49 protein-coding genes and 1 tRNA gene (2 of these 50 running past the window's edge) are annotated in these 57671 nt (G+C 62.3%); 25 read left to right on the plus strand and 25 right to left on the minus strand.

Annotated elements, in window-relative coordinates; all coding sequences use genetic code 11:
• The 3 genes in view from TM1040_RS17775 to TM1040_RS17785 are tightly spaced (each overlapping or abutting the next) and all read left to right on the plus strand, a layout consistent with a single transcriptional unit that may run on beyond the window.
• A protein-coding gene (locus tag TM1040_RS17775) for an HAD family hydrolase (RefSeq protein ID WP_011539983.1) crosses the window boundary here: on the plus strand, positions 1-502 show its 3' portion. It extends 119 nt beyond the left edge of the window; the window shows 502 of its 621 coding nt (coding positions 120-621); its start codon lies beyond the left edge, outside the window; its stop codon occupies positions 500-502.
• Entirely contained in the window at positions 499-1416 is a 918-nt protein-coding gene (locus TM1040_RS17780; RefSeq protein WP_011539984.1) for an ornithine cyclodeaminase family protein, read from the plus strand. The genes TM1040_RS17775 and TM1040_RS17780 overlap by 4 nt, the downstream gene beginning before the upstream one ends.
• Positions 1413-2345, plus strand: a complete 933-nt coding sequence (locus TM1040_RS17785; RefSeq protein ID WP_011539985.1) for an alpha/beta fold hydrolase — start codon at positions 1413-1415, stop codon at positions 2343-2345. Before TM1040_RS17780 ends, TM1040_RS17785 begins: the two co-directional genes overlap by 4 nt.
• A 2-nt stretch (positions 2346-2347) precedes the next feature.
• Here the strand turns inward: TM1040_RS17785 and TM1040_RS17790 are convergent, their stop codons facing one another.
• Positions 2348-3586: an MFS transporter gene (locus TM1040_RS17790; RefSeq protein ID WP_011539986.1), complete on the minus strand. Its 1239-nt coding sequence runs from the start codon at positions 3584-3586 to the stop codon at positions 2348-2350.
• A 159-nt stretch (positions 3587-3745) separates the two neighbouring features.
• Here TM1040_RS17790 and zapE point away from each other — a divergent pair, with 159 nt between their 5' ends.
• Positions 3746-4819: a cell division protein ZapE gene (zapE, locus tag TM1040_RS17795; protein WP_044027285.1), complete on the plus strand. Its 1074-nt coding sequence runs from the start codon at positions 3746-3748 to the stop codon at positions 4817-4819.
• 127 nt (positions 4820-4946) lie between these two features.
• Positions 4947-5708 (plus strand): DeoR/GlpR family DNA-binding transcription regulator, encoded by a 762-nt coding sequence (locus tag TM1040_RS17800; RefSeq protein WP_011539988.1) that lies wholly within the window; start codon positions 4947-4949, stop codon positions 5706-5708.
• Here TM1040_RS17800 and TM1040_RS17805 read toward each other — a convergent pair.
• The 4 genes from TM1040_RS17805 to TM1040_RS17820 all read right to left on the minus strand — a co-directional run bounded on the left by TM1040_RS17805 (position 5705) and on the right by TM1040_RS17820 (position 12219).
• Positions 5705-6976 (minus strand): bifunctional folylpolyglutamate synthase/dihydrofolate synthase, encoded by a 1272-nt coding sequence (locus tag TM1040_RS17805; RefSeq protein ID WP_011539989.1) that lies wholly within the window; start codon positions 6974-6976, stop codon positions 5705-5707. The two genes, TM1040_RS17800 and TM1040_RS17805, sit on opposite strands and share 4 nt — an antisense overlap.
• Positions 6977-7130: 154 nt before the next feature.
• Complete coding sequence (accD, locus tag TM1040_RS17810) at positions 7131-8093, minus strand: acetyl-CoA carboxylase, carboxyltransferase subunit beta (RefSeq protein WP_011539990.1); 963 nt, start codon at positions 8091-8093, stop codon at positions 7131-7133.
• 62 nt (positions 8094-8155) lie between these two features.
• Complete coding sequence (locus TM1040_RS17815) at positions 8156-9040, minus strand: CPBP family intramembrane glutamic endopeptidase (protein WP_011539991.1); 885 nt, start codon at positions 9038-9040, stop codon at positions 8156-8158.
• A gap of 125 nt (positions 9041-9165) precedes the next feature.
• Positions 9166-12219 carry an ABC transporter transmembrane domain-containing protein gene (locus tag TM1040_RS17820; RefSeq protein ID WP_011539992.1) on the minus strand — a complete coding sequence of 1018 codons (3054 nt, stop codon included), beginning with the start codon at positions 12217-12219 and terminating at the stop codon, positions 9166-9168.
• Between the two features lie 356 nt (positions 12220-12575).
• Between TM1040_RS17820 and TM1040_RS17825 the strand changes: the two genes are divergently transcribed.
• The 3 genes from TM1040_RS17825 (at position 12576) to TM1040_RS17835 (ending at position 14745) form a co-directional block, all read left to right on the plus strand.
• A complete protein-coding gene (locus TM1040_RS17825; protein WP_011539993.1) occupies positions 12576-13355 on the plus strand; it encodes a hypothetical protein in 780 nt (259 codons plus the stop codon).
• A gap of 215 nt (positions 13356-13570) precedes the next feature.
• On the plus strand, positions 13571-14332 hold the full coding sequence (locus tag TM1040_RS17830) for a DUF6478 family protein (RefSeq protein WP_011539994.1): 762 nt from the start codon (positions 13571-13573) through the stop codon (positions 14330-14332).
• 35 nt (positions 14333-14367) lie between these two features.
• Positions 14368-14745 carry a hypothetical protein gene (locus TM1040_RS17835; protein WP_011539995.1) on the plus strand — a complete coding sequence of 126 codons (378 nt, stop codon included), beginning with the start codon at positions 14368-14370 and terminating at the stop codon, positions 14743-14745.
• Positions 14746-14940: 195 nt separating this feature from the next.
• On the opposite strand, the gene TM1040_RS17840 is transcribed toward TM1040_RS17835, so the two are convergent.
• From TM1040_RS17840 to TM1040_RS17865, 6 genes are all read right to left on the minus strand, one after another.
• Positions 14941-16002, minus strand: coding sequence for a bifunctional transcriptional activator/DNA repair enzyme AdaA (locus TM1040_RS17840; RefSeq protein ID WP_044027286.1), 1062 nt, complete (start codon positions 16000-16002; stop codon positions 14941-14943).
• A gap of 172 nt (positions 16003-16174) precedes the next feature.
• Positions 16175-16252 (minus strand) — tRNA-Arg (locus TM1040_RS17845).
• 67 nt (positions 16253-16319) lie between these two features.
• Positions 16320-17276, minus strand: a complete 957-nt coding sequence (locus TM1040_RS17850; protein WP_011539997.1) for an ABC transporter ATP-binding protein — start codon at positions 17274-17276, stop codon at positions 16320-16322.
• Complete coding sequence (locus TM1040_RS17855; protein ID WP_011539998.1) at positions 17273-19156, minus strand: dipeptide/oligopeptide/nickel ABC transporter permease/ATP-binding protein; 1884 nt, start codon at positions 19154-19156, stop codon at positions 17273-17275. Before TM1040_RS17855 ends, TM1040_RS17850 begins: the two co-directional genes overlap by 4 nt.
• Positions 19153-20100, minus strand: coding sequence for an ABC transporter permease (locus tag TM1040_RS17860; protein ID WP_011539999.1), 948 nt, complete (start codon positions 20098-20100; stop codon positions 19153-19155). The genes TM1040_RS17855 and TM1040_RS17860 overlap by 4 nt, the downstream gene beginning before the upstream one ends.
• A gap of 117 nt (positions 20101-20217) precedes the next feature.
• On the minus strand, positions 20218-21804 hold the full coding sequence (locus TM1040_RS17865) for an ABC transporter substrate-binding protein (RefSeq protein WP_011540000.1): 1587 nt from the start codon (positions 21802-21804) through the stop codon (positions 20218-20220).
• 107 nt (positions 21805-21911) lie between these two features.
• Here TM1040_RS17865 and TM1040_RS17870 point away from each other — a divergent pair, with 107 nt between their 5' ends.
• A complete protein-coding gene (locus TM1040_RS17870) occupies positions 21912-22586 on the plus strand; it encodes a DUF1028 domain-containing protein (RefSeq protein WP_011540001.1) in 675 nt (224 codons plus the stop codon).
• A gap of 6 nt (positions 22587-22592) precedes the next feature.
• Here TM1040_RS17870 and TM1040_RS17875 read toward each other — a convergent pair whose 3' ends face one another.
• Entirely contained in the window at positions 22593-23360 is a 768-nt protein-coding gene (locus TM1040_RS17875; protein ID WP_254658842.1) for a FadR/GntR family transcriptional regulator, read from the minus strand.
• Between the two features lie 93 nt (positions 23361-23453).
• On the opposite strand from TM1040_RS17875, the gene TM1040_RS17880 reads away from it, so the two are divergent.
• A complete protein-coding gene (locus TM1040_RS17880; RefSeq protein ID WP_011540003.1) occupies positions 23454-24674 on the plus strand; it encodes a Zn-dependent hydrolase in 1221 nt (406 codons plus the stop codon).
• Between the two features lie 16 nt (positions 24675-24690).
• Here TM1040_RS17880 and TM1040_RS17885 read toward each other — a convergent pair whose 3' ends face one another.
• The 6 genes from TM1040_RS17885 to TM1040_RS17910 all read right to left on the minus strand — a co-directional run bounded on the left by TM1040_RS17885 (position 24691) and on the right by TM1040_RS17910 (position 32777).
• Positions 24691-26889 (minus strand): Hint domain-containing protein, encoded by a 2199-nt coding sequence (locus TM1040_RS17885; RefSeq protein ID WP_044026914.1) that lies wholly within the window; start codon positions 26887-26889, stop codon positions 24691-24693.
• 272 nt (positions 26890-27161) lie between these two features.
• Positions 27162-28535, minus strand: coding sequence for an aspartate aminotransferase family protein (locus TM1040_RS17890; protein ID WP_011540005.1), 1374 nt, complete (start codon positions 28533-28535; stop codon positions 27162-27164).
• 63 nt (positions 28536-28598) lie between these two features.
• Entirely contained in the window at positions 28599-30074 is a 1476-nt protein-coding gene (locus TM1040_RS17895) for an NAD-dependent succinate-semialdehyde dehydrogenase (protein ID WP_011540006.1), read from the minus strand.
• A gap of 83 nt (positions 30075-30157) precedes the next feature.
• Positions 30158-30637, minus strand: coding sequence for an Lrp/AsnC family transcriptional regulator (locus TM1040_RS17900; RefSeq protein WP_011540007.1), 480 nt, complete (start codon positions 30635-30637; stop codon positions 30158-30160).
• 1 nt (position 30638) lies between these two features.
• Positions 30639-31631, minus strand: a complete 993-nt coding sequence (gene doeB / locus TM1040_RS17905; RefSeq protein WP_011540008.1) for a N(2)-acetyl-L-2,4-diaminobutanoate deacetylase DoeB — start codon at positions 31629-31631, stop codon at positions 30639-30641.
• A gap of 135 nt (positions 31632-31766) precedes the next feature.
• On the minus strand, positions 31767-32777 hold the full coding sequence (locus tag TM1040_RS17910) for a GlxA family transcriptional regulator (protein WP_011540009.1): 1011 nt from the start codon (positions 32775-32777) through the stop codon (positions 31767-31769).
• A 338-nt stretch (positions 32778-33115) separates the two neighbouring features.
• On the opposite strand from TM1040_RS17910, the gene TM1040_RS17915 reads away from it, so the two are divergent.
• Positions 33116-33658 (plus strand): CHAP domain-containing protein, encoded by a 543-nt coding sequence (locus tag TM1040_RS17915; RefSeq protein ID WP_044027289.1) that lies wholly within the window; start codon positions 33116-33118, stop codon positions 33656-33658.
• A 115-nt stretch (positions 33659-33773) separates the two neighbouring features.
• Here the strand turns inward: TM1040_RS17915 and TM1040_RS17920 are convergent, their stop codons facing one another.
• Together TM1040_RS17920 and bhcR are read right to left on the minus strand one after the other, a co-directional pair.
• Positions 33774-34676, minus strand: a complete 903-nt coding sequence (locus TM1040_RS17920) for a PRC-barrel domain-containing protein (protein WP_011540011.1) — start codon at positions 34674-34676, stop codon at positions 33774-33776.
• Between the two features lie 122 nt (positions 34677-34798).
• Positions 34799-35641: an HTH-type transcriptional regulator BhcR gene (gene bhcR, locus TM1040_RS17925; RefSeq protein WP_011540012.1), complete on the minus strand. Its 843-nt coding sequence runs from the start codon at positions 35639-35641 to the stop codon at positions 34799-34801.
• A 167-nt stretch (positions 35642-35808) separates the two neighbouring features.
• Here bhcR and bhcA point away from each other — a divergent pair, with 167 nt between their 5' ends.
• The 4 genes from bhcA to bhcD all read left to right on the plus strand — a co-directional run bounded on the left by bhcA (position 35809) and on the right by bhcD (position 40254).
• Positions 35809-36999, plus strand: a complete 1191-nt coding sequence (gene bhcA, locus TM1040_RS17930; protein WP_011540013.1) for an L-aspartate--glyoxylate aminotransferase BhcA — start codon at positions 35809-35811, stop codon at positions 36997-36999.
• Positions 36999-37964 carry a beta-hydroxyaspartate dehydratase BhcB gene (bhcB, locus tag TM1040_RS17935; protein ID WP_011540014.1) on the plus strand — a complete coding sequence of 322 codons (966 nt, stop codon included), beginning with the start codon at positions 36999-37001 and terminating at the stop codon, positions 37962-37964. The genes bhcA and bhcB overlap by 1 nt, the downstream gene beginning before the upstream one ends.
• Before the next feature lie 65 nt (positions 37965-38029).
• Positions 38030-39193: a 3-hydroxy-D-aspartate aldolase BhcC gene (gene bhcC / locus TM1040_RS17940; RefSeq protein WP_011540015.1), complete on the plus strand. Its 1164-nt coding sequence runs from the start codon at positions 38030-38032 to the stop codon at positions 39191-39193.
• Between the two features lie 95 nt (positions 39194-39288).
• Positions 39289-40254 carry an iminosuccinate reductase BhcD gene (bhcD, locus tag TM1040_RS17945; RefSeq protein WP_011540016.1) on the plus strand — a complete coding sequence of 322 codons (966 nt, stop codon included), beginning with the start codon at positions 39289-39291 and terminating at the stop codon, positions 40252-40254.
• A gap of 52 nt (positions 40255-40306) precedes the next feature.
• Here bhcD and TM1040_RS17950 read toward each other — a convergent pair whose 3' ends face one another.
• The gene (locus TM1040_RS17950; RefSeq protein WP_011540017.1) at positions 40307-41218 is read right to left on the minus strand and encodes a LysR family transcriptional regulator; all 912 of its coding nucleotides are present in this window, start codon (positions 41216-41218) and stop codon (positions 40307-40309) included.
• 179 nt (positions 41219-41397) lie between these two features.
• Here TM1040_RS17950 and xdhA point away from each other — a divergent pair, with 179 nt between their 5' ends.
• The 4 genes from xdhA to TM1040_RS17970 all read left to right on the plus strand — a co-directional run bounded on the left by xdhA (position 41398) and on the right by TM1040_RS17970 (position 47717).
• Entirely contained in the window at positions 41398-42861 is a 1464-nt protein-coding gene (xdhA, locus tag TM1040_RS17955) for a xanthine dehydrogenase small subunit (RefSeq protein ID WP_011540018.1), read from the plus strand.
• A 14-nt stretch (positions 42862-42875) separates the two neighbouring features.
• On the plus strand, positions 42876-45209 hold the full coding sequence (xdhB, locus tag TM1040_RS17960; RefSeq protein WP_011540019.1) for a xanthine dehydrogenase molybdopterin binding subunit: 2334 nt from the start codon (positions 42876-42878) through the stop codon (positions 45207-45209).
• A gap of 4 nt (positions 45210-45213) precedes the next feature.
• Complete coding sequence (xdhC, locus tag TM1040_RS17965) at positions 45214-46065, plus strand: xanthine dehydrogenase accessory protein XdhC (RefSeq protein WP_011540020.1); 852 nt, start codon at positions 45214-45216, stop codon at positions 46063-46065.
• A 68-nt stretch (positions 46066-46133) separates the two neighbouring features.
• On the plus strand, positions 46134-47717 hold the full coding sequence (locus TM1040_RS17970) for a xanthine/uracil/vitamin C permease (protein WP_011540021.1): 1584 nt from the start codon (positions 46134-46136) through the stop codon (positions 47715-47717).
• Positions 47718-47804: 87 nt separating this feature from the next.
• On the opposite strand, the gene TM1040_RS17975 is transcribed toward TM1040_RS17970, so the two are convergent.
• On the minus strand, positions 47805-48272 hold the full coding sequence (locus TM1040_RS17975; RefSeq protein WP_011540022.1) for an Lrp/AsnC family transcriptional regulator: 468 nt from the start codon (positions 48270-48272) through the stop codon (positions 47805-47807).
• Between the two features lie 175 nt (positions 48273-48447).
• Between TM1040_RS17975 and TM1040_RS17980 the strand changes: the two genes are divergently transcribed.
• Genes TM1040_RS17980 through TM1040_RS17990 form a run of 3 tightly spaced genes read left to right on the plus strand, consistent with a single transcriptional unit; the run spans position 48448 to position 51417 of the window.
• Positions 48448-49506, plus strand: a complete 1059-nt coding sequence (locus TM1040_RS17980) for a pyridoxal-phosphate dependent enzyme (RefSeq protein ID WP_011540023.1) — start codon at positions 48448-48450, stop codon at positions 49504-49506.
• Positions 49499-50662 (plus strand): M24 family metallopeptidase, encoded by a 1164-nt coding sequence (locus tag TM1040_RS17985; protein WP_011540024.1) that lies wholly within the window; start codon positions 49499-49501, stop codon positions 50660-50662. Before TM1040_RS17980 ends, TM1040_RS17985 begins: the two co-directional genes overlap by 8 nt.
• The gene (locus TM1040_RS17990) at positions 50662-51417 is read left to right on the plus strand and encodes a maleate cis-trans isomerase family protein (protein ID WP_044026915.1); all 756 of its coding nucleotides are present in this window, start codon (positions 50662-50664) and stop codon (positions 51415-51417) included. Before TM1040_RS17985 ends, TM1040_RS17990 begins: the two co-directional genes overlap by 1 nt.
• Positions 51418-51467: 50 nt before the next feature.
• Here the strand turns inward: TM1040_RS17990 and TM1040_RS17995 are convergent, their stop codons facing one another.
• The 3 genes from TM1040_RS17995 to TM1040_RS18005 form a co-directional block, all read right to left on the minus strand.
• Positions 51468-52571: a M24 family metallopeptidase gene (locus tag TM1040_RS17995; RefSeq protein WP_011540026.1), complete on the minus strand. Its 1104-nt coding sequence runs from the start codon at positions 52569-52571 to the stop codon at positions 51468-51470.
• Positions 52572-52651: 80 nt separating this feature from the next.
• Entirely contained in the window at positions 52652-54241 is a 1590-nt protein-coding gene (locus tag TM1040_RS18000) for an ABC transporter substrate-binding protein (RefSeq protein ID WP_011540027.1), read from the minus strand.
• A gap of 45 nt (positions 54242-54286) precedes the next feature.
• A complete protein-coding gene (locus TM1040_RS18005) occupies positions 54287-54901 on the minus strand; it encodes a helix-turn-helix domain-containing protein (RefSeq protein WP_011540028.1) in 615 nt (204 codons plus the stop codon).
• 246 nt (positions 54902-55147) lie between these two features.
• On the opposite strand from TM1040_RS18005, the gene TM1040_RS18010 reads away from it, so the two are divergent.
• The 3 genes in view from TM1040_RS18010 to TM1040_RS18020 are tightly spaced (at most 9 nt apart) and all read left to right on the plus strand, a layout consistent with a single transcriptional unit that may run on beyond the window.
• Complete coding sequence (locus TM1040_RS18010) at positions 55148-56191, plus strand: ABC transporter permease (RefSeq protein ID WP_044026916.1); 1044 nt, start codon at positions 55148-55150, stop codon at positions 56189-56191.
• A gap of 9 nt (positions 56192-56200) precedes the next feature.
• Complete coding sequence (gene nikC / locus TM1040_RS18015; protein ID WP_011540030.1) at positions 56201-57106, plus strand: nickel transporter permease; 906 nt, start codon at positions 56201-56203, stop codon at positions 57104-57106.
• Positions 57103-57671 carry the 5' portion of an ABC transporter ATP-binding protein gene (locus tag TM1040_RS18020; protein ID WP_011540031.1) on the plus strand. The gene runs 271 nt beyond the window's last position, so only the first 569 of its 840 coding nucleotides appear in the window; the start codon lies at positions 57103-57105; its stop codon lies beyond the right edge, outside the window. The genes nikC and TM1040_RS18020 overlap by 4 nt, the downstream gene beginning before the upstream one ends.

Raw genomic sequence — 57671 nt, forward strand, 5'->3', positions numbered from 1 at the left:
TCTGCATGGGGCGAACCTCGATGTGGACCGCGGCTATCCCTTTCGCGAAACGATTTATGGGCTGGCGGACAAACACCCCGACTGGGCCGCGGAGATCCGCCATTGGCACGACAGTTGGATCGAGATGGCCAGCCCCGAGATCCCGCATTCCGTGCGCCTGTTGCGCGCGCTCAAGGCCAAGGGCGTGCCGGTCTATGCGCTGACGAATTTTGGCGCGGAGACCTTTGTGATCGCACAGACCCATTATCCGTTCCTGCGCGAGTTCGATCAGGCGTTTGTGTCGGCGCATCTGCGGTGCATCAAACCGGATGCGGAGATCTATGCGCATCTGGAAGCGGGCACCGGGCGACGCCCCGACGAGCTGCTGTTCACCGATGACCGCCCTGAAAACGTCACCGCTGCTGCCGTGCGCGGCTGGCACACCCATCTGTTCGATCGCCCCGAGACCTGGGCGGCGCGGTTGGTCGATGAGGGGCTGCTAACTCAAGAGGAGGCACAATGAGCCTGACGCAAATCGGCTTTGACGAGGGAGAGGCGCTGCTGGAATGGGTGGCGCTGACGGATGCGCTGGCTGAGGGGCACAGGCGCCCAAAGGCCGAGGTGGGCGATACGTTTCTCTATCGGGGCAAGGATACGCTGTTGTCGCGCTCGGCCTGGATCGACGGGCTTGGGATCGCGGTCAAGACGGCGATGATCTTTCCCGACAACCCGACCCGCGAAGTGCCGATGATCAACGGCGCGGTGAGCCTCTTTGATGATGCCACCGGCCAGCCCGAGGCGCTGGTGGATTTTCACCTCGTCACAAAATGGAAAACCGCCGGAGACAGTCTCTTGGGCGCGCGCAGGCTGGCCCATCCCAATGCCAAGGAAATCCTGATCGTAGGGGCGGGCACTGTCGCGGCGAGCCTGATCGAAGCCTTTTCAGCCGTCTGGGGCGACGCGCAGATCCGCGTCTGGAACCGCACCATTGCAAAGGCCGAGATGCTGGCAACAGCCTATCCCGGCGTCGCGGTGGCACCGGATCTGGAACAGGCGGTGACGGCTGCGGATATTATCCTCACCTCGACCATGTCGACCGACCCGGTGATCCAAGGCGCCTGGCTGCGGCCGGGGCAGCATCTCAACATGATTGGTGCCTATCGGCCCGACATGCGCGAGGCGGACGATCTGGCCCTGAGCCGCGCCCGGATCTATTGCGACAGCTTTGACACCACGCTCGACCACATCGGCGAGTTCAAGATCCCGCTTGCGTCGGGGGCAATGCAGCGGGCGGATGTGCTGGCGGATTTCTACGCGCTGGATCGGTTTGGGCGGTTTGACCCCGAGGCCATCACGCTCTTCAAGAACGGCGGCGGGGCGCATCTGGACCTGATGACCAGTCGTCACGTTCTGGATCTGTGGACGCAGCAGACATGATTTGGTTCCTCAGCGCAGTGCTCTGTCTGGGGGCGCTGCTGTTTTTGCCCGCCCTTCAGGAGACCCTGCGTCGGCCGCTTACCGAGTCGATGCGCCGCAACGCACCGGGTAAGTTTGCGGAGCTATCCCAGGGGCAGACGCATTATCGCTGGATCGGTCCCTTGCGCGGGCCGGTGGTGGTTTGCGTGCATGGCATCACCACCCCTTCCGAGAGCTTTTTGCCGCTGGCGCAGGAACTGGCCGAGATGGGCTATCGGGTGCTTCTGTATGATCTCTATGGGCGGGGCTATTCCGACTATGTGCCGGGGCTACAGGATCGGGCGTTTCTGCTGCAACAGCTTGATGACCTGCTGGCCTATGAGGGGATTGTCGAGGACTTCGTCCTGGTGGGCCATTCTGCGGGCGGGGCCATTGCCACCGCCTTTGCGGCGGCAAATATCTGGCGTGTGCGCAGTCTGATCCTTGTCACCACCGTCGGGCTGCACAAGCCGCGCACCCCCATGGCAGAGTTTCGAAAGCACGCCCATGGCATTCAGGACCTGATCCTGCGCTGGAGCTATCCGATCGTTGCCAGACGCTATGTCAAAGGCGTCTTTTCCGACCCGCGCACCCCCGACGCCGTGCGACAGGCGCAGCAGGCACAACTGAGCCGGCGCGGCTATATGCCGTCAAACCTCGCCGCGATCCGCGGTATTCTGCGCGATGATTTTGCCGAGGAACAAAAGCTCTTTAACCGACAGGGTCTGCCGGTTCTGGCGATCTGGGCGCGCGATGACGTGATTATCCCACCGCAGACCAGCGGCCGTCTGGCAGAACTGAACCGATCTGCCAAACAGGAGGTGGTCGAGGATGCAGGCCACGAGGTGGTCTACACCCATGCCGGGGACGTGGCTCGCCTGATCGCGGAGAACCAGCGCCGCGGGCTCTGAGATCAGGCCGCAGCCGCCTGCAACGGACGCTCGCGCACCGGCAGATGCACAATCGCGCTGAAGGCTCCGACGCCCACACCGATCCACCAGACCATCGTGTAGTCGCCATAGATGTCATACATCCGCCCACCGAGCCACACGCCGAGGAACCCGCCGATCTGGTGGCTCAGGAACACGATCCCATAGAGCGTCCCCATGTAGCGCAGCCCGTAGATATGCGCGACCAGCCCGGAAGTAAGCGGCACGGTCGCGAGCCAGAGCGAGCCCATCGCCACCGAAAAGAGGATCACCGACAAAGGCGTGATCGGCAGCAGGATAAAGGCCCCGGCCACGATGGTCCGCGCGGTGTAGATCCCCGCCAGCAGATATTTCTTGGAGTAATGCTTGCCCGCCCAGCCCGCGAGCAGCGTGCCTGCCACATTCGCCAGACCGATGAGCGAAATCGACACCGCACCCAGCGCCGAGGTGGTGGTGATCCCCATCCCATGCAGCACACCGCCGGGCATGATCGGCCCGCACATCTCGGTCACAAAGGCCGGAAAATGCGCCGTCACAAAGGCCAGCTGATAGCCACAGCTGAAAAACCCGAGGAATATCAGCGTATAGGACGGGTCGCGGAAGGCTTTTTTGAGGATCGCGCCCATGCTTTCCTCAAGCTCCGCCTTGCCCGCAGAGACCGGCGCGCGCATCAGGGGCAGCGACAGGATCAGCGCCAGCACCACGCCGGCAAAGACCAGGAACACCGACTGCCAGGACATCAGGCCAAGCATATATTCCGCCGTCGGCGCGCCGAAGATCTGCCCCGCAGAGCCTGCCGCGGTGACAATCGCCAGTGACATGGACCGGTTCTCGTCCGAGCTCGCCCGGCCGACCACCGCAAGCACAACGCCAAAGCCCGTGCCCGCAACGCCAAAGCCCACCAGCCACTCATAGGCCTGCATCTCGAAGGGGGTGGTGGCTCCGGCACTCAGCACAAGCCCCGCCGCATAGACCACGGCCCCGATGATGATCGCCTTGCGGTCTCCGATCTTCTCGGCAATGGCGCCAAAGATCGGCTGCCCGATCCCCCAGGCGAGGTTCTGGATCGCGATGGCGAGGGAGAACTCGCTCCGGAGCCAGCCAAAATCATCGGCGATCGGGATCTGGAACACCCCAAAGGAGGCGCGCACGGCAAAGCTCACCATGATGATCAGGCAGCCCACCAGCAGGACGGGGGTAAACAGAGGGGTGGATCGGTCCATGGCGCTTCTCCGCAAGAGTTGCCTGTCAGTGTCACCAACCTGCCCCATGCGTCAATTCAGGAGTTTTGAGGCGATGCATTAGGAAAATTGAACAATCGGGTTCAGCCAAGGGTCATGCCGCGCTTTCCTTTGCAAAATCATCCGGCTATGGCTGGGGGCATGACACATATGACCGACCTCTATCAGGCCCGCGTCGACGCCGGGCAGATCCAGCCGGATCCCGCGCAGCAAGCGGTGTTGCCGGAGTTTGACAGGATTGCCGATGGCCTGCGCGCAGAGCCTGTAAAACGGGGCCTGTTTCGCAAGGCCGTGCGCCCGGAGGTCAAGGGGCTCTATCTCTGGGGCGGTGTCGGGCGCGGCAAGTCGATGCTGATGGATCTCTTTGTCGAGAGCCTTGATGACATCCCGAGCCGGAGGGTGCATTTTCACGCCTTCATGCAGGAGATCCACGCAAAGATGCATCTCGCGCGTGAAGCGGGCACCGAGGACGCTTTGGCACCGGTGGTGGCGGATGTGGTGGCCTCGGTGCGGCTGTTGGCCTTTGACGAGATGCAAATCACCGATATCACCGATGCGATGATCGTCGGCCGCCTGTTTGAGGCGCTCTTTGAGGCGGGTGTGGTGGTGGTGACCACATCGAACCGGGTGCCGGACGATCTTTATAAAAACGGGCTAAATCGGCAGCTGTTCTTACCCTTTATCGACCTCATCAAAGACAAGATGCAGGTGCATGAGATGGTCAGCCCCAAAGACTACCGACAGGACCGTCTGACCGGGTCGCGGGTCTATTTCACCCCCCTCAACGCCGAGGTGCGCGCCGAGATGGACGCGATCTGGCGCGATCTTACCGGCGGTGCGGCAGAGCCTCTGGTGCTGATGGTGAAGGGACGCGAAGTCACCCTGCCTGCCTATCGCAACGGGGTAGGACGGGCGACCTTTTATGATCTCTGCGGCACCATGCTGGGGCCGGGCGATTATCTGGCGGTGGCCGATGCGGTCAAGGTGCTGGTGCTCGAGAACATCCCCGCGCTGGGGCGCAACAACTTCAACGAGGCCAAGCGCTTTGTGACATTGATCGACGCCCTCTATGAGGCACGCGTGCGATTGATCTGTTCGGCCGCGGCAGAGCCGGAGTTCCTCTATATGGAGGGCGACGGGGCCTTTGAATTCGAGCGCACCGCCTCGCGCCTGCGGGAGATGCAGGACAAGGACTGGGGTCAGCCCAAGGCCTGAGCCATGCTCATCTGAGAGGTATTGTAACCTCAAATGAGCACAAACAGAGCCTAATCAAAGAGTTTTCTTGCATCATGCGCGGCGCCCCCTACAAAGGTAATGTTCGTATGAACAGGGGAGCGTGCGGATGAATGCCACCGACCTGAGCGAGAGACAGCGCGATATTCTGCGGCTGCTGGAGCAAAGCGGCTTTGCCACCATCGAGGATCTGGCGGGGCGTTTTGGCGTCACCACACAGACCATCCGCCGCGATGTCAACGACCTGCGCGACCGGGCACTGCTGATGCGGGTGCATCGGGGCGTCAGGCCGCATGAGGGCGCGCGGCCTTATGCCTCGCGCGCTGTGGAGCAACAGCGTGAGAAGGCCGCATTGGCGCGCGAGGTGCTGCGGCTCATTCCGGCGGGGGCGTCGGTGTCGATCGGTCTTGGCAGCACCCCGGCAGAGGTGGCGCGGCTTTTGGCCCATGCGGGCGGGCGTGACGTCATCACCAACAATCTGGTGGCGGCAAGCCATCTGTGGGACGCCGAGGACATCACCCTATCGATCTGCGGCGGCGCCGTGCGCGATCGCAGTGTCTCGGGCAGTGCGGCGGCAGAGTTCTTTGCCGCCTACCGCGTGGATTTTGCGATCTTTGGCGTGGCGGGTGTGGATGACGACGGCGCGCTTTTGGATTTTCGCACCGAAGAGGCACGCGCGCGGGCCGCGATGCAAACCCACGCACGGCAGTCGGTTCTGGTGCTCGATCAGGTCAAGTTCCAGCGCCGCGCGCCGGCGCGGGGCGGTTGGCTCCACGATCCCGATTATGTCGTCACAAATGCGCCGCCCCCAAAAGCCCTCGCTGCTGGGCTCTGCGCGGGGGCCTTGGTGCTGATATCGGAAGCGCCCTAGCCGTTCTCGCGCAGGATATTGCCCGCCAGATAGAGCGAGCCGCAGATCAGCACGCGGCTGTCTGGGTCGCGCGCCAGAATGGCGGTGAGCGCCTCGGCAACAGACTCCGCAGTGGTTGCTGGAAGGTCCACGGAACTGGCCGCCGCTTTGGTTTCCTCGGCCGAGAGGGTTGCCGCCTCGCCCGGGATCGACACCGCCGTGAGGCTCTGGGCCTCGGCGGCGAGCGGGCGCAGGTAGCCTGTGACATCCTTGGTATTGAGCATACCGCAAATCAGATGCGTCGGGCGTTTGGGCAGCTTGGCCAGCACATCGGCGAGAGCAATCCCGGCAGCGGCGTTGTGGCCGCCATCGAGCCACAGCTCGGCCGCGCCTGCGATTTCCACCAGCGGGCCGGTTTTGAGGCGCTGCATACGGGCGGGCCACTGTGCCCCCACAACAGCCGCCTCGCAGGCGGCCTCATCCGCGCCAAGGTGGCGCAGCACCGCAAGGGCGGCGCCGGCGTTCTGGATCTGATGCGCGCCCATCAGGTTGGGCAGCGGCAGGTCCAGCAGGCCGCGCTCGTCCTGATAGACGAGACGGCCGCGTTCCTCGTGGACGTGCCAGTGCTGGCCATAGGCGATCAGGGGGGCGCCCAGGCGCATCGCGGTGTCCTCGATGACCTCCATCGCCTCTTCGGCCTGGGGGCCGACCACCACGGGCACGCCGCGTTTGATGATCCCGGCCTTCTCGCCTGCGATCTTGGCCAGCGTATTGCCGAGGAATTGCTCGTGATCGATCGAGACCGGCGTGATTACAGAGACCTCGGGCGTGATGACATTGGTGGCATCCAGACGCCCGCCAAGGCCAACCTCGAGGAGGGTGTAGTCGGCGGGTGTGCGTGAAAACGCCAGAAGCCCCGCGACGGTGGTGATCTCGAAATAGGTGATGCTTGCGTCGCCATTGGCGCTGTAGCACTCGTCCAGCACCTCCGTGAGATGCGCCTCTGAGATCAGATCGCCCGCCAGACGGATGCGTTCATGAAAGCGCGCCAGATGCGGTGAGGTATAGGCGTGCACCGATTTGCCCCAGCCCTCAAGCCCGGCGCGGATCATCGCCTGCGTCGAGCCTTTGCCGTTGGTGCCCGCGATATGGATCACCGGGGGCAGCTTGTCCTGCGGGTTCTCAAGCGCCGCCAGAAGACGCCAGACCCGATCCAGCGTCAGGTCGATGATCTTGGGGTGCAGCGCCATCATGCGGGCGAGAATGGCATCGGAGGTCTGTTCGGTCATGGCGGCCTGAACCTGTCTGATCACGGAGCGACACGGGGCCACATGCGATAGGGCCGCGCCCGTCCCGTCGGGGTGAAAGCGAAGCGCCCGCCCCGTTTGGGGCGGGACGGGCGCTGCCCGACCTTGGGTCAGGCAAGAATGTTTATGCGAGGCCTCAGGCGCTCTTGTCTGCGCCCGATGCGTCCTCCGCAGGCGCTTTTTCGTCTTTTTGCGGGGCTTCGAGCTGTGCCTCGGGCGCCGGGGCCGGCAGATCGCCATGCACCTGCGGGGGCAGCTTCATCATCATACGGATGATGGTGATGAGCTCCTCGCGCAGCTTGGTGCGCGGTGTCACCCGATCAAGCATGCCGTGATCCAGGAGATATTCGGCACGCTGAAAGCCCTCGGGCAGCTTTTCGCGGATGGTCTGCTCGATCACGCGGGGACCGGCAAAACAAATGAGCGCGTTGGGTTCGGAAATATGCACATCGCCCAGCATCGCATAGGACGCGGTCACACCGCCGGTGGTGGGGTGGGTCAGCACGACGATATAGGGCAGGCCCGCTTCCTTGAGCATCTCGACCGCGACGGTGGTGCGCGGCATCTGCATCAGCGACAGGATGCCTTCTTGCATGCGTGCGCCGCCTGCAGCGGAAAAGAGCACAAGCGGACGGCCGAGTTTCACGGCCTCTTCGGCGGCGGCAATGATGGCGTTGCCGACATACATGCCCATGGAGCCCGCCATGAAGGAGAAGTCCTGCGCGGCGGCCACGATGGGCGTGCGGCCGATTTCGCCGGTGGCGACCAGCATCGCCTCTTTTTCGCCGGTGGTTTTCTGCGCCGCCTTCAGGCGATCGGGATAGCGTTTCTGGTCGCGGAACTTCAGCGGATCGACAACCGGTTCCGGCACCTTCACCTCGGCAAAGACACCGCCATCAAACAACGCCTTGAAACGGTCGCGCGGCGTGATGTGCATGTGGTGGCCGCAGTTGGTGCAGACGTTCTGATTGTCGCTCAACTCGCGGTGAAACAGCATGGTGCCGCATTCGTCACATTTCTTCCACAGGTTCTCGGGCACCTCGCGGCGCGAGAAGATCGAGTTGATCGTGGGGCGGACGTAGTTGGTGATCCAGTTCATCAAATGGCCTCTGCCTGATTGGCGTTGCGTCCCCAGATAAGGTGACTTTCAGTCAATTGCAATCAGGCCCTGATCGCAAGCCGTGCCGCAAGCCATGTGACCAGCATCACCATGAGATCCACCCAGAGCCACGGACGCAGCGCCAAGGGGTCATCCATCGCATAGGGATGCAGGTAGAGCGCAAGCCCACTGAGATTCGAGGGCGAAGCCACAAACAGAAGCGCCCAGACGTTGTTGACGAAATGCACAGCAATCGCGGGGCCCAGGCTGCCTGCACGGGCGGTGAGATCGGCCATCAGCATTCCATAGAGCGTGGCCCCCGCCACGATGAGCCAGGCGTTCTCGCCCGCGGCTTCCGGCATGTAGTGGCCCATGCCAAACAGGAGCGACGGCAGCACAAGCCAGACCAGCGGGCTGCTGAAGCGCGCGGCGAGACCCTGCTGGAGGTAGCCGCGAAACAGGATTTCCTCGGCGCTGACCTGAATGAGCACCAAGACAAGCGACACAGGCAGAAGCGCCAGCCAGGGTCCAAACGCCAGATTCGGCTCGAGCGGCGCGCCCATGTCATAGGGCGGCAGCAGCATCAGCACGACCAGGAGGATCACGAGCATGCGCAGAACCCGGGCCCCCTGCGGGATCACAAGGGCCCGCGGCCCCAGAAGCCCGCCCAGACTGCGGCCATGGAGCATCTGCAGCACCAGCCCCACGGCGATGATCATAAAGATGAAATGCCCCAGCAGGATCGCCATGCCGGCGGGGTCGCTGCCGCCCGCTAGATCGGCCTCGCCGGTGAGGGCCAGCACGCCGGGCAGCAGGACCAGATCAGAGATCAGCCCAAGCCCGAACCACGTCAGCACCACCAGAACCATGCCCAGCGCCAGCCGCCAGACCTCGGCTGTGGGGCGGGCCTGATGCAGCAGGATCTCGTGAGGGCGATAGCAGCGCATGGGCGGTCCTTCTTTGCTCAGAGGTCTACGCGCCTTTGGCCGTCGAGGCCAGTGGGCAGAACATCTGCGGTCGATCGGCGGTCACCCGGCACCCAGCGGGCGATCATTAGGCGGTCATGGGGCCGTCAGGGCTCGGCGCTGCCCTGAGCTGAGCGGGCGTCCTGCAGCGCGACCGCCGCGCTCGAGAGATGGCCAGAGACGGTCTGCAACAGGTGCAGCGCCACGGTGATGTCGCTCTCGATTACGGTGCGGAACTCCTCGGCCCCGATACGCAGAAAGACGCAATCCTCCACCGCAAACAGATCGAGCTGGCGCGGCGCGGCGGTAATCACAGCCAGATCCCCGATCAGCCGTCCGGGCGCGATCATATCGAGCGCGCTGCCATCCTCGGGGAATTGCAGCTCCGCCTGCCCCGAAAGACACAGATAGACCGCATCCCCCGCTTCGCCCGCGCGAAACACCGCCGCGCCGGTCGGCACGCGCACCCAAGAGGCCGAAAACGCCAGAAGACGGCGATGGCGGGCATCCAGACGGGCAAAGAGATCCGCCGACCCGATCTCGGACAGCTTGCGGTCAAAATCATCCTCTGCCTCTTCGGGCGCGTCCAGAAGCACGGTCGCCACGCCGCTTTGCCCGTCGATCCGCCCGTCCCGGAGCGTGAGGTGAAGATCATAGCGCGAGGGATGTTCAAAATGATCCTCGAGGTGGATCATGGTGGTCTTGGGCAAGAGAGCCTGCAGCCGGTTGCGGGTTTTCAGCCGGTTGTCCGAGTCGTGGCTCGCCAGCACATGATCGAGGATCAAGATATCCGGCCGCTTGATCGCCGCGCGGGTGAAGGCGGCGCGTTCGCGGAACACCGGCTCCAGCAGCGCACCGCCAAGCCCGGTGGGCAGATCGTAGATCATCAGCGCCAACCGTGCTTTCAGGTCGTTATCGGCCATCACATCGGCCACAACGTCCTCGACCGCTTGAGCCTTGCCGCCCGCATGGATCGAGATCCGGCCAAAGAGCGCGTTCTCCAGCACCGTGAGCTTGCGGGCATATTCCCCGGCCCGCAGACGCCGGTAGACACCGCCGCAATCGGCGAGCAACAGATCGCCGCGACGGTTGCGGATTCCAAGGATGCGCAGCTTGTAATCGCGCGGCAGGCCCGCCCCGAGCTGCTCTTCGGTGAGCAGGAACGGCAGGGTACACAACAGCGCCCGGTCGGTGCCGTCCAGCACCCGGCCCTCGCGATAGCGGTCGGCTGCTTTGACGATCCGCGCATAGAGCTCTTCGTCGAGGTTCAGGCGGCGAAACAACGGGTGCGAGGTCTGGCCGCGCCCAAAGGTGCGTTGCAACGTGTCGATCAGCGCGAGGCTGATGTCGCGGGTCTGGGACTCCAGCCCTTCGGCGCGCAAGACCCGCTGGAAGGGGCCATCAGGATCGGTAAAGAGCGTTGGGGGCACTGGCTCCACCGGGAAGGCGAACATCATGTTTTCTGCCAGGGGCAGGGCTGGATTATAGAGATCGGGCAGAAAACGATAGACCACGTCGCGCAGGCCCTGCGCCTCCAGTCGTTCGGCAATGCGTGGGCGCAGCGCGGTGATCTGCGCCTCAAGCGCGCGGTGGCGATCCTGCAGACGCGCATGCAGCGTGCGGTGAAAGAGCTGGCCGTCGATGCCCATCGCCTCGACGAGTTGGAACCACCAGTCCCGCAGATCATGTTCCGAACGCAGCCCGGCAAGATCGGGGTTGACCCAATCCGCATTCACCGGATCGCCACTATTGCCCGCCTTGAGCGCCTCGGCCCGTTGCAAGAGCTGCCGTTCTGCCGCGGTGGCGCGAGGCTGGTTGCGCAGCGGCATCAAGACATTATCGCCAAGCGTGCCGTCAAAGAGATAGGGCGCGTTGAACGCATAGCCGATGCGGCTCGCAATGACGCCCTGATGCAGTTCCGCAAGCGGATGGCCCGCCACGATCACCTCGCCGCGCGTGGGCAGCACCTCGCGGGTCAAAAGTTGCGCCAGGGCCTGACGTTCGGCGGCAGAACTGCTTTGGATCGCGACCTGGGCCCCTGCGGGAATGGTGAGCGTCAGCCCATCGAGCACCGGCTTGCCCTCTGCATCGCGCACGGTCACGTCGCGCAGCTCGATGTCACCGCGCAGATGTGGCACCTTTTGCGGTACCCCCTCAAAAAGCGCCGGGTCGATCATGCCGGGAGGCGAGAATTTCTCGGTCATGATCTGCCAGCGCAGGGACATATCCTGCACCTGGTTGTAATAGGTCAGCAGTTCTTTCCACGGCGCCGAGAGGTCCTTGTAGGCCGCAAGCGCGGCCACCAAGGCCCCCACGGTGATCTCACCGCGCAGCGCCAGCACGCCCCCCACCGAATAAAAGAAAAACGGGGTCAGATGGCCGATCAGGTTGTTGAGGAACTTCATGAAGAACTTTTTCATGTAGATCCGGCGGCGGATTTCAAAGAGCCGCCCGAGGCGATCGGAGACCTGCGCCAGCCGGTAGCGCCAGCCACCATTGCTGCGCAAATCCTGCAGCCCGGCGGCCGTTTCGCCGATCTCGGCAGACAGCGCGCGCACCTCGGCGATGCGGTCCTTGTTCAACAGGTTGATCTGGCGCTGCAGCATCGGAATAAGCCAGGCCTGCAGCGGAATGAGCGCCACCGACGCGAGCCCGAACCAGACGCTCTGGATGAACAGGAACGAGACGATCGTGAGCATCTGCCCCGCCTGAAACACCGGCTGCGCCACGGCATCGCCCATCAGGCCGCCCATCGGTTCTGATTCGGAGGTGATGAGCGAGACCATCTCACCCTGGCTGGTGGTGCGGAAATGGTTGGTCGGGAAGCGCATCATCCGCGCGATCATCTGATAGCGCAGGCGGCGCAGGAGACGCTCGGAAAGGATGCCCTTGAGCGTGTTGAGCCGCATCTTCATCATTCCCGACGCCAGCACAGCACCCAGAAACGCAAAGCAGAGCACCAGGAGATACTGCTGCGCGCTCAGCCGCCAGCCCCAGAGGTCGATCCAGGCGCTCGGCGCGCCGATGGCATCGTTGATGATCCGCTTGGGCAGTTCCAAGGTCGCGTAAAGAAAGGGAAACGTCATCAGGGTCAGCAGCAGGAGGCCAAACTGCTGCCGTTTCGAATAGCGCCAGATAAAGGAAAATAGGCTCGGCTCCACCGCCCTTGTCCTCAGTCGGAGTGCGGAGGTTGCACGGGGGCGAACAAACCACACAGGTTACAATCATAGGCGCTGGCCGCCCTGCAAGTGGCCCGCGACCGGCCGGGTCGATCACATTCCCCCGCGCCCAGGCACCACAGCCTGCGAAGCGCTGGGACGTAAGCGTGAACCTGCCACAGTTCAAGGCGCGCGCGTTCATTCTTTGTTAGGCCTTGTTCCAACAGATGGCTGCGTCTACACATTTTGAGGTCGGAAATTTGGGGCCTACTGAGGTGCCAAGAACACAGGCGACACAAGCACGGGCGACACAAGTACAGTCAACACAGGCACAAGCAACCGGTGGATGAGAGCAGAGAGTGAACCAGACGCTAATCAACATATTGGGCGCAAGCCGCGCCCTGCTCCTGAAAGCGTTGCGCCTGCCACGGCTCGGCCTGCTTCTGTTGGTGCCGCTGGCGCTGGCAGGCTGCATGGAGGGCAACCGTCTTGCCTTTGCCCCGCCGGGTGAGTCCGTATCGCGCCCCGTGGACAGTCGCGGGCGATCCCTCACGGCGGTGTTTGGCGACGGGCAGTTGATCTTGGCTGCGCCGAGCGGGTTCTGCTTTGATGCCGAAATGGAACAACACACTGGCAGCGGCGGCTTTGCGCTTCTGGCGCGCTGCGAAAAGATGGGCACCTTTGGCCGATTGCGTGGCAAGGACGGCGCCATGCTCACCGCAACCGTAGGGGCCGTCAGCGCTGATACGCCCGCGCCCTCCACAGAGGCGCTGCGCTCGGCCTTCACCGAAGCACGCAGCGCCGCCCGCGTGCTGGAGACCCGCGGCGACGGGGATATCCCGCTCATCAAGCTCCATATGGCAAGCCACTCGGCCAAGGGGGCAAGCGGCACCCATTGGCGCGGCGCCTTCCTTGTGCATGGGCATCTGGTCTCAGTGGCGCTCTATGCACCTGAGGGCAGCGGGTATCTCGGCGAGCGCGGCGCGCGGCTGATCCGCGAATTTGTGCAGGCAACTCGCAACGCCACATTGCTTGCTGAAACCGCCGCCCCAACCGAGACAGCGCCCCAGCGCACGCTCCGACCGCAAGACCGCTCTGGTGCGGTTCTGGCGCAAGCCGCCGCTGCGCCGCAGGAGTGATCCATCGGGAAGCTTTGCCAAAGTATCCAGCCGCGCGACGTGCCGCGGCGACCTGATGGCCGTGCCCACAGAACACAGGCCTGGGCGTGCATGGATTTCACCGTGCGAGACGCTCAGAAACACCTTTGTCCCCGCTCGCTAATTCGTTAATATGAGAGGCAAATCCCGGCAGAACAGGCCGGGACACGCGCGCGAATGCGCTACCTGAGGGCAGGATGGGAAAACTACTGGAACGAGTGCTGAACACGGGCGCCTTGCGGCGCTGGCGCAGAGCTGCACGGGCGGCCCCCTCGACGCCACTGGCACGCTTGCGCCAACAGCGCAATGATGCTCGCAAGCTGCGGATGCATCTCGATCAGCTGATCCATACCGCCGACAACCGTCTGGCGCTGCCAAAGATCGACTCGTCATATTTCCCGCGCCCGCATGGTACCGACTGGTCCTGGCGGCCCGAGCTCTGGCGCGGCCCATTGCCGGTGGCCGGTGTGTCCTCGGTGCCGAGCAAGACCCGGCTTGGCCATGAGATCCAGATGTTTCACGACTGCGCCATCTCCGAGCTGACCCTGCGCCAACTGCGCAACACGCGCGAGGAGGATCTGGCGCCCTACGGGTTGCGGATGGATGTGTTCAAGTTCGACGGCTCGTTCCTGTCGCTGGTGATCGACCTGCCTGCCGAAGCCACGCAGGGGCTCACCCGGCAGCATCTGGTGCGGCTGGACTGCATTGCCGAGAGCGAAAAGCCGATCGAAATCTTCGCCCGTCTCAATATCAAACACGGCCCCAACACCGAGCAGTTGGTGCGGGAGCTGCCGCCGGGCGAGAAAACCTTCTCGGTGGAATATGACCTGGCCTATTCGCGGCTCAACGAAAAGCGCATCGAGAAGGCCTGGATCGATCTGATCTTTGAAGCGCCAGACATGAACCAGGTGGTGCTGCGGGATCTGACCTTTGCGCGTTTTCTGCGCGCCAACCTCTGACCGCGCGCTGCGCAATCGCCAATGGGAGAGCCCAGATGAGTGCCATGACGCTCCAGAAGATCCGTTTTCGCTCCGGCCTCTGGGAAGGTCGGATTGAGACTGCGCCGCGTGCCGATGCGCGCCCACAGATTGTCGTGCGCTACCTCGATCGCGAAGTGGGAGGGGTCACCCTGGAGGCGGCCGAGGCGCCGGGAAGCTGGGCGCTGACGATCCCGGTGCCCAGCGAGGCCATCGGCGACGGGGTGCAGAGCTTTGTGATCATCGACGCCGAGACGGACACGAAGATCGGCGATTTCACCCTGATTGCGGGTGAGCCACTGGCGGATGATCTGCGCGCAGAGGTGGAACTGCTGCGTGCAGAGCTCGACATGCTGAAGCGCGCCTTTCGCCGCCACTGCCTCGAAACCACCTGAGAGCCCAGGCGCCACAGGCGTCCTCTCGTCCGGTTCTGCCGGGTACGTCCGCAGGTATGCCCTGTCGGCAGGCCCGCCAGCCGGTGCTGCCGCTGATCCCTTTCGCCTTTTTTGTGAGGGTTTGCGGGCCCGGACGGGCCCGCCGAGGGGCGCGCGCCGGTCGGATCCCCTTGTGCTACTTCAATGGCAGAAAGCTCATCCAGTGGCCGCGCTGAGGTCGCGTTCGATTTCAATAAGCCTCTGTTTGCGCCAGAGCCCACCGCCATATCCTGTCAATGCCCCATCCGCGCCGAGAACCCTGTGGCAGGGGATCATCACCGCGATCTGGTTGGCCCCGTTGGCCCGCGCCACCGCACGGCTTGATCCCGGTCGCCCAAGGCTCTGCGCCAAGGCGCCGTAGCTGCGGGTCTGCCCCACCGGGATCTCCCTGAGCGCACGCCAGACGTCTGCCTCAAAGGCCGTGCCGTGATAGGCCAGCGGCGTGTCGAACCGCGCTGCCCGCCCCGTAAAATAGGCACCCAACTCCTCTGCCGCCTGATCCACCACCTCGGGCCGGCCAAAGCCGATGCCGCCGGGCTGGCGTTTTTGCAGCTTTGCCACTTCGCGCGGCAAAGCCTTGCGGTCTGCAAACTCCAACAGATGCAGCTTGTGCTGGCAGGCCACCGCCACCATCGCGCCCAGCGGGGTCTCGATCCAATCCGCCAAAAGCTGCGCATCCTTGCGAAACTGCCCTGGCGCAATCCCGACCAATCGGGCAAAGGCCGCGCGAAAAGCGCTGGGGCTTTCAAAACCGGCCTCAAGCTGCGCCGAGATCACGGGCTGCCCGGCACTGAGCGTGGTGAACCCCTCGCGCAAGCGGCGTTGCCGCGCCATTTCCAGAAAGGTCATGCCAAACTGACGCTTGAACGCCCGGCGGATGGTAGAAGGGTCTGCGCCCATGGCCACCAGATCCTCCTCGCGCCAGCGATAGAAGGGCCGTGCCTCCAGCGCCTCCAGCAGGCGGCGCACCAGCGGATCATTCCCCGCCGCCGCATTCAGGGGGTGACAACGCTTGCAGGCGCGAAACCCAGCCTCGATGCAGGCACCGGGAGTGGCAAAAAACTGGCAATTCTCATACTTCGGCTTGCGCGCGGGGCAGGTCAGGCGACAAAAGATCCCGGTCGAGGACACGCCCACATAGGCGCGCCCGTCATAGCTTGCATCCCGCGCCACCAGCGCGTCGTAAAGGGTTTTTGAATCGGGCAGGTCAAACATCATCATGGCGCAACTCTAACACCCGCCTCTGGTTGCTGCCGCCTGAATTCGGGCGTCTATTCAATTTCAAAGCAGGGACAAGGGTTTCGATACATCCCAAAGGGAGAGCGCAGGAGTGTTCACAGCGCGACGCACCCGCGTAAACGCCTGACAAAACATCATAAAGTGGAGAACATGGCGAGCCGTGGAGGACTCGAACCCCCGACCTGAGAATTAGAAGTTCCCTGCTCTAATCCAGCTGAGCTAACGGCCCGTCATAGGGAGCGTGTATCAGACAAATCTTTTGCTATGTCAACGCAGAGGCCGGACGGATCTTGGGCTCAGTCAATGGGGTGATGACAGGCGACCGCGACGCGATCGGACTGGGGCTCGAGCGTCGGGGCGGTGCTTTGGCAAAGGTCGCTCGCAAGGGCACAGCGCGCCGCAAAAGCGCAGCCTTTGGGCGGGTTCAGAGGATCCGGCAATTCGGTCTCTTTGGCCTCGGGCGCGGCCAGAGCGCGGCCTACCACCGGGGCGCTTTGAGCCAGAAGCCGCGTGTAGGGGTGTCGGGGCGCGGCAAACACCTCATTGGCGGGACCAACCTCCACCACGGAGCCAAAATAGAGCACCGCGACACGGTCGCTCACCGCCTCCACCACCGCGAGATCGTGGCTGATGAAAATATAGGTCAGGCCGAAGGTCCGCTTCAGATCCGCCAAGAGGTTCAGCACCTGCGCCTGTACCGAGACATCCAGCGCCGAGACAGGTTCATCAAGGATCAGGATCCGCGCATCCGCCGCAAGGGCACGGGCAATGCCAATCCGCTGGGCCTGACCACCGGAGAATTCATGCGGGTAGCGGTCGAGAAACTCTTCGCGCAGGTTTACGGCGGCAAAGATCTCGGCGATGCGCGCCGCGCGCGCCTTGGCATCCATACCGTGCAGATGCCGCAGGGGCGCGTCCATCACCTGGCGAATGGTTTTGCGCGGGTTGAGGCTGCTGATCGGGTCCTGAAACACATATTGGATCTTCTGCCCAAAGGTGGCCGGGTCCGCATTATCAAGCGGTGCGCCTTCGAGCTCGATCTGGCCGGTTGTCGGCGGCAGCAAGCCCACCAGCATCCGCGCCAATGTGGATTTGCCACACCCCGACTCCCCCACGATGCCGAGGGTTTCGCCCTGTTCCACCGTCAGCGAGAGCGGCTGCACCGCCTTGACGCCCGCCTTGGCTCCGCCGAACAGGCGTTTGCCCACCGGGAAGGTCTTGCTGAGGTTGGTGAGTTTCAGTGCCGCGCTCATGCCGTGGCCTCCTGCACTGGAATTTCAGGGTCTATACAGCGGATCTTGCGCCCCGCACCAAACCCATCGAGCGCAATGTCCCCGCTGCGGCAGGCTTTGGCGGCCTTGGGGCAGCGATCCGCAAAGGCGCACCCCGCGGGCAGTTTGTCCACCACAGGCGGTAGACCGGGAATGGCCGCAAGCTCGCGCCTGCCCTGGCCCAGTTCCGGCACGCAGGCCATCAGCCGCGCGGTATAGGGGTGAGCAGGCGCATTGAGAATGGCATCGGTGGGGCCTTCCTCGACAATGCGGCCCGCATACATCACCGCCACCCGATCACAGAGCTGCGCCACCACGCCAAAATCATGGGTGATGAAGATGATCGCCAAGCCCCGCTCGCGCCGCAAGTCATCCAGGAGCGCAAGGATCTGCGCCTGCACCGTCACATCCAGCGCGGTTGTGGGCTCATCCGCGATGATGACCTCAGGGTCGTTGGCCAGCGCCATGGCGATGCCGACCCGCTGGCGCATGCCGCCCGACATCTCATGCGGGTAATTGTCCACGCGCGCCTCGGCATTGGGGATGCGCACGGATTTCAAAAGCTCAATCGCGCGGGCACGCGCCTCGGAGGTGCTGGTGCGATGATGGCTCTGGATCGCCTCGATGAGCTGCGCGCCAACCGTATAGAGCGGGTGCAGCGTCGCCAGAGGATCCTGAAAGATATAGGCCACGCGGTCACCGCGCAGACGGCGCAGGGTCTCATAGGGCGCACCGATCAGATCCTCGCCCTTGTAATGCACTGCACCGCCGGTGATGACACCGGGGGGCGAGGCCACCAGCCCCATGATCGACAGCGCCGTCACGGATTTACCAGAGCCACTTTCACCAATGATCCCAAGGCATTCGCCCGGCCTTACCGAGAGATCCACGCCGCCCACGGCCTTGTAGATGCGATCCTTGATGTGGAACTGGGTTTGCAGGTTGCAAAGGCTCAGGATACCGTCGCCTTCGGGCTGCGGTACGGGGTCTGTGCGGCGCACCATGGTGGTCGGCATCGGGCGGCTGAGCGCGCCGGATTTCAGGCGCGGATCAAGCGCGTCGCGCACGCCGTCGCCCAGAAGGTTGATCGCCATCACGATCACGAGGATCATCGCACCGGGCACCACGGAGGTATGCGGATTGGTAATCAGCGCCGAGCGTGCCTCCCCCAGCATGGAGCCCAGATCCGCCTGCGGCGGTTGCGAACCAAGGCCAAGGAAACTGAGACCTGCCGTCTCGAGGATCATCCAGCCGACAGTGGTGGACATGGCGATCACGATCACCGGGATCACGTTTGGCACCACCTCGGTGATGATAATGCGCGCATTCGACATCCCGCACAGCCGCGCCGCATCAATAAATTCCTTGTGCGCAATGCCGACGGTGACACCGCGAATGTTGCGCGCGAAGAAGGGAATGTTGACGGCGGCCACAGCGATCAGCGCATTCATCAGCCCCGGACCAAGTGCTGCGACAATCGCCAGCGCCAGGAGGATATAGGGAAAGCCCATCAGCATATCGACGCCGCGCATGATCACATTGTCCACGCGCCCGCCATAAAAACCGGCGATCACGCCGATGGCCGCCCCGATGGTGGCCGCCGCCACCGCTGCCGCAAAGCCCACTGCCAGCGACAGCCGCGTGCCCCACATCAGGCGGCTGGCGAGATCCCGACCAAGGTGGTCAGTGCCCAGCAAGGCCCCCTCGCTAAAGGGTTTCTTGAACCGCTCTGCAGTGTTGGTCACATCCGGGTCGGGCAGCGGCAAAATGGGTGTCAGCACCGCCAGCAGCAGCACCACCGACATCACGATGAGCCCCGCCAGCGCGAGGCGGTTGCGGGACAAAAGACGCAGGAAGCTCATGCCTTGATCCTCGGGTCCAGAAGGCTTTGGGCGACATCGACGGCGATGTTGAACAGCACATAGCAAGCAGCCACAAAGACCACACCGCCCTGCACCAACAGAATGTCACGTTTTAGGATGGCATCGACCAGCATCCGCCCGACGCCGGGCCATTGAAACACCATCTCGATATAGACCGCGCCCGAGAGCACAAACCCGGCTTGAATGCCCAGCACCGGGATGATCGACACCATCGCCGCACGCAGACCATGGCGCCAGATCACGCTGCGTTCATGCACGCCTTTGGCGCGCGCTGTGCGGATGAAATCCTGTCGTAGGACCTCCAGCATGGCGGACCGAGACAAGCGCGCGATGACGCCAGTGGCCACCACCGCCAGCGCAATGGCGGGAAGTGTCAAATGACTGACAAGGGCCGAGAGATCCCGCGCGCCGTAGATCGGCCACATGCCGGACACCGGAAACCAGCGCAGATTCACCGCAAAGATCAGGATCATCATCATGCCGAGGAAAAACGACGGAATCGAAATGCCCAGAAGCACTGCAAAGGTGATCGCCTTATCCGCCAGCCCGTACTGGCGCGCCGCCGAGACCACACCTGCCGCAACGCCAAGGATCGAACAGATCACAAAGGATGTGCCCGCCAGCACCAGCGTTGCATTGAACCGCTCCAGCACCTCGTCGAGCACCGCACGATTGAGCGAGAAACTGCGGCCAAAATCGCCCTGCAACATATTGCCGAGCCAGATAAAGTACCGCTGCACCAGGGGCTTATCGAGACCGAGATCGCGATTGAGCTTCTCCACATTCTCGGGCGTCGCATAGGACCCAAGGATCGCCGTGGCCGGGTCGCCCGGGATCATCGCCATGATCAGAAACACGATGACCGAGATCCCCAAGAGGACCGGCACCGCCGAAATAAGCCGTTTCAAAATATAGCCAGTCATGGCGCGCCTTCCTGCTCTACCGACATGGGTGGAGTGGGGTTTCAGTCAAACGGGAGCGCGCGCCCCGCCGGGGCGCGCGCGGGTCGGATCGGGCAAAGCCCGATCCGAAACCTCTCATCAGTTCTTGGTCACATCATCGAGCAGCAGGAAGAACGAGGGCTGCAGGGCAAAATCGCCCACCCGATCCGAGGTCACTGCATTCTGCTTCCAGTTGGCGACAAAGACCCAAGGCGCATCTTCCTGCACGATGGTCTGCATCTCCTGATAAAGCTTGGCGCGCTCGTCCTGATCGGTCGCAACGCGGGCCGCTTCCAACAGCTCATCCACCTTCGGGTTGGAATAATAGCCGGAGTTGAAGCCGCCCTTGTCAGGCCAGGCTTCGGTGCGCAGCGCCAGGAAGGGGAGCGTGTCGGGGTCGTTGGTCATCCAGGCCATCTCGGCCATGTCGGCCTTGCCCTCCAGCCCCGGATTGACCTCGCCCAGGAAGGTGTTCCACTCGTAGGTTTCGATCTTCACATCCAGCCCCACGGCGTTGAGATCCGCCTGAATGGCAGTGCCCATGGCGATAGGGTCGAGCATGCCGGAGCCGCCCTCGGTCACATAGAACGTCAGCTCCGCCCCTTCTGCACCCGCCTCGGCCAGGAGTTCCCGCGCCTTGTCGGGGTCATAGGGATAGGGTTCGAGCGTTTCATTGTAGGCCCAGGCAAAGGCGGGCGGGGTCGGGCCTGCGGCCACCTCCGCCGTGCCCTCAAGCACATCGTTCACAATCGCGGATTTGTTGATCGCGTAATTCGCCGCTTGGCGGACGCGCTTGTCGGCAAAGGGGCCTTCCTTGGCGTTGAGGATCAGGAACCAGACGTGCGGGCCGGCTTGTTCATGCACGGTGAAAGCATCGCCCTGAAACTCCGACAGTGCCACCGGCGGCACCTCGACCATCAGATCAATGCCACCTGCCAGCATTTCTGCCGTGCGGGTGTTGGCATCGGTGATCGGGCGAAAGACCACCGCGTCCAGCTCTGCCGCGCCATCCCAGTAGTCGGGATTTTTCTCGACCACCACGGCCTCATTGGAGCGCCACTCGGCAAATTTGAAAGCACCGGTGCCGGAGGGGTTGCGGCCGAACTCCGCGCCATGGGTCTTGACCGCCTCAGGCGATACAATCAGGCCTGTAGGATAAGCGAGATTCGACAGGAACGGCGCATAGGGCGCGTTCAGTTTGAATTTCACCGTCAGATCATCAACGGCCTCGACGCTCTCCACGGCAGAAAAGAAGAAGGCCAGCGGGAAGGGGCCGGTGTTGTGATAGGGGTGATCCTCATTGAGCATGCGCTCAAAGTTGAACACCACCGCCTCGGCATCAAAGGCGCTGCCGTCATGAAACGACACCCCTTCGCGCAGCGTGAATGTATATTCGGTGCCATCTTCGGAGATGCTCCAGTCGGTCGCCAGCGCGGGTTCGACCTCGAGCGTGCCGTCCTTGTAGCGCACCAGACCGTCATAGACGTTCATCAGGATGCGGAAGTCATTTACCGCCGTCACTGCCGCCGGGTCCAGCGCTTTTGGCTCTGCGATCTGGCCCACGATCAGCACGCCAGGCGGTGTCTGCGCTGCGGCAGGCGCCACGCCCATCGCCACCCCCGCCATTGCCGTCGTCGCAAGCATCGCAGCCATCGCGCCACGCCGCGTCATCCCTAGAAGTTTCATATCGCATCCTCTCTGTTGAGATTTATTTTTCATGATTAATTGTATCCACGCAAATTTTCATGATAAATACAAGTCCAAACCTGCAAGACCCCCGCCCGGAGACCGCGATGACCTTTTCAATCCTGATGTATGACCGAGAAACAGGCTGTTATGCGGCCGCAGCGGCGACCGGCAGCCTCTGTGTCGGGGGCTGGGTTTTGCGGGGAGACATCGAATCAGGGCTGGTGGCATCGCAAGGAACCGCCCCCAGCACATTCTGGCGCGATGACGTGCTGCGGCGAATGTATGACGGCGCGCTCGCCCATGCGGCTGTGGATCAGGTGACCGGGGGGGATGCCGGACGGGGGCATCGGCAGCTTCTTGCGCTGGACCGCAAGGGCGGGACGGCTGGCTTCACCGGGGCGCAGAGCGTAGGTTATGCGGATCATATAGCCGAGCAGGATCTGGCAATTGCAGGCAATATGCTCGCTGGGCGACAGGTTTTGACCGCGATGAGAGAGACCGCACGAGGCGAATTCGCCACGCCCTCGGACCGGATGCTGGCAGTGTTGGATGCGGCGGCGGCAGCAGGTGGGGACGCGCGGGGGCTGCTATCGGCGGCGCTCCTCGTGCTTTCGCCCGACCGTCCGCCGCTCGATCTGCGCATCGACCATAGCGACGATCCGCTGCCTGCCCTGCGCGCCCTCTGTCTGCGCGCGCATCGCGCGCCGTATTACGATTGGCTGACAGAAGTCCCCGTGCTGAAAGACCGGCACCGGGCCGTTCTACCCGACGCCAGTTGACGCCCCCTAACGCTGTTCGCCAATGAATCGGCGCGCCAGTTGCGCCTCTTGTGAGCGCATCTGCTCCTCTGCGCCCTGCATATGCGAGGCCATGATCCGGCGCGCCGCTGCCGCATCCCCATCGCGCAGAGCTTGCACCAGTTGCATCTGGTGCGCCCGTCCTCGCCGCCAGAGCTCCAGGTTGGGGGGATCGTAGAGCTTGCGATAGATGGTCATATCCGTAAGCACCCGCGCCATGAAGGAAATCACAAACCCCAACAGCGCATTGCCCGAAAATTCCGCCAGCCGGGCGTGGAATTCGAGCGACGCGATATGCTGCTCCTTCTCTTCCTCGGCGGATTGCGCTGGCTCCGGATAGCGTGCGGCGAGGGATTCCATTTCCCCAAGCTGCGCCTCATCCAGTTGGCCTGCGAGGCTTGCCGCCAGTTCCGGCTCCAGCGCGCGGCGCATCTGATAGATGTCCGCAATCGAAAGATTCTGAAAATAGAAGTAATTCGCCAGAAGCGAGCGCGCCCGCTCGGCCGAGACCTTGTCGACAAAGCTGCCGCCCCCCGGTCCGGTGCGGGTGATGATGAGACCCTGCGCTTCGAGGATGCGCATGGCCTCGCGCACGGTCCCCTTGGAGACGCCGAATTGCGCGATCATCTCCGTCTCGTTGGGGAGCTTGTCCCCCTGCTGGAGATCGCGTTCGACCACCCAGGTCTTGATTTCTTCGGCGACCCGCACCGGGCGGGAGCGTTTGGGCTGTTCGGGCGTTCTGCTCTTGTTACTCATCACCTGCCGCTCTTTTATCATGATAAAAACATAGACGGGAAAGCGGCAGGGGTATAGACCCCTATTCATCATGATAAATTAAGGGGATAGACGATGGATTGGGGACAGGAAGCCCAGCAACGCCTGGCGAAGATTGCGGCCTGCAGCGCAGCCGGACCCGGTGTAACCCGCCTGCCCTATACGCCCGAACATTCCGCAGCACTGGAACAGATCAGCGACTGGATGCGGCGCGCCGGGCTCCACCCACAGCTTGATGCGGCCGCGACCCTGGTGGGGCGCAGCAGTGCGCCCTCCAACGAAGCCGCCGTTCTGATCGGGTCGCATCAGGACAGCGTGATCGAAGGCGGGCGCTATGATGGCATCATGGGGATTGTGATCGGCTGTCTGGCGCTTGAACGGCTGGCATCCGAAGGCACGCGACTCCCCTTTCCGGTCGAGGTACTGGCCTTTGCCGACGAGGAGGGCGTGCGCTTTCCCACCGCTCTTGTTGGCTCCCGCGCCCTTGCGGGCCGTTTCGACCCCAGCGTTCTGGACATGCGCGACGGCGAGGGCGTGACGCTCCGCACCGCGCTGTCGGAGTTTGGGGGCAGACCCGATAAAATCGCCTCTGAAGCCCGCAACAAGAACGCGGTGCGCGCTTATCTGGAACTTCACATCGAGCAAGGTCCGATGCTGGAGCAGGACAACGCAGCGGTTGGAATCGTCACTGGCATCTGCGGTATCGAGCGCAACAGCGTTTCATTTGTCGGGGAGACCGGCCATGCGGGCACCGTCCCGATGCAGGGGCGGCGCGATGCGCTGGTGGCCGCGTCCGAGTTCGTGGTGAAAATCCATGATGCCGCACGAAACATCGATGGGCTGCGCGCCACCATTGGCACGCTGGCGCTGAAACCGGCAGCCGTGAACGCCATCCCGCGCGAGGCGGCGCTGACGCTTGAGATCCGGGCGCTTTCGGATGCGGCGCGACAGGAATTTGCCGGTGCCGCGCAGGTCATCGGCACCGAAATCGCTGCCAAACGGGATGTGAGCTTTGACATGGCAAAAACCTACGAGCAACTCGCCGTGCCCTGCGCATCGGGGTTGATCGAAACGCTGGAGCTGGCCGCCCGGGATGCCGGACAACACGCACCCCTGCTGCCCTCGGGGGCGACGCATGATGCCTCAGCGATGGCGGATCTATGCGACATTTCAATGCTGTTCCTGCGCTGTAAAGACGGGTTCAGTCACCGCCCGGAGGAATATACCTCTGCCGAGGACATGGCGGCAGCGATTGATGTTACCTGCGCTTTCCTGCGCCGTCTTGCCGCGGAGTAGGGCGCAGAACCAAACCTCAGGCCGCGGAGCGCGCGCCCAGCGCCCGCAGGTCGCGACGTTTGAGATCAACACGCGCCAGTGGGCAATAGGCCCGGGCAACAAAGTGCCGCCCCGTGCCGCCGCAGAGGCCGCCGGCAAGGAACAGCTCGGGAAAGAGATCAAACAGCTCGCGCCGGTCGCCCTCGGACAAGCCACGCAGCGCCTCTGGGCCGGGCCAGAAGGTTTCGGTGGCAACACCTTCGGCAAAAATCACCTGATGCGCCTCGGTCATCAGGTGAATGTAGCTGACCCCGGCTGCGGGCCTGCAGGGGGTCACATCCTCTGGCGCGAGGCTCTGCAGCAGCCGCGTGCGCACAAAAGCCTCGTGCAGATGGTCCATATCGCCCAGCCGCGCGCGTCCGAGCATAAAACGATGCTGCGGTGAAACCAGCAATGGGCGATCGTTGGCAAGCGGCCCGCCGGGGCGCAGCCTGAGCGGGGTCAAATGTGGCCGGGCGCGCAGCTCTGCAGCGCTGAGATCCCGCCGCCCGGTCCAGATCACGGGTTGAAACCCATTGTCCGCCGTCTGCAGCAGGTCACCCTTGCGGATATGCTCCACAGGAACGGCCCCACGCGCAGTTGCGATGCGGATGCCGGGAGTGAAGCAGGGAATACCTGCAGCATAGAGCTGCTGATACGAGCTGATCTGCGCCGGTGCGACCCCTTGCAGGACCAGCTGTTCGCCATTGGGAAAGGTCAAAAGGGCGTTGCCGGAACCATCATCCGTCACCACCACATCCGCGCGTGTCACCAGTCCGCCCGCCCCGGAGCCCCCGGACAGGCCGCTGACATCGATCTGGTCGTTGTAGAACCCATCTAGGTCGGCGTCACCGAGATCAAAATCACCTACGGTGTCGGTGCCGCCGGAGGTGGTCATGACAAAGCGGTCGTCCCCCGTGCCCCCCGTCAGACTGTCATCCCCCGCGCTGCCGGTCAGCGTGTCCGCACCGGCCCCGGCGTCCACATCGACCCCCACCAAAGAGGCGCTTGCATCCAGCACATCCGCCTGATCCGTGAGTCGAATCCGCTCGATCTCCGAGAACTCCGCCGTGTTGCTGCCATCCGTGATGGTCCCGGCCTCATCGCCGGTATAGGTGACGGTGACCCCGCTGGTCAGGTTGGAGAGATCGACAAAATCGTCATCGGTGCCGCCTTCGCCGCCCACGATGGTGTCATTGCCAAAACCATCCTCGAGAATGAAGGTATCGGCGTCATCGAACCCCACCATGGAGTCATTTCCGGCCCCTCCATACATCGTGTCGGATCCGGTACCGCCAGCCAGGGTATCGTCGCCATCCCCCCCGTACAGAAGATCGTCACCTGCCCCGCCATAAATCGTATCGGAGCCGTAATCGCCATAGATCGTGTCATTGTTCCCCTCCCCGTAGAGAAGGTCATCGCCGTACATCCCATCGATGAGATCATTTCCAGCGCCCGCGTAGACCGTATCATTCAAACCGGCCGAGCCAAAATTGACAGTCTGGTTCGGAGCCCCCTCGATATACTCCAGATACCAGCCATCCGGGTGGCGCAGAATCCAGTTATGCTCCTCAAAGGTGCTCTGGTTCCGGGTGTCCCCGGGCTGAAGGGTGGCGTAATATTGGGCTGTGCCGGTCTCGTCGATCCACCACAGCTCGATCGGGCCATCCGCCGAGTTGGTGACGGTCAACGTCGTGGGGGTTGTGCTCGCGCCTGAGGCTCCTGACGAGGTATTCGTCCACGCATTGTCGCCACGGATGGTGTCATTGCCGGTGCCACCGTCGATATTGTCGTTGCCTTCACCACCGGTTAGATAGTCATCCCCGTCACCCCCTCTGAGGGTGTCATCACCTTGGTCCCCGGACAGGGTATCGTTCCCGGTACCGCCCGTGAGGCTGTCATTGTTGTCAGAGCCTTCGATGTAGTCGTCTGAATTGTTCGCCAGAATGACAGTGAAATCATCGACAAGGGTGGGGCTACCCAGAGTGGCGTTGGTGCCCGTGTTGCCGCTTTCGCCGACACTATACCAAGACGTCCCGTCCCAGATCGAGATCGTTTTGGCCTCGGCGTTGATGTTGATTTCATAATTTGGCGGCAACCCGGTGAAATCAAGCGTATGGCCGGGGCTGCCTTCAGAGATGGAGGCCCAAAATGAGGGATCGTTGTAATTCGTCCCGTGTACTACATAAGTCGTCATCTCGTGTTTGCACTCATACCATTTGCCTATGGAAACAGGCAGCGCTTTGACGGCAAGCACGCTGCAGCCGGGGCGATGTTGCCTCTTCCGTGCCGAATGCAGCATCCGCGCTACATCCAAGATTAGGGTAAAATAGTTAAGAGCCCTTCAAGCAGATCTGAATTGATGCGCGCGACAGGATGAGCCCAACAAACTGTTGATCAGACTCTGAAAACAAAAAAACCGCCCGCGAGAGACCCGCGAGCGATTGAAAAAATTCCGGGGTTGATTGATCAGCCCAGCACAGCCTTAACAGCGCGCAGGGTGCCTTCGACCACCTGATCGGCCTCGGCACGGGTGAGGCAGAACGGCGGGGCAAAGCCCAGGATGTCGCCCTGGGGCATGGCACGGGCAATGATCTTGTCCTGCTCGAGGAGTTTCGCAGAGATCTGAGGCCCGATCTTGTCGGCGGCGTCAAAGAAGGTGCGACTGTCGCGATCCTTCACAAATTCCACCGCGCAGAGCAGGCCTTCGCCGCGTACATCGCCGACGTTGGCGTGCTGGCTCAGAGCCTCGGCCATGGTGGCGTTGAGGTAGGCACCGACCTCGCCTGCGTTGCTCACGAGGTTCAGCTCGTCGAGGAGCTTGAGGTTGGCGACACCCGCCGCCGCCCCGATCGGGTGGGCGGAATAGGTCCAGCCGTGGCCGATGGGACCGTTCTCGTCGGTGCCCTGCTCAAGCACCTTCCAGACCTTGTCACTGACGATCGACCCGGAAAGCGGCGCATAGGCCGAGGTCAGACCCTTGGCGATGGTGATGATGTCGGGCTCCAGACCGTAGTGGTCAGAACCGAACATGGTGCCGAGACGGCCAAAGCCGGTGACCACTTCATCCGCCACCAGAAGGATGTCGTGCTTATTCAGAACTGTCTGGATCGCCTCCCAATAGCCTGCGGGCGGTGGCACGATGCCCCCGGTGCCAAGGATCGGCTCACCGATGAAGGCGGCGATGGTGTCGGCACCTTCACGCTCGATCAACGCTTCCAGCTCGGCCACGCAATGCGCGACGAACTGCTCTTCGGTCTGGTTCAGATCCTCGCGACGGAAGTAATAGGGCGCCTCGGTGTGGATCACCTGTTCGACGGGCAGGTCGAATTTCTTGTGAAAGAGCTCAAGCCCCGTCAGCGAGCCGGTGACCAGCCCGGAGCCGTGATAGCCACGCCAGCGCGAGATGATTTTCTTCTTTTCGGGGCGGCCAAGGATGTTGTTGTAATACCAGATCAGTTTGACATTGGTTTCATTGGCGTCCGAACCGCCAAGGCCGAAGTAGACCTTCGACATGTTCTTGGGCGCGCGATCCAGGATCATCTTGGCCAGCGTGATCGAGGCCTCGGTGCCATGTCCGACATAGGAATGGTAATAGGCCAGCTCACGCGCCTGATCGGCGATGGCCTCGGCAATCTCCTGACGACCATAGCCGACGTTGACGCAGTAGAGCCCGGCAAACGCATCCAAGAGCTTGGTGCCGTCACGATCCTCGATAAAGACGCCGGAGGCAGTCTTGATCACCCGGTTTGCACTCTCGCCGCGCGCGTGCTGCGCCAGATGGGTCGAGGGGTGAAAGAAGTTGTCGCGGTCCCATTGGTCCAGTTGATCGTTCTTCAGCATTTTCGGTCCTTCCTATTTCCGTGTTCCACCCGCGAGGGCGGCAAATCTCGTATCATTCAAGGGTTACGCCCAGTCGCGGCAGACGTATTTGACCTCGGTGAATTCTTCCATGCCCAGCCGTGCGCCCTCGCGGCCCATGCCGGATTGTTTGGTGCCGCCAAAGGGGATCGGCGCGCCGGTGACTTTGGTTCGGTTGACCGCCACCATGCCGAACTGCAAGGCGCGGCTCAGGCGATAGATCCGGCGCGGATCATGGCTGTGGACATAGGCGACAAGCCCATATTCGCTGTCATTGGCACGCTGGATCACCTCGTCCTCAGAGTCAAACGGCGTGATCGGCGCGACCGGGCCGAAGGTCTCTTCGTGCAGGATCAGCGCGTCAGCGGGGACATCCGTCAGCACGGTGGGTTCATAAAACAGCGGCCCCAGCGCGTGGCGTTTGCCGCCGCAGGCCAATGTGGCGCCTTTTTCCAATGCGTCAGCGACATGCTCTTCCTGTTTCTGCACCGCTTTTTCGTTCATCAGCGGGCCGATATCGGGATCATCAATCCCCTTGCCCACGCTGAGCGCCTGCGTCGCCGCCACAAATCGGGTGCAGAACTCATCATAAATGTCCCGCTCGACAAAGATGCGGTTGGCGCCAAGGCAATCCTGCCCGGAGGTGGCGAATTTCGCCTTGATCGTTTCGGCGACGGCACGATCGAGATCGCAGTTTTTGAAAACGATCACCGGAGCATGACCACCGAGTTCCATCACCAGACGTTTGACCGTCTCGGCGGACTGACGATAGAGGAGCTTGCCGACCTCGGTGGAGCCGGTGAAGGACAGGGCCCGCACGCGCGCATCCCGTGTCCATGGCTCAACCACCACCGGGGCCTTGCCTGTGATGACATTGAAGACGCCTTTGGGAATGCCCGCGCGTTCTGCCAGCTCGGCCAGCGCCAGCGCGCTGAAGGGCGTTTCGGCGGAGGGGTGGGCGACAACGGTGCAGCCCGCCGCCAGCGCGGCTGCGGCCTTGCGAGTCAGCATCGCAGAGGGAAAATTCCACGGCGTGATCAATGCGGCCACGCCCACAGGTTCGCGCCAGAGTTCCACCTCCGCATCGGGCAGATGGCTGGTGACGCCCTCGATGTTGGGCCGTTTGGATTCCTCGGCATAGAATTCGACAAAGGCCGCGCCATAGTCGATCTCGCCGCGGGCCTCCGACAAGGGTTTGCCCTGCTCCAGCACCATAAGGCGGGCGAGGTCCTCTTTATGCTCGATCATCAGTTCGAACCAGCGACGCAATAGGGCGCAGCGATCCTGCGGCAGCATCAATGCCCAGCTGGTAAAGGCCGCATGTGCCGCATCCACCGCGGCAGAGGAATCCTCTGCTGTCATGGCCGTGACATCGCCGATGAAGTCGCCCGTGGCCGGGTCATGTACTGCGACCACCTCGCCATTGGACGAGGCACACCATTTCCCGTTGATGTAAGAAAACGAACGCACGAGTGCTTTGTCACTGATCTCCGCACGCGCGGACAGGGCCGATAACGACATGTCTGCTCCTCCTTTAGACTTGGGGGCAGTCTGCATGGCGCGATCAGAAGAAGTGACCAAAGTTTGCCGACTCGGCAGAGGATTCAACTGCCCCGGAGCAGGATTTCGAGAGGAGGCACGCCCGCGCCTTTGACGGGCTTGGTCACGATATAGGTGAAGTAGCGGCTGAGGCCGATGCGGGCATCCAGCATCGCATCGATCAGACGCTGGTAGGCGTCGATGTCGCAGGTCACGATCTGCAACAGATAATCAAAGCCCCCGCCCAGCGCCCAGCAGGCCACTACCTCGTCATAGCGCTGCATTGCTGCCTCGAACGACTGGAAACTTGCCGCCGTGTGATCCGCCAATTCGGCAGCCACAAAGACGGTCACGTGCGGTGCGATTTTCTTGAGGTTGATCTGGGCGTTATAGCCTTCGATCAGCCCGGCCTTTTCCAGTTTCTTCAGCCGCTCCCAACAGGGTGTCGGCGACAGACCCACCTGATCTGCAAGGGCCGCCTTGGTGATGCGGCCATCGCGGGACAGGATGCGAAGGATATCAAGGTCGCGCTGATCGAGATGCATGTCAGCCCTCGACCACGCCGATCACCGCGGCGCAGTCACCGGATTTGATCATACCGGGGAAATGGCGGCTGATGAGCACGCCGCTGCGGCGGGCGCGGTATTCCACCGGGGCCTCTCCGGTGCGGTCGGGCGACCAGACGCGGGCGACCAGATCGCCCTCTTGCACAGGTTCGCCAAGATCGATCATGATCTCAAACAACCCGTCGTGCTCGCTGAAGAGGTAGCAATCCCCGTCGGGCATATCGAGCGTCACACTCGGGTCAATCTGCATCTCGCCCTGCAAGATCCCAAAGTGAATCAGCACGTTGCGCAGACCTTTCTTGGCGATGGCATTGCTGCGCGCGGTGGACATGCCACCGCCGCCAAGTTCGGTGGTCACGAGCACCTTGCCCATTTCCTCGACGGCGGTGTCATACATGCCCTCGCTGTCGATCTCGAGGAGTTGCACCGAGTAGGGCGCGTTGAAGGCCTGCATGGCGGCAAAGCACGCATCCTGCAGCACCTTGTCCTCGAGGATATGCGCAGCGGCAAAGGGGACAAAATCCAGCGTCTTGCCGCCGGAGTGGAAATCCACCGCCACATCCGCCATCGGCAGGAGCGTACGCTGAAAGTAATCCGCGATCTTTTGCGTGACGGTGCCATCGGGACGGCCCGGAAAGGCGCGGTTGAGATTGCCCCGGTCGATGGGCGAGGTCCGCGCACTGGCGCGAAAGGCAGGGTAGTTGAAGTAAGGCACAATAATGAGCCTGCCGGTCACATCCTCGGCACGGGTGGTGGCGGCGAGTTCCTGCAACGCCACGGGGCCTTCGTATTCATCGCCGTGATTGGCACCCGTCAACAGCGCAGTCTTGCCGGCGCCGTTCTGAATGACGGTGATCGGGATCATCACAGAGCCCCAGGCGCTGTCGTCACGGCTGTAAGGCAGTTTCAGAAATCCGTGGTGGACACCATCCTGATCGAGCGGAATCGTCGGGGAAATCGGATTGTCTTTCATTGCCTTGTCCTTCTGCCTGCCTGTTGAGCGCAAAGGGCACGGCGTCACGAGCGCCGGCCGCGTTGTGCTACCCATACGAAGACCGGGCGCAAATTCAAAGCCTTGTGTTCCAAAGCACGGGTGACATCCCAGAGGCTAGTCCGCGCGCAGACCCGCACCGGCCCGATCACGGGCGCGCACCTGATAGGGGGTCATATTATATTCACGCCGATACGCGCGCGACAGCGACGTAGAGGACGCAAAGCCGCTGGCAAAGGCGATCTCTGCAATCGGCAGGTTGGTGTCGGTGATGAGCTTGTTGGCCAGCTTCAGGCGCAGCTGCATGTAGTGTTTGGCCGGTGTGGTGTTGAGATGGGTCAGAAACAGGCGTTCCAGATGCCGCACCGAAATCCCCGCCCGCTCGGCCACCTCTGCGGTGGACAGGGGATATTCGATGCATTCTTCCATGATCGCCATAGCGCGCACCAGCCGCGCCTCCAGAAGATTGGTGTTGCGCGCGGCCCCTTTGGGTTGTTCTCCGCTGTAACCCCGAGCGGTTTCGATCATCAACACGCTGGCCAATTCGGCGCAGTGTTGCGGTGCAAGGATCTGCGAGAGGTGACGCACCACCATTTCCGCCGTATATCCCCCCCCGGCCGAGGTCAGAATGCCTGCATTTTCCGCCACGAGGCTATCGGTGAGCGTGGGGTATTCGCCGGTCTCACGCAGGGCGCGCAGGTCTTGCCAATGGGTGGTGGCGGGCCCCGAGAGCGGCGCACATCTGCGGATATAGGCGGTTGCTGCATCCGACAGCAGGAACACCGGGCGACGCAGTTTCTGCATTGCGCGCGCCCGTGCGAGCCAGCTGCCGCCGCTGCAATTGCGCCCCCCCACCACAAACATCAGATCCTGAAGATACTGAAGACCAATCGCAGGTTCTGCCCGCACCATCATGCCCGCGCCGCCTGTCACCACGCCCGGGCTGTCAGAGGTGATGCGAACGGAGAACCAGATGCCGGTCTCCATTGCGTTTGCCGCCTCAAACACAGCGAGAATCAACGAAAGCTCGAGCTGGGAAAATCCCGGCTGCACAAATATTTCCACCGCCAGTCGCGGGGTGTCATCGCTGTGATCGGATGCAGCGGGAGAGGCGGGGTTTCTGTCCATATTGGATCGAGACCCTACCCGCGTCGGGTTCCCATCGACAAGTCATCTCGTGCCGCTTTGGTGTCGCTTTGCGACGCCAATGCGCCTGCCAGCATAGCGCAGCGCGACTCCCGCATCTGACATCCGCGCTTTTAAAACCCGTCAACCCGGGCACGGTTGGCTGCCGCATCACGCCGGCGCGCGCAAGGGCGCACGGGGAAGTCAGGACCAAAATGCAAGGGCGCGCCTTGGGTGATTGGCGAAATCTTGCCACCGGGCAACAGGCATATTGGCACACACGGCTTTTTGACAGAATGTTACGCCGCATCACGAATGTCACAACAACGCCAGAGTGTCCCTTGCAAACCATTGCCCGCACCCTCCGTCTGAACCCGATCCTGAGTGGACTTCTTCTGATTTCAGCGCTGGCCCTCAGCGCCTGCGGAGAAGGGCCGCGGTCGGGCAATGATCAGATCGATCCGGCACGCCTGGCCTTTGCCATGCGTGAGGCGGAGAGCCTGCGGTCGCGCGGCGCCCGCGTCTGGTGTGTGCCTTTTGCGCGCAACCTCTCGGGCGTGGAAATCCGCGGCAATGCCCGCACCTGGTGGAAACAGGCGCAGGGTCGCTTCGAGGTTGGCAAGACTCCCGAAGTGGGTGCGGTCATGGCCTTTAGCGCCACCCGCTCGATGCCGCTTGGCCATGTCGCCGTTGTGTCTGAAGTGGTTGATGATCGCACGCTGCGCATTGATCACGCCAATTGGCACCGCAACAAGGTTTCGCTCGGCATGGCGGTGATTGATGTTTCAGATAGAAACGACTGGTCGCGCGTCCGCGTCGAGACCAATCCCGGCGCATTTGGCAGCGTTTATCCGATCAACGGCTTCATTCACCCCAACTCCTGAGCCCTATCATTTGTGACAGGTAAAAAGGCCCGCCAGACTATGACGGGCCTTTTGTTGTTTTGATTGCTCCGCTGCGGGTCGGGACCTTTTGGTCCCTTGTGCGGGCTGCACGCTGTCAGCTCTCGTAGGCGCCAATGCCTTTCAGCTTGTCGCTGGACATTGGCACATAGACGCGCAGTGCATCCCCTCCGACTTCTTGCAGGACGGTGACTTGGGACAGCTCAAGCTTTACTGGCGTTTCGCCAATCCCGAGGAAGCCGCCCACATCGATGATCGCATGGCTGATGTCTCCGGATTCGCTCATCACAAGGTCAGAGACCTCACCAATCCAGTCATCCTTGATGCCATAGGCGGGCGTTCCGGTCAGGCGCTCGGCGCTGAGATTGGCACCCTCGATGGGTTCATAGCCTTTGTCTTGCCAATCCGAAGTGACCTCGGCTGTGATCTCTTTCACGTCGTCCATCGTGTTGCTGATCGCCTCTCCGACCCGCTCGGCCACGCCTTGAGCAGTGTTGCCCAGATCATCGGCCGTGTTCTTCAACGCCGCCGAAGTGGTTTTCACCGCTTGTTCGGCGCGATCGCTGAAATCACTCATCCCGGAGTGCTCATAAGCCGGTGCAGTTTCAAACTCCGCAACATCCGCCTGCATCACCAGAAAATAATCGGTGCTGTCTTCGGGCGTCGCGCTATCCGGCACCATTTGCAGCACGTTCATATCCACCGCGATCTGACGTTCGCCAATCCCGAGAAAGCCGCCGATGTCGACGAGAACCGACTGGATATTGCCGTCACGGCTCAGCACGATGTCATTTACCTCGCCGATCTTCTGCCACTCTTGCTGGAGACCCTCATACCCTTCGGCATCGACCTCGGACGGGGTGGTGTAGATCTGCTGACCGATGAATTCAGACGCCTGGATCGCCAAGGGATCCGCGCTCGCCATGAACTTTGGTGTTTCGGCAACCGCAACGGTGGAGGTGGCTGCCATCAGGGCAGTCGACATCAACAGGGTTTTCATTGCTACTCTCCTCTTCGTGAGTGTCATGTGGTGCGGCCGCTTGCATCCACTCAACGAGAGCGCTGGCGCATATGTTCCGAGATTTTTTCGCGATGTGCCGCGACTGGCGCAATCAGGCGCCGCTAGAGCGCGGCCGGATCGCCACCAATCGCGACGGTCAATTGCTGCGCTGCTTCGATAACAGGGCGACTGAGTTCTGCGATGCTCTCGACGCTGATGCGACTGGTCGGACCAGAGACCGAGATCCCCGCGATCGCCTCTCGGTTCATGTCGAACACCGGCGCCGCGATACAGCGCATGCCGGCGTTCTTTTCCTCGTTGTCGACCGCGAACCCTTGCGCACGGATGGCCGCCAGATCGGCCTTGAGCGCCTCGGGATCGGTGATGGTGTGGTCGGTAAATATCTCCAATCGCGTCGCCGCAAGGAGCCGGTCGAGACGGCTGCCGTCCATTTCCGCCAGGAGCGCCTTGCCAATCCCGGAGGCGTGCATCTGTGACAGGGTGCCCGGCGGAAAGAACGCGCGAATGCTGGCGTGGGTCTCCACCTGGCTCAGGAACAGAACATGGCCCTCTTTCTCGACCCCGAGGTTCGCAGTCTCGCCGGTGTCCTCCATCAGGCGGCGCAGGATAGGCCGGGCCCGATCCACGAGACTGGTGCGGCGCAAGAACCGTGCCCCGATCACAAAGGCCTGCGCGCCGATGTGCCAGAGCTGCTCTTCGGCGTCGAAGTCCACCAATCCGCGCCCTTCGAGCGTGACAAGAATGCGGTAAACGGTGGCGGGTGACTGCCCCATTTCCTCGGCAATCATAGTAAGCGGCTTGCCCTGCGCCTGGCTCAGATACTCAAAGACCTCCATCGCGCGATCGAGCGATTTGATGGTGTTCTGCGCGGTTTTATCGTGCCAGTCGCGCGGACGGCCCCGTGCCCGTCTGGTGGCTCTTGAGGCATTTTCTTGCGAATCCATAAGATCCTCCCGGCACATTGCGAAATACACATTCACGATATGAAAAACGCAAGCACCTGACAAGAAACGTTTTTTGGCGTCACTCCATTTTTAAAAAACGATTTCAAAAAAATTTCCCCGGTTTCGGCTTCGGTCTAGGGTGTCTCAACGACGCAAGGAGACAGTCCATGAGCTTTCAAAATCCCGTCTTTATTCCGGGGCCGACCAACATCCCCGAAAGCCTGCGCAAAGCCTGCGACATGCCGACAATCGACCATCGCTCGCCACTGTTTGGGCAGATCCTGCATCCCGCGCGCGAGGGGGTGCGCAAGGTGCTCAAGAGCGACAGCGCCGAAGTTTTTATCTTTCCATCCTCCGGCACGGGGGGCTGGGAAACTGCGCTGAGCAATACGCTCTCGCCGGGGGATACGGTGTTGGCCGCCCGCAACGGCATGTTCAGCCATCGCTGGATCGACATGTGCCAGCGTCACGGCCTCGAGGTGGAAATCATCGAGACACCCTGGGGCGAGGGCCTGCCCGCCGATCGTTATGAAGAGATCCTGACCGCCGATACCTCGCACAAGATCAAGGCGGTTCTGGCCACCCATAACGAGACCGCCACCGGCGTGAAATCCGACATTGCCGCCCTTCGGCGCGCCCTCGATGCAGCGGCGCATCCGGCACTGTTGTTTGTGGATGGTGTGAGTTCCATCGCCTCGATGGATTTCCGTATGGATGAGTGGGGGGTCGATGTGGCGGTGACGGGCTCGCAAAAGGGCTTCATGCTGAGCGCTGGCCTCGCCATCGTCGGCTTCAGCGCCAAAGCGATGGACGCGACCCAGAGCGCACGCCTGCCGCGCACCTTCTTTGACGTGCATGATATGGCGAAGGGCTATGCCAATAACGCCTACCCCTACACGCCTGCGGTAGGCCTGATGAACGGTCTCAATGAGTCCTGCAAGATGCTGCTGGCTGAGGGGCTGGAGGACGTCTTTGCCCGCCACCACCGCATTGCTGAAGGGGTGCGCGCCGCGGTTGGCGCCTGGGGGCTGGAGCTCTGCGCGGCAACGCCCGAGGTCTATTCCGACACCGTCAGCGCGATCCGAACACCCGAAGGGTTCAACGCCACCGATATCGTCACCCATGCCGCCGAGAAATACGGCGTCGCTTTTGGCGTCGGGCTGGGTGAGGTCGCGGGCAAAGTGTTCCGCATCGGCCACCTCGGTAGCCTGACGGATGTGATGGCGCTTTCGGGAATTGCCACCGCCGAGATGTGCATGGTCGACCTCGGCCTTGATATCCGCCTCGGCTCCGGCGTTGCAGCGGCACAGGACTATTATCGCGGCCACACGGCGGCCGCCCAAAAGGACGCCGCGTGATGAAGGACACCGCAATGTATATCCCAACCTACGAGGACATGCTGGCGGCGCATCAACGTATCGCGCCACACATCCACCGCACCCCGGTGCGCCAGTCCGCCTACCTCAACGAACTGACCGGCGCGCAGCTGTTTTTCAAATGCGAAAACTTTCAGGAGCCGGGGGCCTTCAAGGTGCGTGGCGCCACCAATGCAGTCTTTGGTCTGGACGCAGCACAGGCGGCCAAGGGCGTGGCGACGCATTCCAGCGGCAACCATGCCTCCTGCCTGTCCTATGCGGCGATGCTGCGCGGCATTCCCTGCAACGTGGTGATGCCGCGCACCGCGCCGCAGGCCAAAAAAGACACCGTGCGCCGCTATGGCGGGAAGATCACCGAATGTGAGCCCTCGACCACCTCGCGCGAGGAGACATTTGCCCGCGTACAGGCCGAAACCGGTGGCGATTTTGTGCATCCCTACAACGATCCTCGGGTGATCGCTGGCCAAGGCACCTGCGCCAAGGAGTTTGTCGAGCAGACCGACGGGCTTGATTGTGTGCTCGCGCCGATTGGCGGCGGCGGCATGATTTCGGGCACCTGTCTGACGCTGTCGACGCTGGCACCCGAAACACGGATCATCGCCGCCGAGCCCGAGCAGGCTGATGACGCCTACCGCAGCTTCAAGGCGGGCTACATCATTGCCGATGATGCGCCCAGGACCATCGCCGACGGGCTGCTGGTGCCGCTCAAGGATCTGACCTGGCATTTTGTGTCGAACCATGTGTCCGACATTCTGACCGCATCTGACCCTGAGATCATCGACGCGATGAAGCTCATCTGGAAGCACCTGCGCGTGGTGATGGAGCCCTCCTCTGCGGTGCCGCTCGCCACCATCCTGAAAAACCCCGAGACCTTTCGCGGCAAACGCGTTGGCATCGTTTTGACCGGTGGCAATGTCGATCTGGATCGTCTGCCCTGGACGATTTGAGAACGATCTGACCTCAGCCAGACCCTGTTTGCCCTTATTTAGACTCTGATATGGGAGTAGCCCCAATGAATGCACCCGCAAATTTCGACAGCCTCGAAGTGGGCTTTGACGTCCCCGCCCTGCCCGGCATGGATGAGGCCGACATCCAGACCCCCTGTCTGGTGCTCGACCTCGACGCGCTGGAGCGCAACATCAAGAAGATGGGCGATTACGCCCGCGCGCACGGCATGCGCCACCGCGTGCATGGCAAGATGCATAAATCGGTGGATGTGGCCAAACTCCAAGAGCGTCTTGGTGGCGCAATCGGGGTCTGCTGCCAGAAGGTCTCTGAGGCCGAAGTCTTTGCACGAGGCGGCATAAAGGACGTGTTAGTGTCTAATCAGGTGCGCGATCCGGCCAAGATCGACCGGCTGGCGCGGCTCCCGAAACTGGGCGCGCGTACCATCGTCTGTGTGGATGATCCGGCCAATGTCGCGGATCTGTCAGCAGCGGCACAGAAGCATGACACCGAGATCGAGTGCTTTGTGGAGATCGACTGTGGCGCTGGACGCTGCGGCGTGACCACCACGGAAGACGTGGTCGAGATCGCGCAGGCCATTGATGCCGCCCCGGGGCTAAAGTTCACCGGCATCCAAGCCTACCAGGGCGCCATGCAGCACCTCGACAGCTACGAGGCGCGCAAGGAAAAGCTCGACGTTGCAATCGCTCAGGTGCGTGATGCGGTCGAGGGGCTGAAGGCTGCGGATCTTGCGCCGGAATTGGTCTCTGGAGGCGGTACAGGCTCTTACTACTTCGAGTCTAACTCAGGGGTTTATAACGAATTGCAGTGTGGCTCCTACGCGTTCATGGATGCCGACTATGGCCGAATTCTGGACCAGGACGGCAAGCGGATCGACCAGGGCGAGTGGGAGAATGCCTTCTTCATTCTGACCCAGGTCATGAGCCACGCCAAAGCTGACAAGGCGATCTGTGATGCGGGCCTCAAGGCGCAATCCGTGGACAGCGGACTGCCGTTCATCTTTGGTCGCACGGATGTCGAATACGTCAAATGCTCGGACGAGCATGGGGTGATAGCTGACCCCGATGGCGTGCTGAAGGTGGGCGAGAAACTGAAGCTGGTCCCCGGCCATTGTGATCCCACCGCGAATGTCCACGACTGGTACGTCGGCGTCCGCAACGGCAAGGTCGAAACCCTCTGGCCAGTGTCCGCGCGCGGCAAGGCCTACTGACCCCCAACTGGCGCAGGTGCGCCTCTGCGCCCTGCGCCGGATTTTTCTTTTTGCAGCCCCATTGATGGGCTGCACCCGAATACTGGAGACACCCCATGTACATTGTTCCCGAACGGGTGATTGCCGATCTTATGACCCGCGAGGCCGCCTTTGACGCGGTGGAGAAGGTCTTTGCCGCCATGGCCGCCGAGGACGCCTATAACTTTCCCGTAGTGCGCGAGGCCATCGGCCATGAGGATGCGCTCTATGGGTTCAAGGGCGGTTTTGACCGCGCAGGGCTGACGCTTGGCCTGAAGGCGGGCGGCTATTGGCCCCACAACCTAGAGAAGCGCGGGCAGATCAACCATCAGTCCACCGTGTTCCTCTTCGACCCGGATACCGGCAAGGCCCACGCGATGGTGGGCGGCAATCTGTTGACCGCGCTGCGCACGGCGGCGGCCTCCTCGGTGTCGATCAAGCATCTCGCCCGCGACGATGCAAAGGTGATCGGCATGATCGGGGCGGGTCATCAGGCGACGTTTCAGCTGCGCGCCGCCCTCGAGCAGCGCAACTTCGAAAAGGTGATCGGCTGGAACCTGCACCCCGAAATGCTGCCCAACATCGAAGCCGTCGCCGCAGAGGCTGGCCTGCCGTTCGAAGCGGTCGAACTGGACGGGATGCGCGCAGCGGATGTGATCATCTCGATCACCTCCTCCTTTGAGGCAAGTCTGATGGCCGATCATGTCAGCCCCGGCACACATATCGCCTGCATGGGCACCGACACCAAAGGCAAACAAGAGGTCGACCCGGCGCTTTTGGTGCGCGCTGAGGTCTTCACCGACGAGGTGGCGCAATCCGTCGGCATCGGAGAGGCACAGCATGCGGTGGCGCAGGGGCTGATCGAAGCGGCGGATCTGACGCAGCTCGGGGCGGTCATAAATGGTGCCCACCCTGGCCGTAGCACTGACGATCAGATCACCCTTTTTGACGGCACCGGTGTTGGGCTTCAGGATCTGGCGGTCGCCGCCCGTGTCGTGGAGCTGGCGGTCACGCAGGGCATCGCGATGGAGGTTGATTTCTAAGCCACTACTCACACATGGCTCTAAACGCCCCGGCCCTGCCCCGGGGCGTTTTTTATCCGACCAGCGCGTCCAGCAAGGACTGTCCGCGTTCGGTGATGAAATCCACCAGCAGGCGCACTTTTGGATCCTGCAGTTTCTTGTGCGGATAAAGGCAGCCGAAAGTTGCCGCCATCGGGCGCGCCTCCGGCAGGATCTCGACCAGCGCACCAGAGCGCAGATGCTCTGCCACCTCAAATCGTGGTTTGTTGACGATGCCGCGATGATCCAGCGCCCAATTCAACAGAACCTCGCTGTCGTCTGCATCGTATTTGCCGCTGACTTCGAATTTTCGAAACCCAGAGCCTGTGTTCAAGGTCCAAAAATATTCTGGCGAACGGGGGTAGCGCAGCAGCAGGCAGTTGTGTTTTCCCATCAGATCCTGCGGCACATGAGGGATGCCATGGCGTTCCAGATAGCGCGGCGAGGCACAGAGCACCCGGTCAACGCTTGCGATCTTGCGCATCTTCAGGCTGGAGTCGCTCGGCGTACCGACAAAAAAGGCCAGGTCCAGACCTTCTGCCAGAATATCGACCCGACGATCCGACATCCGCATCTGCACGTCGATCTCGGGGTGCCGATCGACAAAATCAGGCACTAACGGGGCGATTATGCGCCGTCCAGCTGCCAGAGGTGCGGTGATTTTCAGAGTCCCGCGTGGCCGCCCGGAGAACTGTGCCACAACGCTCTCGGCCTCTTCGACCACGTCAAGGATGCGCAAGGCCTCGCGGTAAAACCGCTTACCCGCTTCGGTCGGCGTCAGCGATCGCGTGGTGCGATTGAAGAGCCGCACGCCAAGATGTTCCTCCAGCTCCTTGATGCGTTTGCTGGCCACTGCCGGCGTCAGGCGCACGTCGCGCCCTCCCGATGTGATACTGCCCAGCTCCACCACACGGCAGAACAGGCGCAGGCTCTCCATATAAGCCATTTGGAATCCTCATCTTGGGGTGACCGCCCCTGTATAAGCCAGACAACCCCATTTGATTATCAACAGGGTGTTGAAAGTATTTCGCAAAGCACACCGTATTTCAATGCAGTCAGACAGGTTAATCTCTGCCGCAACTCAAGAGACGCGCCCGCGTGATGCAGGCAGAACAGGGAGGTTCAATGGCTCAGGGGCATGACATCCGCTTTTTGCTGAACGGAGTGGAAAAGCGCGTATCCGATGTGAAGGCAACACTGACCTTGCTGGATTACCTGCGCCTCGATCAGCGCCTGACGGGCAGCAAGGAAGGCTGCGCCGAGGGCGACTGCGGGGCCTGCACCGTTCTTGTCGGGCGGCTGCACCAGGGTCAGCTGCACTATGAGACCGTGAACGCCTGCATTCGCTTTCTTGCGTCCCTCAATGGCTGTCACATTGTCACCATCGAGCATCTCTCGGGGCCGCAAGGGCGTCTGCACCCGGTCCAAGAAGCCATGGTCGACTATCACGGCAGCCAGTGCGGCTTTTGCACGCCGGGTTTTGTGATGTCGCTCTACGCGCTGTGGATGTCCAACCCGGAGCCATCGGTGCAGGAGGTCGAGACCGCGATCCAAGGCAACCTCTGCCGCTGCACCGGCTACGAGCCAATCGTGAAAGCCGCAATGGCGGTGACACAGTATGGATCCCCCGCGCATGACCATCTGGTGCGTGAACGGACCGATGTGACCGCGCGCCTGATGGCGCTGCAGCCCAGCGCACGCATTGTGACCGGCCCCGAGGATGACCGCGCGATCCTGCCGCTGGATGTCGCGGATCTGGCGCAGGTGCTGGCGGAAAACCCCAAGGCAACGATCGTGGCCGGGTCCACCGATGTGGGACTTTGGGTCACGAAATTCATGCGCCCGATCTCGCCGGTGGTGTTCATCACCCACCTCGAGGAGCTGAAATCCGTCGAGGTTACGGAGGAGGCTCTGACCCTTGGCGCGGGTGTGACCTATAGCGAGAGTGAGGCCGCAATCCGTGCGGCGTTCCCGCATCTGGGCGACTACTGGGACCGGATCGCTGGTTGGCAGGTGCGCAACATGGGGACCATCGGTGGCAATATCGCCAATGGCTCTCCTATCGGGGACACGCCGCCGGTGCTGATTGCGCTTGGGGCCGAAGTCGTGCTGCAAAGCGCGCGGGGCAGCCGGGTGTTGCCGCTTGAAGACTTCTTTATCGACTATGGCAAGCAGGACCGCGAGGCGGGTGACTTTGTTGCCGCGATCCGTATTCCGCGCGCAAAGCCGGGGCAGATGGATGCGGCCTACAAGATCTCCAAGCGGCGGGACGAGGATATTTCCTCGGTCGCGGCCGGGATCAGCGTATGCGTGACCGATGGGGTCATCACCACGGCCCGGATCGCGTTTGGCGGCATGGCCGCAACCCCCAAACGCGCTGCCACCGCCGAAGCCGCCCTCGTGGGGCAGCCATTTGCTGCGGCGTCTTTTGACGCCGCTGCCGTGGCACTGGGCCAGGACTTCACGCCGCTCAGTGACTGGCGCGCCAGCGCAGACTACCGCATGACCGTCGCCGCGAACCTGTTGCGCCGGTTCTACCTCGAACAAGACAGCACCCAGGGCGCACCCGTGCGTCTGGCCATCGCGTGAGGGAGGAGACACCTATGAAAGATCTGGGCAATACCACAGAGATCAAAGGTGCCGCGCATCAGGATCTCAAACACGAGAGCGCCATCAAACAGGTGCAGGGCCGCGCCGACTACACCGACGACATCCTGGAACCCGCAGGCACGCTGCATGCCTATCTCGGCGTGTCTACCGTCGCCCATGCCAACATCCGCGGCATGGATCTGAGCCGTGTGCGCGCCGCGCCCGGTGTCGTCGATGTGCTGACAGCGGATGATATTCCCGGCGTTAATGACGTGAGCCCCACGGGCAAACATGACGAGCCGGTGTTTCCAACCGAGAAGGTGGAGTTTCATGGCCAGCCGCTCTTTGCGGTGATTGCCGAGAGCCGCGATGCCGCACGCCGCGCCGCGGAGCTTGCGGATGTAGACTATGAGGTGCTGCCCCACGCGCTCGATGCGATTTCGGCGCGGGATGCGGGGTTGCCCATGGTCACCGACCCGCTGAAGCTCGAGCGCGGTGATGTGGAAAGCGGCCTTGCGGAGGCACCGCACCGGTTGCAGGGACGCGTTGTCGTCGGCGGTCAGGATCACATGTATCTCGAAGGCCATATCGCCTTTGCGATTCCGGGCGAAGATGACGATGTGGTGGTGCATTGCTCCACCCAGCATCCGAGCGAGGCGCAGCACATGGTGTCCCATGTGCTCGGCGTGCCGTCGAATGCGGTGGTGGTGAACGTGCGCCGCATGGGCGGGGGGTTTGGCGGCAAGGAAAGCCAGATGAATCTGTTCTGCGCCTTTGCCGCCCTTGGCGCCAAGAAGCTGAACCGTCCGGTGAAAATCCGCCCCGACCGCGATCAGGACATGACTGCCACCGGCAAGCGGCATGACTTTGTGATCGACTATGATCTGGGCTTTGACAATGAGGGGCGGATCGAAGCCGTCGAGAGCCAGTTTGCCGCGCGCTGCGGCTATTCCTCGGACCTCTCCGGCCCCGTGACCGACCGCGCGCTGTTTCATGCCGACAACGCCTATTTCTACCCCAATGTCCGTCTGACCTCCTGTCCGCAGAAGACGAATACAGTCTCTAACACGGCATTTAGAGGCTTTGGCGGCCCGCAGGGCGTGGTCGCCGCGGAACGAATGATCGAGGAAATCGCCTATGCGCTGGGCAAGGACCCGCTGGAGGTGCGCAAGGCGAATTTCTACGGCCAACCCGGTGATGGCCGCACCCTCACGCCCTATCATCAGGAGGTGGAGGACAATGTGATCGGTCGCATTGTCGAGGAACTGGAAGAGAGCAGCGACTATCAGGCCCGCCGCGCGGCGATCATTGCCGAGAACACAAAGGGCGGCATCATCCGTCGTGGCATCGCGCTGACACCGGTCAAATTCGGCATCTCCTTTACTGCCACGTGGTACAATCAGGCCGGCGCTCTGATCCACATCTACAACGATGGCTCGATCCACCTCAATCATGGCGGCACCGAGATGGGGCAGGGCCTCAACACCAAGGTCGCGCAGGTGGTGGCCGAGGCGTTTCAGGTCGATTTCGACCGCATCAAGATCACCAAGACCACGACCGAAAAAGTCCCGAACACCTCTGCCACGGCGGCCTCTTCGGGGTCCGACCTCAACGGGATGGCGGCGCTGGATGCCTGCGAGCAGATCAAGGCGCGGCTGGTGAAATTTGCCGCCGAGAGCCGGGGCGTGGCCGAAAGCGCCGTGCGCTTTGGACCCAACCAGATCCGCATCGGCGAGGAGGTGGTGGACTTTGCCGCCTTTATCCGCGAGGCCTATATGGCGCGGGTGCATCTGTCGGCGGCAGGGTTCTACAAGACGCCCAAGATCCATTGGGACCGTGCGGCGGGCAAGGGACGGCCGTTCTACTATTACGCCTATGGCGCGTCCTGCTCGGAGGTTTCCATCGATACGCTCACCGGCGAGTACCGGGTGGAGCGCACCGACATCCTGCATGACGTGGGCCGATCCCTTAATCCGATCCTCGACAAGGGGCAGGTCGAAGGCGCGTTTATTCAGGGCATGGGCTGGCTCACCACAGAGGAGCTCTGGTGGGACAAAGACGGGCGCCTGCGCACCCATGCGCCTTCGACCTACAAGATCCCGCTGGCCTCTGACCGCCCGCGCAGCTTCAACGTGAAGCTCGCCGACTGGTCTGAAAACCGCGAGATGACCATCAAACGCTCTAAGGCGGTGGGCGAGCCGCCCTTCATGCTGGGGATTTCTGTTCTGGAGGCGCTGTCGATGGCGGTGGCCTCGGTTGCCGACTATCGTGAGTGCCCGCGTCTTGAGGCCCCCGCCACGCCCGAACGCGTGCTGATGGCGGTGGAACGTCTTAAGGCCGGAGGCTGAGGCCATGCAGGCAGAGCAGCTTCGTGCATTTCTTGACGCCCCGGGCCCGGTTGCGAGCCTGCGGCTCACGAGGGTTCGCGGGTCCTCTCCGCGCAACACGGGCACCGAGATGTATGTGCGTGCTGATGCGCTCTTTGGCACCATCGGCGGTGGGCAGCTCGAACATCTCGCGATAGCGGAGGCGCGCAAGCTGCTAGCGGCAGGCAACCTCTCGGACCATCTGGACGTCCCCCTTGGCCCCGAGATCGGGCAATGCTGTGGCGGACGGGTGGAGATCGCGATCACCCGGATGAGTGCAAGCGACAAGGACGCCGCCCTGCGCGCGACTGAAGCGCAGGATAACGCTCTGCCTGCTGTCTATATCCTCGGCGCGGGCCATGTGGGCCGCGCACTAGCGGATCTGCTCCAGCATCTGCCGGTGCGCACAGTGCTGATCGACCAGCGTCAGGAAGAGCTGGACCAGTCGAGCGCGCAGGTCGAGCGCCGCCAGAGCGCGATCCCCGAGATCGACGTGATGAATGCCCCCGAAGGCAGCGCCTTTATCGTGCTGACCCATGACCACGGGCTGGATTTCTTGCTTACCTCTGCCGCCCTGCAACGGGGCGATGCCACCTATGTCGGCATGATCGGCTCTGCCACCAAGCGGGCGAAATTCGCCAGCTGGACCCAAGACCACTGCGACGGGCTCTCTGTCGCAGATCTGATCTGCCCCATCGGGGCAGGCGGTAGCCGCGACAAGCGGCCCGCCGTGATCGCCGCACAGGTTGCGGCAGAAGTGATCACGGCACTGACCTCTGAAACTGCCGCAGACCACCCCCAGACCGGGGGGACTGCCCTGCATATCGCAGCGCAGTAGTAGACCGCCGCGCCACTCGGGGAGGGAGGAGAACCGCCCCCAAGGCCGGCCATCAAAGGGAGGTCCCCATGAGGGATGGGAGTTATACCTACAAGCTGTTTCACCGCAGCGACTTTAGCGCGTTCTGGGCGCTGTTCACCGACAACCTTGTCAATCTGATGGTGCTTGCGGGCATCTGTCAGTTCGTTTTTCAGATGCCTGCCGATATCGTCTATGGCCGTATCGTTCCAGGTGCGGGTGTAGCGATCCTTGCCGGGATCGTCGCCTATGTGGCGCTTGCCAAACGTGCCGCGCAGGCGCACGGGCGCGATGTCACCGCCCTGCCCTATGGCATCTCCACACCGGTGATGTTTGTCTATCTCTTTGGCGTGATTGGTCCGATCTACTGGGCCACCAATGATCCGCTGCTGGCCTGGCAGGTTGGCATTGGGGCCGGATTCATGGGCGGGATCGTGGCTGCGCTGGGCGCTGTGGTCGGTCCGTGGCTCAAACGTGTGACACCGCGTGCGGGTATGCTCGGCACGCTCTGCGGGATTGCGCTTGTGTTTATCGGCTCGGTACCGCTGGCGACCGTGTTCGAGAACCCGTTCATCGGCTTTGCATCGATGATCATCATTCTCTGGGGCCTCGTGGGGCGATTTCGCCTGCCCTACAACATTCCTGCGGGCCTTCTGGCACTCATCGTCGGCACCTTGGTGGCGCTGATGCTGGGCACCTCGACCCTCAGCCTTGAGGGCATCGGGTTCTATCCGCCCCTGCCCTATCTCGGCGATCTCATTGCGGGCGTTCAGTATCTCTTTGCCAATCCCGAGCTGTTCCTGGTGCTGGTGCCAGTACAGATCTACAACTTCATCGAAACCATGAACAACGTCGAGAGCGCCGAGGCTGCGGGCGATCACTACCCGGTGGCCACCTGCCAGATCACCGATGGCGTCGGCACCATGATCGGTGCGGTCTTTGGCTCGCCGTTTCCCACCACGGCCTATATCGGCCACCCGGCCTACAAGCGCATGGGCGCGCATGCGGGCTATATCATCGGCGTGGGCGCGGTGATCCCGCTGGCGGCGATCTTTGGTTTGCTTGCGTTTCTCAACAACCTGATCCCCGTGGCCGCCGCCGCGCCGGTGCTGGTCTTTGTCGCCTTGAGCCTGATCACCAACACCGCCCATTCGGTCAAGACCGAGCATATGGCGGCCGTGACCATCGCGATGATGCCGCATGTCTCGGCATTTCTGATGGTGAAATGGGCAGCGCTGATCGGCGCGCTGGGTGCCGTGGGCGTCGCGGGTGTGCCGCAGCTGGGCGATGAGGCACTCACCTCTGCGCTGCTGCAGCAGGGAGCTCATTTCAGCGGTCATCTGTCGCTCTCGCAAGGTGCGATCCTGACCGGGCTGATCTGGGGTGCGATTGTCGCCTATGTGATCGATGGCAATTTTCGCGCTGCGGGCGGCTTTGCGCTTGCGGCCGCGGCAATGTCGGCGCTTGGGATCATTCATGGCGCGAGCCTGCATTGGCCAGAGCTGACGAGCGTGTCAGGCGGCTATCTGATCGCTGCCGCGTTCCTCTTTATCTATCCGCTGTTTCACAAGAGCGATGATCTGGTGAACGCCAATGTGGTGTTGGAAGACGCGCCACCGCAAGCCGCCGAATAGGCTGCACACCCACAGGACCCGTGCGCTGACAAACTGTCCGCGCGCGGGCTTTCGAAACTCAGATCAGCCCAGCACGGCCCGATCTGCCTAGTCTGCCCGGTCGAGCACGGGCATGGAAAACCCCGTCTTCACCCGATCCATCACCGCGCTGGTGCGAAACCGCAGCACGTTTTCGTCGGCAAAGAACTGGCGGCGGGTGAAGTCATCATAGTCGGCCATATCGCGCGCCGAGATGATCAGCACAAAGTCTGCATTCCCGGTCACATAGTAGCATTGCATGACTTCGGGCGCCGCCCGCATCTGCGCCTTGAAGCGGTCCAGATCCTCCATCCGCTCGTTTTGCAGTGTGACCTCCACGATCAGCAACAAGCCACGCCCCACCTGCTCGGGCGCAAGCACGGTGATCTCGCTCTCCACCACATCAGAAGCGCGCAGACGAGCGAGACGTTTGCGGCAGGCGTCCGGCGAGAGTCCCACCTGTTTCGAGAGCGCCTCGGCGGTGATGCGGGCGTCGGTTTGAATCGCCTCGAGTATCAGGGCATCGAATCTGTCCATCACCCAAGCATGGCGGAATTTCGGCCCATGCAACACCCATCAGCAGGCACAGGGGCGGTTTTTGGACGCATCCAGGCACAGACGGGCCGAAATTCGGCCCAATTGCCACGGAGAAATCCGGGATACGCCGTGCCGAGCGCGTTAGGTTGGCAGGCAAAGAACAGGAGCCCGCATCATGCCCGTCACCGTGTCCAACCCCCACCGAGGTCAGGGTCTCTCCCTCGACGCACCGTTTCCCTGCGAGGATGCCGGGGCTGTGACACGGCTGTTGCAACGCTGTCCCGCGCATCAGGAGACACCGCTTTTGTCCGTGCCGACGCTGGCCGCGTTCTGTGGCGTCGCCAAGATCCACCTGAAGGATGAGCGCAACCGCATGGGGCTTGGCAGTTTCAAAGCGCTGGGCGCTGCACATGCCATTGCCCGGGCAGCACAAGAGGTGGTCGAAGGCGACAGCTGGACAACAGCGCTCAAGGGACGAACTTTTGTGACCGCTAGCGCTGGCAATCACGGTCTGTCGGTTGCTGCGGGTGCCGCACTCTTTGGCGCGCAGGCGGTGATCTACCTTTCCGAAACCGTGCCAGAAGGTTTTGCGGCGCGGCTGCGTGCCAAGGGGGCCGAGGTGGTGCGCGCGGGCGCGGACTACGAGGCCAGCATGGTCGCGGCAGAAACGGCGGCAGAGGAAAACGGCTGGACATTGCTCTCGGACAGCTCCTGGCCGGGCTATACCGAACTCCCCTATCGGGTCATGGAAGGCTATCTGCAAATGGCTGCGGAGGTTGCGCAGCAGGTACCTGAACCACCCACACACATTCTGCTGCAGGCCGGGGTCGGTGGGCTGGCCGCCGCTGTTGCCGCCCATGCGCGCCGGGTCTGGGGCGATGCGCCACAGATCATCGTGGTCGAACCCGAAGCCGCCCCTGCACTTGTCGAGAGCATCAAAGCTGGCGCAGTGGTCGAGACCAAAGGTCCGGTCTCTGCAATGGGACGGCTTGATTGCAAAACGCCGTCGATGATTGCGCTTCAGGGGCTCGCACGGGACGCCGACCTGTTTGTGACCCTCACCGAAGCTGAGGCCGCAGCCGCCGTGGCCACGCTCGAGGCAGAAGGCTTGGCAACCACGCCCTCTGGAGGGGCGGGCATCGCAGCCTTGATCGCCGGTCTGGCGCTACCGCAAGACGCGCGCGTATTTGCGATCCTCAGCGAAGGCCCGGAAGAAGGAACAGGCGATGCCTGAGACCTCCTTGATCTTTCCCGCGGCAGAATACCGAGGTCGCGTTGCGCGCCTTCAGGAGCATATGACTGCAGAGGGCGTAGATGCGCTCTTGTTGACCACGGCCGCGGATGTGTTCTACGTGACTGGCTTTTTGACCCGGTTCTGGGAGAGCCCTGCGCGACCATGGTTCGTCATCGTGCCTGTCTTGGGTGACCCGGTTGCGGTCATCCCCTCGATCGGCGCGCCCCTGATGCAGCGCACATGGATCGAACAGATCCGAACTTGGGATGCGCCGGACCCGGAAGACGACGGCCGAACCTTGTTGATCGACACATTGACGTCTCTGGTGCCAGATCACGGCAATGTGGCTCTACCTATGGGGTTAGAGACACATCTACGTATGGCACTTTTGGATTACCATGCCGTCCGCAGCGCGCTTGCCCCGCGCCGGGTGGTGGACGGAACCGAGATCCTCCAACGGGTGCGCGAGGTGAAATCCGAGGCCGAGATCGCCAAGATCCGCAGCAGCTGCGCCATCGCGGGGCGCGCCTTTGATCGGGTGCCCGAGATTGCCGGCGCAGGTCGCCCGCTTGATCAGGTGTTTCGCGAATTTCAGGCTCTATTGCTGGAGGAGGGCGCGGATTGGGTCAGTTATCTCGCGGGTGGCGCAGGGCTCGAGGGATATGGAGATGTGATCTCTCCAGCACCATCAGAGCCACTGGTACGCGGCGACATCCTGATGCTCGACACGGGTGCGGTGCGCGAGGGGTATTTCTGTGATTTTGACCGCAACTATGCCATTGGCCCGGCCTCTGATCTGGCAAAACGCACCCATGAGGCGCTGTGGTGCGCGACCCAAACCTGCCTTGAAGCCCTACGGCCGGGGATGCTCGCGCGGGATGTACATCACATCCTATGTGATGCGTTGCGTGCCAAAGGGGCCACGCCGGGAGGCGGGCGGCTTGGGCATGGCCTGGGGCTCACTTTGACGGAATGGCCTTCGTTCACTCCCAAGGACACCACCCCGCTGCGCGCAGGTATGGTGCTGACGCTGGAACCCGGTGCGATCACTGGCGCGGATCGGATTCTCGTGCAGGAGGAGAACATCGTCCTACGCGACAGCGGCGCGGAGCTCTTGTCCCCGCGCGCACCCGCAGAATTGCCGGAGCTGCTATGATGACGCCTTTTCCCTACGAGATCGCAGAGGATCCGCGCCCGCGCCTGGGGCTCATTGCCTTGCAGGTGGATGAAACCATCGAAGAGGATTTTCGGGTAATGTTCCCGCGCCAGGCTGCGCGGCTACATGTGAGCCGGGTGCCATCGGGGGCAGAGCTCACTCCTGAGACCATCGCCGGGATGGAAGACGATCTGCCGGCGGCTGCCCGCCTGCTACCGCCCGCGGCGCGCTTTGAGGTCATCGCCTACGGCTGCACGTCGGGAACCGGCCAGATCGGCGTCGAGCGTGTCGCAGAGTTGATCCAGACAGGCGCCACCACCAAGGCGGTCAGCAATCCGCTGAGCGCTGCTATAGCCGCTTTGAACGCGCTGGGGGTCTCGCGTGTCGGGATCGTCTCGCCCTATATTGACGCCGTGGCCGCGCCGATCCGTGCAGCATTTGTTGACGCGGGCCTATCGGTGCCTGATATGCTCGGGTTTGGCGAGGAAGTGGAGGCACGCGTCGCCCGGATCGCACCCCGGTCCATTTGCGCTGCGGCCCATGCGCTCGGCGAGCGCAGCACGCTAGATGCGGTGTTTCTCTCCTGCACCAACCTACGCACGCTTGATGTGATCCCGCTGCTCGAACAGCAACTTGGCCTTCCGGTTCTCAGCTCCAATCAGGTCCTGGCTTGGCACATGGCAGCGTTGGCGGGTCTTGAGCTTGATGATCTCGAAGTGCCGGGGCAGCTTGGCAAAAAGGCGGCGCAGCCCTGAGCCACGCCGCCCTTCTGATGCGTCCCCCGGAGAGGGCCCGGAGAGGGCGTTTAGACGCGCACCATGTCGCGCGGCATCTCGGAGAAGATCTCCGCGCCGTCTTCGCGCAGGATCACGATCTCCTCGAGGCGGACGCCGAATTTGCCCTCAAGGTAGATGCCCGGCTCGATCGAGAACACATTGCCTTCGCGCAGGACCACATCGGAGTTCGCAGCGATATAGGGCGGCTCATGGATGTCGATGCCAAGACCATGACCGGTGCGATGCAAAAAGCGATCGCCGTAGCCTGCCGCCGCGATCACGTCGCGCGCCGCCTTGTCGATCTCGCTGGCCACAACGCCGGGCTTGGCCACCGCGAGTGCGGCCTGAACCGCTTTCTCGACGGTCTGAAACACCTCTTCATATTCTTCTTCGGGGGTGCCGAAGTAGCCCGAGCGGGTCATATCCGAGGGGTAGCCATCGAGACGGCAGCCGGTGTCAATCAGCACCGCAGAATTCCGGGCCAACGGCGTGTCACCCGGGGTGTGATGCGGAAAGGCGCCGGAGGCCCCAAAACAGACTGAACAAAACTCCAGCGTCGCGCCGGCGGCAGTATATTCGGATTTGATCAGCTCTACGATCTCGCGTTCCGTCACGCCTTCCTTGAGCGCGGCAAACGCGGCTTTGACGGCTTTGTCGTTGGTCAGATGCGCGGCCTTGATCGCGTGATATTCGCTGTCGTCCTTCGATGCGCGCAGGAGACTCACGGTGTCATCCGCAAAGCGACGGCGCGGTGCTTCGAGCGCGTCCAGCAAGCGCAGGGAGAAATCGGTACGCATGGTTTCATCAAGCACGACGGAGAGGTTCGGGCGCGTCGCGCCGCAGGCCTTCAGCAGTTCGGCGAGGGCCGCATCCGGGCCTTCATCATCGCGCCAAGGATGGAACGGCAGGTCCGTGTCCTTGCGGGCAGCCGCGGCATTGAGGGCGGGCATCAGAAAGCCCGCGTAGGACTGGCTCACCAAGAGCATCACCGGGCGCTCGTCACCATGGGGGTGCACGCCGGACAGCCAAACCATGTGGCTCGACGGGCCAAGCGCAACAAGATCGGTGCCTGTGAGCTCCATACGGGTGCGCAGAGCGGCAAGGCGGGCGGCGGTCAGCGGAAATTCGGTCATCGAGGCCTCCGGAAAAGAGTGGGGAGAGGAAGAGAGAAAAAGCGGGCCGCCACGGATGCAGCGACCCACAGTCGGGGAGATTACTGTTTTTCAACCAGACGGTAGAAGACAAAATCCGAGGTGGCGCCGTTCACATAGCCAGAAACGGCCTCGTTCATGGCAACCTGATAGGCGGCCTGGAACATGATCACGATGGGCGACTCGGCCTGCACTTCTTTTTGCAGCTCGCGATACATGTTGAGACGGGCCTCGGCGTCGCTCTCGGTCAGAGCCGCCATGGTTTTCTCGTTGAGCGCATCCGGCACGGCCCATGCATTGCGCCATGTGGTTGTGGCGGCATAGGAGTCGTCTGCGTTGTTGGAGTTATAGGCGAAGGCCTTGGCGTTGGAGTGCGGATCCATGAAGTCCGGGCCCCAGTACAGCAGCATCGCCTCATGGCTGCGCTCGCGGTACTTGGTGATGACCTGGCTGCCGGTGCCGGGCAGGATCTCAAAGTTGATGCCCGCATCGGCAAAGCTCGCCTGCAACGATTGCGCCATGTCGGTAAAGGGCGCGGCGTTGATCACGTCGAGCGACACGGTGATCGGGGTCTCGATCCCGGCCTCGGACAGAATGCTCTTGGCTTTTTCCGGGTTATAAGAGAACGGCGTTTCGTCATAGGAACCGGGGAAGCCCTTGGGCCAGAACGCCTGGTGGACTTCCATCTGACCTTTGATGATGGTCTCGGTCATGCCCTTGTAGTCCACCAGATAGCGCGCGGCTTCCCAAACGGCGGGGGGCGTAAGGCTCTCGGTCTTCTGGTTGAACGACAGGAAATGCACAGCCGCCTGCGGGTATGTCTCGACCTTGATCTCGCCGCTTTCAAGGGAAGCCACCTGATCGGGTGTCATGTTGCGGGCCAGATCCACGTCGCCCTGCTCCAGCAAAAGCTGCTGGGTCGCGCTTTCGGCCACATGGCGGATGATCACGCTGTCGATCTTGGGCGCGCCGTTGAAATAGGTCGGATTGGCCTGCATGCGCACCATCTGACCCGCCGCATAGCGTTGCAGCGTGAAGGGGCCAGAACCGGCGGCATTGGCGTTGAGCCAGGCATTGCCCATGTCGCCGTCAACTTCGTTTTCCTGCACCAGCTTGCTGTCGACGATGGAGGCAGGACGTGCCGCCAGGACGTTCAGTACAAACGCCGGAGAGAAGTCGCCGGCGTATTTCACGGTGACGGTGTTGCCCTCGCCCGTGACCATTTCGCCGATGTTATCTGCCGTCCAGCCCAGTTGAGTCAGGATGAACGCCGGGGTCAGGTTCAGCTTCACCACGCGGGAGAAGGAATAGACCACATCTTCTGCGGTCACGGGATTGCCAGAGGCAAAGGTCGCCCCATCGCGCAGGGTGAAAGTGATGGTCTTGGCATCCGCATCGGTGACCCATTCCGAGGCCAGACCTGCGGCCAGAACGGTGGTGTCTTCGGCATCGTATTGCACCAGACGGTCATAGAGGTTGGTCACGAGCTCGCCGGAGGTGAACTCATAGGCCTGCGCCGGGTCGATGGCGACGACATCGTCGATGTTCTGTGCAACCACGAGCACGCCTTCGGGCGTATCAGCCAGTACGGCAGGGGCTGCAAGCGGCAGCATCAAGGCGCTGGCGAGCAGAGTTGTCTTCAGGTGTTTCACAAGAGGTCTCCTTGTTGGAAAAAACGTCAATTGGGCTGTCGCGGCTTACGTGCTCTGCTTGTGGGACAGCTCCGGAAGCTCGATGGCGCCTTTGCGGTTGAGAACGGTCAGAGTCCCGGTCCAGAGGATTCGGGCGTTCTGATCGGTCGGATTGCTCCAGGCATGGGGGGTGTCGCCGCTGTAATGCAGACTGTCGCCCGGCATCATGGAAAAGGTCTGCCCGCCAAGGGTCTGCTGGATTTCACCCTCGAGGATAAAGATGATCTCCTCCCCTTCGTGATGTACCGTTTCAGACACATAACCGGGCGGAATGTGCAGGATGTAAGCGGACATCTCGGACCCCGGAAAATCCGCGCCCAGTGCCTCGTAGCGCAGCGAGGAATCATCTAGGGCAAAGAGCGGGCGGCTACCGGACCGTGTCAGCCCATCCGAGGGTTTGGAGGCCGAGATGAAGTAATCCAGCCCCACATCCAGCGCCGCAGAAATCTGCGCCAATGTCCCAAGCGAGGGGGTCGCATTGTCGCGCTCCACCTGACTCAGATAGCCGACCGAAACACCGGACCGATCCGAGAGCGCCTGCAAGGTCAGCTTCAGCTGCTTGCGACGCTTGCGGATCGCGGGACCGACATTGGGCTCTGTTGATGGCTTCTCACGCTGCATGGTCACTCTTCACATAAGGGGCGGACCCGCTGCGCCACTGGCACCAGTTCGGGTCACCCGGCTGGATGTTCTTCGTGCAGGCTACAAAAAAAATTTTTGTCAGGCAAAAATTTTTTTGCACATTTCGAAAATTGTTTTATGCCTGAGACACCAACCACCGCGTCCGACGCCGCTTTGACGCAGAGTTTTCATAATGCCAGATCTCCGGCGCGCCGGGGATTTGAGAGGAAAAAGGGGACAAGACCCTTGAGCACAGCCGCGCCTTCACACGCCGGGCTGAGAAAGACCGCCAGCGCTTTTGGCGGCTTTGTCATCGTCACTTTCCTGACTTTTGTCGGATTGATGGCGATCACTTTCTTCATCGGCCGCGTGATCCCGATTGACCCGGTTCTGGCCGTGGTCGGAGATCGCGCCACGCAAGAACAATACGACGCCGCCCGCATCGCCATGGGGTTGGATCAGCCACTGGTGGTACAGTTCATCACCTATGTGGGCGATGTGTTTCAGGGCGACCTTGGCCATTCCGTTTCCACCAACCGCCCCGTCGCAGAGGATCTGGCCCGTGTCTTCCCCGCGACGCTCGAGATGGCGACACTTGGGATCATCATCGGCGTCGGCATGGGCGTTCCGCTGGGTGTCTGGGCCGCTGCAAGGCAAGGCACATGGGTGGATCAGTTGATCCGCGTCTTTGCACTGCTGGGTTACTCTGTTCCTGCCTTCTGGCTTGGTCTTGTGGGGCTGGTCGTATTTTACGCGGGCCTTGGCTGGGTCGGCGGTCCAGGGCGTGTCGACATTTTCTACGAGGGGCTGGTGGAACCGCGCACAGGCCTCTTGCTGGTTGATTCCCTGATCGTGGGCGACTGGGAGGTGTTCTGGAGCGCGCTCGACCACCTGATCCTGCCTGCCACCATCCTTGGGTTCTTCTCGCTGGCCTATATCGCGCGCATGACCCGCAGCTTCATGCTGGATCAGCTCGGGCAGGAATATATCACCACCGCCCGCGTCAAAGGCGTGTCGGAATGGCGGGTGATCTGGACCCACGGCTTTCGTCCGATCCGGGTGCCACTGATCACGGTGATCGGCCTCTCTTATGCCGCCTTGCTCGAAGGCTCGGTGATGATCGAGACGGTCTTTAGCTGGCCAGGCATCGGCAACTATCTGACCGTGGCACTGCTCAACGCCGATATGAATGCCGTCCTTGGCGCAACCTTAGTGATCGGGTCGGTCTTCATTCTCATCAACAAGCTGTCGGATGTGCTCTACCGCATTCTCGACCCGCGCAGCCGATAGGAGGGTGCCATGACAACGATGACAAACTGGCTGCTCGACGACTCCCCCAGCTCCCGCCTGCAGGCCTCCTTGGGTCACAGCTACCGTGTGACACGGATGCTGATGCGCAATCCTCTTGCCGTGGTGGGCGCCGTGATTCTGCTGGTGCTGATCCTGGCGGCCATCTTTGCGCCGTGGATCGCACCGCATAGTCCGCTGGGCCAAAACCTCGGTCAGCGCCTGCTGCCGCCTTCGGCAGAGCATTGGATGGGCACCGATGAGCTGGGCCGCGACATTTTTAGCCGCGTCATCTATGGCGCACGCATCACCTTGCTGATCGTGGCACTGGTGGCAGTAATCTCGGCCCCGCTTGGGCTGCTCATCGGAGCGGTGTCCGGCTATTTCGGCGGCTGGACGGACAAGATCATCATGGGCGTGACGGATGTGTTCCTGTCGATGCCCAAGCTGATCCTCGCGCTTGCCTTTGTCGCAGCACTCGGGCCGGGGATTGAGAACGCGATTATCGCCATCGCCATCACATCCTGGCCCGCCTATGCCCGGATCGCGCGCGCCGAGACACTGACCTTCCGCAACTCGGAATTCATCTCGGCCATGCGTTTGCTGGGGGCGTCGCACACGCGGATCATCACACGCCATGTGCTGCCGCTGTGTACCTCGTCGATGATCGTGCGGGTGACGCTGGATATGGCGGGGATCATCCTGACCGCAGCCGGTTTGGGCTTTCTGGGGCTTGGCGCACAGCCGCCGCTGCCCGAATGGGGTGCGATGATCTCGCGCGGTCGGGCCTTTATCCTCGATCAGTGGTGGGTCGCCACCATGCCCGGCTTTGCCATCATCATCGTCTCGCTCGGTTTCTGTTTCCTCGGTGACGGCCTGCGCGATGTGCTGGACCCCAAACAGGGAGGCAAATCATGAGCGATATGCCACTTTTGGAACTGGAAAACCTGCGCGTGAGCTTCCCCACGCCGCAAGGGCGCGTCGAGGTGGTCAAAGGCCTGTCCTTCACCTTGGGCCGCGAACGGCTCGGCATCGTCGGCGAAAGCGGGTCGGGCAAATCCATGACCGGCCGCGCGATCCTGCGCTTGGTGCGAAAGCCGGGACGCCAGCGGGCTGATCGCATGATCTTTGACGGCATCGACCTGCAAAAGCTATCGGAAGGCAAGATGCGAGACCTGCGTGGCGCGCGGATCTCGATGATCATGCAGGACCCGAAATTCTCGCTCAATCCAGTGATGACCATCGGCGCACAGATCGCCGAGGCGCTCAAGACCCACGAAAGCCTGGCCCGCAGCGAGGTCAAATCTCGCGTGCTGGAGATGCTGCATTCCGTGCGCATCAACGATCCCGAACGGGTGGTGAACCTCTACCCGCATGAGGTCTCGGGTGGTATGGGCCAGCGCATCATGATCGCCATGATGCTGATCCCGCGCCCGGATCTGCTGATCGCGGATGAGCCGACCTCGGCGCTGGATGTCTCGGT

Origin of the sequence: Ruegeria sp. TM1040, assembly GCF_000014065.1 — a bacterium.
Classification (GTDB): Bacteria; Pseudomonadota; Alphaproteobacteria; order Rhodobacterales; family Rhodobacteraceae; genus Epibacterium.

Excerpts from the sequence above, each read along its gene's own strand:
- TM1040_RS17780 (WP_011539984.1), top strand. The coding sequence starts at position 499 with ATGAGCCTGACGCAAATCGGCTTTGACGAGGGAGAGGCGCTGCTGGAA.
- TM1040_RS17785 (WP_011539985.1), top strand. The coding sequence starts at position 1,413 with ATGATTTGGTTCCTCAGCGCAGTGCTCTGTCTGGGGGCGCTGCTGTTT.
- TM1040_RS17790 (WP_011539986.1), bottom strand. The coding sequence starts at position 3,586 with ATGGACCGATCCACCCCTCTGTTTACCCCCGTCCTGCTGGTGGGCTGC.
- zapE (WP_044027285.1), top strand. The coding sequence starts at position 3,746 with ATGACACATATGACCGACCTCTATCAGGCCCGCGTCGACGCCGGGCAG.
- TM1040_RS17800 (WP_011539988.1), top strand. The coding sequence starts at position 4,947 with ATGAATGCCACCGACCTGAGCGAGAGACAGCGCGATATTCTGCGGCTG.
- TM1040_RS17805 (WP_011539989.1), bottom strand. The coding sequence starts at position 6,976 with ATGACCGAACAGACCTCCGATGCCATTCTCGCCCGCATGATGGCGCTG.
- accD (WP_011539990.1), bottom strand. The coding sequence starts at position 8,093 with ATGAACTGGATCACCAACTACGTCCGCCCCACGATCAACTCGATCTTC.
- TM1040_RS17815 (WP_011539991.1), bottom strand. The coding sequence starts at position 9,040 with ATGCGCTGCTATCGCCCTCACGAGATCCTGCTGCATCAGGCCCGCCCC.
- TM1040_RS17830 (WP_011539994.1), top strand. The coding sequence starts at position 13,571 with ATGGGAAAACTACTGGAACGAGTGCTGAACACGGGCGCCTTGCGGCGC.
- TM1040_RS17835 (WP_011539995.1), top strand. The coding sequence starts at position 14,368 with ATGAGTGCCATGACGCTCCAGAAGATCCGTTTTCGCTCCGGCCTCTGG.
- TM1040_RS17840 (WP_044027286.1), bottom strand. The coding sequence starts at position 16,002 with ATGATGTTTGACCTGCCCGATTCAAAAACCCTTTACGACGCGCTGGTG.
- TM1040_RS17850 (WP_011539997.1), bottom strand. The coding sequence starts at position 17,276 with ATGAGCGCGGCACTGAAACTCACCAACCTCAGCAAGACCTTCCCGGTG.
- TM1040_RS17855 (WP_011539998.1), bottom strand. The coding sequence starts at position 19,156 with ATGAGCTTCCTGCGTCTTTTGTCCCGCAACCGCCTCGCGCTGGCGGGG.
- TM1040_RS17860 (WP_011539999.1), bottom strand. The coding sequence starts at position 20,100 with ATGACTGGCTATATTTTGAAACGGCTTATTTCGGCGGTGCCGGTCCTC.
- TM1040_RS17865 (WP_011540000.1), bottom strand. The coding sequence starts at position 21,804 with ATGAAACTTCTAGGGATGACGCGGCGTGGCGCGATGGCTGCGATGCTT.
- TM1040_RS17870 (WP_011540001.1), top strand. The coding sequence starts at position 21,912 with ATGACCTTTTCAATCCTGATGTATGACCGAGAAACAGGCTGTTATGCG.
- TM1040_RS17875 (WP_254658842.1), bottom strand. The coding sequence starts at position 23,360 with ATGAGTAACAAGAGCAGAACGCCCGAACAGCCCAAACGCTCCCGCCCG.
- TM1040_RS17880 (WP_011540003.1), top strand. The coding sequence starts at position 23,454 with ATGGATTGGGGACAGGAAGCCCAGCAACGCCTGGCGAAGATTGCGGCC.
- TM1040_RS17885 (WP_044026914.1), bottom strand. The coding sequence starts at position 26,889 with ATGACGACTTATGTAGTACACGGGACGAATTACAACGATCCCTCATTT.
- TM1040_RS17890 (WP_011540005.1), bottom strand. The coding sequence starts at position 28,535 with ATGCTGAAGAACGATCAACTGGACCAATGGGACCGCGACAACTTCTTT.
- TM1040_RS17895 (WP_011540006.1), bottom strand. The coding sequence starts at position 30,074 with ATGTCGTTATCGGCCCTGTCCGCGCGTGCGGAGATCAGTGACAAAGCA.
- TM1040_RS17900 (WP_011540007.1), bottom strand. The coding sequence starts at position 30,637 with ATGCATCTCGATCAGCGCGACCTTGATATCCTTCGCATCCTGTCCCGC.
- doeB (WP_011540008.1), bottom strand. The coding sequence starts at position 31,631 with ATGAAAGACAATCCGATTTCCCCGACGATTCCGCTCGATCAGGATGGT.
- TM1040_RS17910 (WP_011540009.1), bottom strand. The coding sequence starts at position 32,777 with ATGGACAGAAACCCCGCCTCTCCCGCTGCATCCGATCACAGCGATGAC.
- TM1040_RS17920 (WP_011540011.1), bottom strand. The coding sequence starts at position 34,676 with ATGAAAACCCTGTTGATGTCGACTGCCCTGATGGCAGCCACCTCCACC.
- bhcR (WP_011540012.1), bottom strand. The coding sequence starts at position 35,641 with ATGGATTCGCAAGAAAATGCCTCAAGAGCCACCAGACGGGCACGGGGC.
- bhcA (WP_011540013.1), top strand. The coding sequence starts at position 35,809 with ATGAGCTTTCAAAATCCCGTCTTTATTCCGGGGCCGACCAACATCCCC.
- bhcB (WP_011540014.1), top strand. The coding sequence starts at position 36,999 with ATGAAGGACACCGCAATGTATATCCCAACCTACGAGGACATGCTGGCG.
- bhcC (WP_011540015.1), top strand. The coding sequence starts at position 38,030 with ATGAATGCACCCGCAAATTTCGACAGCCTCGAAGTGGGCTTTGACGTC.
- bhcD (WP_011540016.1), top strand. The coding sequence starts at position 39,289 with ATGTACATTGTTCCCGAACGGGTGATTGCCGATCTTATGACCCGCGAG.
- TM1040_RS17950 (WP_011540017.1), bottom strand. The coding sequence starts at position 41,218 with ATGGCTTATATGGAGAGCCTGCGCCTGTTCTGCCGTGTGGTGGAGCTG.
- xdhA (WP_011540018.1), top strand. The coding sequence starts at position 41,398 with ATGGCTCAGGGGCATGACATCCGCTTTTTGCTGAACGGAGTGGAAAAG.
- xdhB (WP_011540019.1), top strand. The coding sequence starts at position 42,876 with ATGAAAGATCTGGGCAATACCACAGAGATCAAAGGTGCCGCGCATCAG.
- xdhC (WP_011540020.1), top strand. The coding sequence starts at position 45,214 with ATGCAGGCAGAGCAGCTTCGTGCATTTCTTGACGCCCCGGGCCCGGTT.
- TM1040_RS17970 (WP_011540021.1), top strand. The coding sequence starts at position 46,134 with ATGAGGGATGGGAGTTATACCTACAAGCTGTTTCACCGCAGCGACTTT.
- TM1040_RS17975 (WP_011540022.1), bottom strand. The coding sequence starts at position 48,272 with ATGGACAGATTCGATGCCCTGATACTCGAGGCGATTCAAACCGACGCC.
- TM1040_RS17980 (WP_011540023.1), top strand. The coding sequence starts at position 48,448 with ATGCCCGTCACCGTGTCCAACCCCCACCGAGGTCAGGGTCTCTCCCTC.
- TM1040_RS17985 (WP_011540024.1), top strand. The coding sequence starts at position 49,499 with ATGCCTGAGACCTCCTTGATCTTTCCCGCGGCAGAATACCGAGGTCGC.
- TM1040_RS17990 (WP_044026915.1), top strand. The coding sequence starts at position 50,662 with ATGACGCCTTTTCCCTACGAGATCGCAGAGGATCCGCGCCCGCGCCTG.
- TM1040_RS17995 (WP_011540026.1), bottom strand. The coding sequence starts at position 52,571 with ATGACCGAATTTCCGCTGACCGCCGCCCGCCTTGCCGCTCTGCGCACC.
- TM1040_RS18005 (WP_011540028.1), bottom strand. The coding sequence starts at position 54,901 with ATGCAGCGTGAGAAGCCATCAACAGAGCCCAATGTCGGTCCCGCGATC.
- nikC (WP_011540030.1), top strand. The coding sequence starts at position 56,201 with ATGACAACGATGACAAACTGGCTGCTCGACGACTCCCCCAGCTCCCGC.